General features: G+C 37.6%; 55 protein-coding genes (2 of these 55 cut by a window edge). 22 read left to right on the forward strand and 33 right to left on the reverse strand.

Annotated features, from left to right (window positions below; all coding sequences use genetic code 11):
* Nucleotides 1-87, forward strand: the 3' end of a protein-coding gene (locus tag ACN0TV_RS09260; protein WP_417362329.1) for an acyl-CoA dehydrogenase. The gene continues 2178 nt to the left of window position 1, outside the view; the window shows 87 of its 2265 coding nt (coding positions 2179-2265); the start codon falls outside the window, past its left edge; the stop codon is at nucleotides 85-87.
* Between the two features lie 93 nt (nucleotides 88-180).
* On the opposite strand, the gene ACN0TV_RS09265 is transcribed toward ACN0TV_RS09260, so the two are convergent.
* From ACN0TV_RS09265 to ACN0TV_RS09295, 7 genes are all read right to left on the reverse strand, one after another.
* Nucleotides 181-765, reverse strand: coding sequence for a DUF3332 domain-containing protein (locus ACN0TV_RS09265; protein WP_417362331.1), 585 nt, complete (start codon nucleotides 763-765; stop codon nucleotides 181-183).
* Nucleotides 766-843: 78 nt separating this feature from the next.
* Complete coding sequence (locus ACN0TV_RS09270; protein WP_417362333.1) at nucleotides 844-1854, reverse strand: phytase; 1011 nt, start codon at nucleotides 1852-1854, stop codon at nucleotides 844-846.
* Nucleotides 1855-1877: 23 nt separating this feature from the next.
* Nucleotides 1878-4748 carry a TonB-dependent receptor gene (locus ACN0TV_RS09275; protein WP_417362335.1) on the reverse strand — a complete coding sequence of 957 codons (2871 nt, stop codon included), beginning with the start codon at nucleotides 4746-4748 and terminating at the stop codon, nucleotides 1878-1880.
* Between the two features lie 162 nt (nucleotides 4749-4910).
* On the reverse strand, nucleotides 4911-6506 hold the full coding sequence (locus tag ACN0TV_RS09280) for a tetratricopeptide repeat protein (protein WP_417362337.1): 1596 nt from the start codon (nucleotides 6504-6506) through the stop codon (nucleotides 4911-4913).
* A 135-nt stretch (nucleotides 6507-6641) separates the two neighbouring features.
* Nucleotides 6642-6902, reverse strand: a complete 261-nt coding sequence (rpmA, locus tag ACN0TV_RS09285; protein WP_417362339.1) for a 50S ribosomal protein L27 — start codon at nucleotides 6900-6902, stop codon at nucleotides 6642-6644.
* 68 nt (nucleotides 6903-6970) lie between these two features.
* Nucleotides 6971-7636, reverse strand: coding sequence for a 50S ribosomal protein L21 (gene rplU / locus ACN0TV_RS09290; RefSeq protein WP_417362341.1), 666 nt, complete (start codon nucleotides 7634-7636; stop codon nucleotides 6971-6973).
* Between the two features lie 94 nt (nucleotides 7637-7730).
* On the reverse strand, nucleotides 7731-8192 hold the full coding sequence (locus tag ACN0TV_RS09295) for a DUF4199 domain-containing protein (protein WP_417362343.1): 462 nt from the start codon (nucleotides 8190-8192) through the stop codon (nucleotides 7731-7733).
* Between the two features lie 411 nt (nucleotides 8193-8603).
* Between ACN0TV_RS09295 and ACN0TV_RS09300 the strand changes: the two genes are divergently transcribed.
* Together ACN0TV_RS09300 and ACN0TV_RS09305 are read left to right on the forward strand one after the other, a co-directional pair.
* On the forward strand, nucleotides 8604-9929 hold the full coding sequence (locus ACN0TV_RS09300; protein ID WP_417362345.1) for a M16 family metallopeptidase: 1326 nt from the start codon (nucleotides 8604-8606) through the stop codon (nucleotides 9927-9929).
* Nucleotides 9930-9934: 5 nt separating this feature from the next.
* A complete protein-coding gene (locus ACN0TV_RS09305) occupies nucleotides 9935-11998 on the forward strand; it encodes a M16 family metallopeptidase (protein ID WP_417362347.1) in 2064 nt (687 codons plus the stop codon).
* 41 nt (nucleotides 11999-12039) lie between these two features.
* Here ACN0TV_RS09305 and ACN0TV_RS09310 read toward each other — a convergent pair whose 3' ends face one another.
* Nucleotides 12040-12954 (reverse strand): DMT family transporter, encoded by a 915-nt coding sequence (locus tag ACN0TV_RS09310; protein WP_417362349.1) that lies wholly within the window; start codon nucleotides 12952-12954, stop codon nucleotides 12040-12042.
* Between the two features lie 136 nt (nucleotides 12955-13090).
* Between ACN0TV_RS09310 and ACN0TV_RS09315 the strand changes: the two genes are divergently transcribed.
* From ACN0TV_RS09315 to ACN0TV_RS09330, 4 genes are all read left to right on the forward strand, one after another.
* Nucleotides 13091-13414: a hypothetical protein gene (locus tag ACN0TV_RS09315; RefSeq protein ID WP_417362351.1), complete on the forward strand. Its 324-nt coding sequence runs from the start codon at nucleotides 13091-13093 to the stop codon at nucleotides 13412-13414.
* 188 nt (nucleotides 13415-13602) lie between these two features.
* Complete coding sequence (locus tag ACN0TV_RS09320; protein WP_417362353.1) at nucleotides 13603-15939, forward strand: TonB-dependent receptor; 2337 nt, start codon at nucleotides 13603-13605, stop codon at nucleotides 15937-15939.
* A 9-nt stretch (nucleotides 15940-15948) separates the two neighbouring features.
* The gene (locus ACN0TV_RS09325) at nucleotides 15949-17199 is read left to right on the forward strand and encodes a PepSY-associated TM helix domain-containing protein (RefSeq protein ID WP_417362355.1); all 1251 of its coding nucleotides are present in this window, start codon (nucleotides 15949-15951) and stop codon (nucleotides 17197-17199) included.
* Between the two features lie 5 nt (nucleotides 17200-17204).
* Complete coding sequence (locus ACN0TV_RS09330) at nucleotides 17205-17624, forward strand: hypothetical protein (RefSeq protein WP_417362357.1); 420 nt, start codon at nucleotides 17205-17207, stop codon at nucleotides 17622-17624.
* Nucleotides 17625-17775: 151 nt separating this feature from the next.
* Here ACN0TV_RS09330 and gldD read toward each other — a convergent pair whose 3' ends face one another.
* From gldD to mutY, 4 genes are read right to left on the reverse strand one after another with little or no spacing between them, the layout of a single operon-like run.
* Entirely contained in the window at nucleotides 17776-18345 is a 570-nt protein-coding gene (gene gldD / locus ACN0TV_RS09335) for a gliding motility lipoprotein GldD (protein ID WP_417362358.1), read from the reverse strand.
* On the reverse strand, nucleotides 18342-19661 hold the full coding sequence (gene gldE / locus ACN0TV_RS09340) for a gliding motility-associated protein GldE (RefSeq protein ID WP_417362360.1): 1320 nt from the start codon (nucleotides 19659-19661) through the stop codon (nucleotides 18342-18344). Before gldE ends, gldD begins: the two co-directional genes overlap by 4 nt.
* Before the next feature lie 25 nt (nucleotides 19662-19686).
* Nucleotides 19687-20193: a single-stranded DNA-binding protein gene (locus tag ACN0TV_RS09345; protein ID WP_417362362.1), complete on the reverse strand. Its 507-nt coding sequence runs from the start codon at nucleotides 20191-20193 to the stop codon at nucleotides 19687-19689.
* A 54-nt stretch (nucleotides 20194-20247) separates the two neighbouring features.
* On the reverse strand, nucleotides 20248-21306 hold the full coding sequence (gene mutY, locus ACN0TV_RS09350) for an A/G-specific adenine glycosylase (RefSeq protein WP_417362364.1): 1059 nt from the start codon (nucleotides 21304-21306) through the stop codon (nucleotides 20248-20250).
* A 112-nt stretch (nucleotides 21307-21418) separates the two neighbouring features.
* Between mutY and ACN0TV_RS09355 the strand changes: the two genes are divergently transcribed.
* Entirely contained in the window at nucleotides 21419-21709 is a 291-nt protein-coding gene (locus ACN0TV_RS09355; protein ID WP_143953156.1) for an HU family DNA-binding protein, read from the forward strand.
* Between the two features lie 337 nt (nucleotides 21710-22046).
* The gene (locus ACN0TV_RS09360; RefSeq protein WP_417362367.1) at nucleotides 22047-23594 is read left to right on the forward strand and encodes an Rne/Rng family ribonuclease; all 1548 of its coding nucleotides are present in this window, start codon (nucleotides 22047-22049) and stop codon (nucleotides 23592-23594) included.
* Between the two features lie 42 nt (nucleotides 23595-23636).
* Here ACN0TV_RS09360 and ACN0TV_RS09365 read toward each other — a convergent pair whose 3' ends face one another.
* The 5 genes from ACN0TV_RS09365 to ACN0TV_RS09385 form a co-directional block, all read right to left on the reverse strand.
* Complete coding sequence (locus ACN0TV_RS09365; RefSeq protein WP_417362369.1) at nucleotides 23637-24710, reverse strand: dipeptidase; 1074 nt, start codon at nucleotides 24708-24710, stop codon at nucleotides 23637-23639.
* A 40-nt stretch (nucleotides 24711-24750) separates the two neighbouring features.
* Nucleotides 24751-25863: a D-TA family PLP-dependent enzyme gene (locus ACN0TV_RS09370; RefSeq protein ID WP_417362371.1), complete on the reverse strand. Its 1113-nt coding sequence runs from the start codon at nucleotides 25861-25863 to the stop codon at nucleotides 24751-24753.
* 10 nt (nucleotides 25864-25873) lie between these two features.
* Complete coding sequence (locus tag ACN0TV_RS09375; protein ID WP_417362373.1) at nucleotides 25874-26338, reverse strand: RidA family protein; 465 nt, start codon at nucleotides 26336-26338, stop codon at nucleotides 25874-25876.
* Nucleotides 26339-26368: 30 nt separating this feature from the next.
* Nucleotides 26369-27691, reverse strand: coding sequence for a gluconate:H+ symporter (locus tag ACN0TV_RS09380; protein ID WP_417362375.1), 1323 nt, complete (start codon nucleotides 27689-27691; stop codon nucleotides 26369-26371).
* A gap of 279 nt (nucleotides 27692-27970) precedes the next feature.
* Nucleotides 27971-29071, reverse strand: coding sequence for an acyltransferase family protein (locus tag ACN0TV_RS09385; RefSeq protein ID WP_417362377.1), 1101 nt, complete (start codon nucleotides 29069-29071; stop codon nucleotides 27971-27973).
* A 152-nt stretch (nucleotides 29072-29223) separates the two neighbouring features.
* Here ACN0TV_RS09385 and ACN0TV_RS09390 point away from each other — a divergent pair, with 152 nt between their 5' ends.
* Together ACN0TV_RS09390 and ACN0TV_RS09395 are read left to right on the forward strand one after the other, a co-directional pair.
* Nucleotides 29224-29700: a regulatory protein RecX gene (locus ACN0TV_RS09390; protein WP_417362379.1), complete on the forward strand. Its 477-nt coding sequence runs from the start codon at nucleotides 29224-29226 to the stop codon at nucleotides 29698-29700.
* Between the two features lie 231 nt (nucleotides 29701-29931).
* Complete coding sequence (locus tag ACN0TV_RS09395; RefSeq protein ID WP_417362381.1) at nucleotides 29932-31116, forward strand: RNA-guided endonuclease TnpB family protein; 1185 nt, start codon at nucleotides 29932-29934, stop codon at nucleotides 31114-31116.
* 9 nt (nucleotides 31117-31125) lie between these two features.
* On the opposite strand, the gene ACN0TV_RS09400 is transcribed toward ACN0TV_RS09395, so the two are convergent.
* The 7 genes from ACN0TV_RS09400 to ACN0TV_RS09430 all read right to left on the reverse strand — a co-directional run bounded on the left by ACN0TV_RS09400 (nucleotide 31126) and on the right by ACN0TV_RS09430 (nucleotide 36942).
* Complete coding sequence (locus ACN0TV_RS09400; protein WP_417362383.1) at nucleotides 31126-31995, reverse strand: cupin-like domain-containing protein; 870 nt, start codon at nucleotides 31993-31995, stop codon at nucleotides 31126-31128.
* Between the two features lie 111 nt (nucleotides 31996-32106).
* On the reverse strand, nucleotides 32107-33207 hold the full coding sequence (gene bioB, locus ACN0TV_RS09405) for a biotin synthase BioB (RefSeq protein WP_417362385.1): 1101 nt from the start codon (nucleotides 33205-33207) through the stop codon (nucleotides 32107-32109).
* A 147-nt stretch (nucleotides 33208-33354) separates the two neighbouring features.
* Nucleotides 33355-35124: a MutS-related protein gene (locus ACN0TV_RS09410; RefSeq protein ID WP_417362387.1), complete on the reverse strand. Its 1770-nt coding sequence runs from the start codon at nucleotides 35122-35124 to the stop codon at nucleotides 33355-33357.
* Between the two features lie 55 nt (nucleotides 35125-35179).
* Nucleotides 35180-35374, reverse strand: coding sequence for a 30S ribosomal protein S21 (rpsU, locus tag ACN0TV_RS09415; RefSeq protein WP_417362389.1), 195 nt, complete (start codon nucleotides 35372-35374; stop codon nucleotides 35180-35182).
* 124 nt (nucleotides 35375-35498) lie between these two features.
* Nucleotides 35499-35852: a hypothetical protein gene (locus ACN0TV_RS09420; RefSeq protein WP_417362391.1), complete on the reverse strand. Its 354-nt coding sequence runs from the start codon at nucleotides 35850-35852 to the stop codon at nucleotides 35499-35501.
* The gene (gene ruvC / locus ACN0TV_RS09425; protein ID WP_417362393.1) at nucleotides 35849-36406 is read right to left on the reverse strand and encodes a crossover junction endodeoxyribonuclease RuvC; all 558 of its coding nucleotides are present in this window, start codon (nucleotides 36404-36406) and stop codon (nucleotides 35849-35851) included. Before ruvC ends, ACN0TV_RS09420 begins: the two co-directional genes overlap by 4 nt.
* Before the next feature lie 53 nt (nucleotides 36407-36459).
* Nucleotides 36460-36942 (reverse strand): hypothetical protein, encoded by a 483-nt coding sequence (locus ACN0TV_RS09430; RefSeq protein WP_417362395.1) that lies wholly within the window; start codon nucleotides 36940-36942, stop codon nucleotides 36460-36462.
* A 219-nt stretch (nucleotides 36943-37161) separates the two neighbouring features.
* Between ACN0TV_RS09430 and ACN0TV_RS09435 the strand changes: the two genes are divergently transcribed.
* A complete protein-coding gene (locus tag ACN0TV_RS09435; RefSeq protein WP_417362397.1) occupies nucleotides 37162-38586 on the forward strand; it encodes a Gfo/Idh/MocA family protein in 1425 nt (474 codons plus the stop codon).
* A 633-nt stretch (nucleotides 38587-39219) separates the two neighbouring features.
* Here the strand turns inward: ACN0TV_RS09435 and ACN0TV_RS09440 are convergent.
* The 5 genes from ACN0TV_RS09440 to purN form a co-directional block, all read right to left on the reverse strand.
* Complete coding sequence (locus ACN0TV_RS09440) at nucleotides 39220-41118, reverse strand: amidophosphoribosyltransferase (RefSeq protein ID WP_417362398.1); 1899 nt, start codon at nucleotides 41116-41118, stop codon at nucleotides 39220-39222.
* A gap of 46 nt (nucleotides 41119-41164) precedes the next feature.
* Nucleotides 41165-42094, reverse strand: a complete 930-nt coding sequence (locus tag ACN0TV_RS09445; RefSeq protein WP_417362400.1) for a PfkB family carbohydrate kinase — start codon at nucleotides 42092-42094, stop codon at nucleotides 41165-41167.
* A gap of 24 nt (nucleotides 42095-42118) precedes the next feature.
* Complete coding sequence (locus tag ACN0TV_RS09450; protein ID WP_417362402.1) at nucleotides 42119-42670, reverse strand: START domain-containing protein; 552 nt, start codon at nucleotides 42668-42670, stop codon at nucleotides 42119-42121.
* A gap of 281 nt (nucleotides 42671-42951) precedes the next feature.
* Nucleotides 42952-43425, reverse strand: a complete 474-nt coding sequence (rnhA, locus tag ACN0TV_RS09455) for a ribonuclease HI (RefSeq protein ID WP_417362404.1) — start codon at nucleotides 43423-43425, stop codon at nucleotides 42952-42954.
* Entirely contained in the window at nucleotides 43412-43981 is a 570-nt protein-coding gene (gene purN, locus ACN0TV_RS09460) for a phosphoribosylglycinamide formyltransferase (protein WP_417362406.1), read from the reverse strand. Before purN ends, rnhA begins: the two co-directional genes overlap by 14 nt.
* 179 nt (nucleotides 43982-44160) lie before the next feature.
* On the opposite strand from purN, the gene ACN0TV_RS09465 reads away from it, so the two are divergent.
* From ACN0TV_RS09465 to ACN0TV_RS09490, 6 genes are all read left to right on the forward strand, one after another.
* On the forward strand, nucleotides 44161-44394 hold the full coding sequence (locus tag ACN0TV_RS09465) for an acyl carrier protein (RefSeq protein WP_008989958.1): 234 nt from the start codon (nucleotides 44161-44163) through the stop codon (nucleotides 44392-44394).
* A gap of 100 nt (nucleotides 44395-44494) precedes the next feature.
* Nucleotides 44495-45745, forward strand: coding sequence for a beta-ketoacyl-ACP synthase II (fabF, locus tag ACN0TV_RS09470; RefSeq protein WP_417362690.1), 1251 nt, complete (start codon nucleotides 44495-44497; stop codon nucleotides 45743-45745).
* Nucleotides 45746-45760: 15 nt separating this feature from the next.
* Entirely contained in the window at nucleotides 45761-46501 is a 741-nt protein-coding gene (gene rnc, locus ACN0TV_RS09475) for a ribonuclease III (protein ID WP_417362408.1), read from the forward strand.
* A gap of 103 nt (nucleotides 46502-46604) precedes the next feature.
* The gene (locus ACN0TV_RS09480; RefSeq protein ID WP_417362410.1) at nucleotides 46605-47084 is read left to right on the forward strand and encodes an IPExxxVDY family protein; all 480 of its coding nucleotides are present in this window, start codon (nucleotides 46605-46607) and stop codon (nucleotides 47082-47084) included.
* Entirely contained in the window at nucleotides 47077-48504 is a 1428-nt protein-coding gene (pyk, locus tag ACN0TV_RS09485; protein ID WP_417362412.1) for a pyruvate kinase, read from the forward strand. The genes ACN0TV_RS09480 and pyk overlap by 8 nt, the downstream gene beginning before the upstream one ends.
* Nucleotides 48505-48637: 133 nt before the next feature.
* Nucleotides 48638-49798 carry a beta-ketoacyl synthase N-terminal-like domain-containing protein gene (locus tag ACN0TV_RS09490; RefSeq protein ID WP_417362414.1) on the forward strand — a complete coding sequence of 387 codons (1161 nt, stop codon included), beginning with the start codon at nucleotides 48638-48640 and terminating at the stop codon, nucleotides 49796-49798.
* 89 nt (nucleotides 49799-49887) lie between these two features.
* On the opposite strand, the gene tyrS is transcribed toward ACN0TV_RS09490, so the two are convergent.
* A complete protein-coding gene (gene tyrS / locus ACN0TV_RS09495; RefSeq protein ID WP_417362416.1) occupies nucleotides 49888-51201 on the reverse strand; it encodes a tyrosine--tRNA ligase in 1314 nt (437 codons plus the stop codon).
* A 134-nt stretch (nucleotides 51202-51335) separates the two neighbouring features.
* Between tyrS and ACN0TV_RS09500 the strand changes: the two genes are divergently transcribed.
* Nucleotides 51336-52331 carry an NAD-dependent epimerase/dehydratase family protein gene (locus ACN0TV_RS09500; RefSeq protein WP_417362418.1) on the forward strand — a complete coding sequence of 332 codons (996 nt, stop codon included), beginning with the start codon at nucleotides 51336-51338 and terminating at the stop codon, nucleotides 52329-52331.
* Between the two features lie 8 nt (nucleotides 52332-52339).
* On the opposite strand, the gene ACN0TV_RS09505 is transcribed toward ACN0TV_RS09500, so the two are convergent.
* From ACN0TV_RS09505 to ACN0TV_RS09515, 3 genes are read right to left on the reverse strand one after another with little or no spacing between them, the layout of a single operon-like run.
* Entirely contained in the window at nucleotides 52340-52768 is a 429-nt protein-coding gene (locus ACN0TV_RS09505; RefSeq protein WP_417362420.1) for a DUF4296 domain-containing protein, read from the reverse strand.
* A complete protein-coding gene (locus ACN0TV_RS09510) occupies nucleotides 52768-54102 on the reverse strand; it encodes a dihydroorotase (RefSeq protein ID WP_417362692.1) in 1335 nt (444 codons plus the stop codon). The genes ACN0TV_RS09505 and ACN0TV_RS09510 overlap by 1 nt, the downstream gene beginning before the upstream one ends.
* 2 nt (nucleotides 54103-54104) lie before the next feature.
* Nucleotides 54105-54839, reverse strand: coding sequence for a polyprenol monophosphomannose synthase (locus ACN0TV_RS09515; RefSeq protein ID WP_417362422.1), 735 nt, complete (start codon nucleotides 54837-54839; stop codon nucleotides 54105-54107).
* A gap of 226 nt (nucleotides 54840-55065) precedes the next feature.
* Here ACN0TV_RS09515 and ACN0TV_RS09520 point away from each other — a divergent pair, with 226 nt between their 5' ends.
* The 3 genes in view from ACN0TV_RS09520 to ACN0TV_RS09530 are tightly spaced (at most 15 nt apart) and all read left to right on the forward strand, a layout consistent with a single transcriptional unit that may run on beyond the window.
* Nucleotides 55066-56688, forward strand: a complete 1623-nt coding sequence (locus ACN0TV_RS09520; protein WP_417362424.1) for a glycosyltransferase family 39 protein — start codon at nucleotides 55066-55068, stop codon at nucleotides 56686-56688.
* Nucleotides 56689-57345, forward strand: a complete 657-nt coding sequence (locus ACN0TV_RS09525; RefSeq protein WP_417362426.1) for a DUF4271 domain-containing protein — start codon at nucleotides 56689-56691, stop codon at nucleotides 57343-57345.
* 15 nt (nucleotides 57346-57360) lie between these two features.
* Nucleotides 57361-57671 carry the beginning of a uroporphyrinogen-III synthase gene (locus ACN0TV_RS09530; RefSeq protein ID WP_417362428.1) on the forward strand. The gene runs 439 nt beyond the window's last position, so 311 of the gene's 750 nt are visible here — the first part of the coding sequence; its start codon is at nucleotides 57361-57363; the stop codon falls past the right edge of the window.

Below are 57671 nucleotides of genomic sequence, written 5' to 3' on the forward strand. Positions count from 1 at the left end.
TCCGAGCTACGTCCTCACGTCAATTCGTTAGTTGATGGATTTGGCATTCCAGAATCATGTATTGACACCCCGATTACGCCATTTTAAAAAACAAAAACGGGAGATCAAATACGATTAACCTCCCGCTTTTAATAATTGCAGATGAAGATACTGTTTCTTCTATCTCTTATGTTTTACTCCTTATTTAGCCAAAGCAAACATTGCTTCTTCGTACTGGCAATCAGACTTGGCTTGAATTTGAGCCATAGCTTCTTCTTTAGTCATTTTAGGATCTATTTGTACTGATTCTCCATTGGGTAAGTTCACTACATATAAACCGTCTTTTGCAGCGGCCAATTCAATAACTTCACCGTTAGCTTTAATAGCACTCCAAGATTTTTGGCTTGGCTTATAAACCAAATCTACTTTTTCTCCTTTTCTAGGTCCGTCAACGATTTCAATCTCCATACGGTTCTGTGTAGCTACCATTTTGAAGGTGTTTCCGTTGTCAACCACAATTTGCGTTTCTTTCTCACCCGGTTTCATAGCTATAGGGTTTGAACCTGTCCAGAATTCGATAGTGTTGAAGATAATCAAATCCCCAAGCATGAAGATTCCATAAACGGGGACAATCCAAAGTACCCAGAAAACCAAATTGTTTACAAACTTGTTACTAGAGACTTGATGATTCCAATCTTTCAGACCATTAAAAGCACTAAATGATCCCAAGCAACTTGAGCATAATACCGCTATTGCTAATAACGAAGAAATTACAGATTTTTTCATAATTGACTATATTTTGATGAATTAGTAATCCTAAGATATTAATAAAATTATGATTTAATAGTCTTTTCATTCGAATTTTTACAATATATTTCCTAAATCATAAAAATAAAAGTTGCGCTCATCATTCATCGCAACAAATAAACCATTAGGAAAGATACTACCTAAAGCTGTGGTAGTTACCTCACAACCATCGGTCTCAGTAGTACTGAGATTCACTTCCTTTACAAAACTCAAATCGCTACCATCAAAGATGACAAAAGAGTGATTTTGTTGATTTGAAACAATGATGTAGTTTCTACCGTTTACTCCATTGGCCAGAGCGATACCCTCAATATCATCCCGGAAGTACGACTCTCCAAAACAAGATAGCTCCTGATTACCCTTGGAAGGTTCCGCATAGTATTTACGAATACATTTTCCTTCATCCGAATAGTACACTATACCATTCGCATCATCAACCGCAATGGCTTCAATTTCCTTTTTTCCACTAAAGTTTCCGAATTCACGAACCAATTCTGCTTTGACCCTACCATCACTTGGCTTCAAAAGATATTGATGTAAGTATCCCTCTAAGGGGCCTGCCTTTCTACCTACAATGGCATACATTGCGCTATCTTTTGGTGAGTGATATAAGGAAATTCCCATAGGTAGGTTGTGTTCGGGCTCAGTCGCGCTGACGAATACTGGGAAACCACCTCCGTCGATGGGTTTCATATCGGGAATGGAAAACATACGGAATTGTTGACGTTCTCGCTCTGTAAATACCATGACATCTACGATTGTAGAATCGTTCAATTTAAAATCATAGCGAATGTCCACATTATTGGGTCGCTTCAACCCACGTATGGTTTTTTTTTCGATAATCTTTCCTTGTAGGTTAAAGGCGTAGACCGCGCCATCAGTATCCTTATCAGTTCCGAAAACGATACTGGCAGAAGGATCTTTTCGGTTTACCCAAATGGCAGGGTCATCCGTATCATGTAAGGTGTTTTCTGTAATGACATTAGGGGCAATGGCAGGGAGTTGGTTTTTATGTTTGCATCCGACCATTATAATTACTGTCAATAAACTATAGATAATATTTTTCATTTGTATACATTTTGAGCGTTTGGTTAGTTTTTAAATAAGTCGTACTTCAATCCAAAAGTAAGACGTTTTTCATAGTATTCCATTTGCATGGTTCTCTGTCGATTTCCTTGATAATACCTTAGCGGTTGATTCGTAATATTATTTAAATCCACATACAGACTTAGGTTTGGAGTCACGGCATAGCTCACGTTCAGATCTAGGAATAATTGCTTATCATAGTAGCGGTCTTCAAAACTATTTCCACCAATTTCGTCAATATAAGCATCTGCAAAATTTGATGACAAGCGAATCTTGAATTTTGAATGATTGTAGGCAAGTGAAGCGTTAAACATATGGGGAGATGCACTTGGAAGATCCATATCTTCTCGAAGTTCTCCGTCTTCATTTGTAATCCCATTGGTATCTGAAGCCAAGTAGGTATAATTCAGATATAGATTGAAGTTTTTCGCAAAACCAGGAAGAAAGTCCAACTGTCGTTGAAAACTAAATTCCGCACCATATACATTAGCTTCTTCTCCATTGTGAGGTTGATAGATCTCAAAACCTTCTGTCCCCTCCCCATAGCTAGCATCAGAAGCTTCTAATACAGAGGTGTATATGAAATCATCGATCTTTTTTAAGAAGGCCCCAGCAGAAACGATTCCTACGTTTCTAAAGTAATGTTCAGCCATAAGATCAAAGTTCATCGCAGTGGTAGGGTTGAGTTCGGCATTACCCAAATAAACTTCTTTATCCTCAGTAACTACGTCTAGATAAGGCACAAGATCGATATAATTCGGACGAGAAAGTGTATTAGTCCACGCCAGTCTTAAAATGGTTTGAGGTGTGAAATTATATTTCAGATGTATACTCGGCATAAAATTGGTATAGGAACTTTTTTTAGTGATCTCCCCTATTTGATCCTCTTCATCAATTATGCTATTACCTGTAGCGGAAATCTCTGTTTTTTCAACACGTAGTCCTGCTAGAACACTTAAGCGATCCGTAATGTTTTGAGTGGTCATTGCATAAGCGGCATATACATTTTCATCCACGTCAAAATTGGCACGCAGGTACTCATCCGGTACGGATTCCATTTCAAATTGACTTTCGTCATTCAAGTCCAAGGAACCTAAAAACTCAGGTGTAACAAAACTACCTGCCTGATATTTTCCTCCTGCAAGAAAGTCTGGGGCATTATAAGAATGTGTCCCTACTTGATCCAAAAACTCATAACCATCAGAGATTGGCGTATACTCTTTAAAGGAGTTCGCTCTTACTTTGGATTTTAATCTTGTACGCAAACCAAATTGTAAGATACCCTGATCGCCGAAAAGCTGAAGCGGAAGTTCAAAGTTTAAGAACGCATTAATATCTTCTTCTTCGGTATCCTGCTGCTCCTCGGTAAGCTCATCCAACTCGAAATTACTCAAGGCTGTGTCATCCAAGCTTTCTGGAGTAAACAATGGTTTTTTGGCATCCAGACTTCTTTGAACACTAAACTCACTAACATAGCCTATATATCGCTCATTGGGCTTTACCTCTGAGGCTCTGGCATATGAAGTCAACCAATCAAATTTAAGTTTCCCAAAAAGGTGTTCTCCACCAACACTATAGTTCTGCATCCGTTGATCTTCCAGGCGGGCGTTTTCGTTTCTACCTCCACTGGAACCACCTTTTGTTTCGCGCACGGCTTCTACCGGGAATCGAAGTAAATTGCCCTGATCGTCTATCGTAAAATCACCTAACCCAATATCTTCACCATCAAGGATCTCGTTTGAATATGCCAAGCGATTTTCTCTATCGTCCCTCCAATTGTACATGCTCTTGAAGTAAACCGTATTGTTTTGATCAAGCCTGTAATCCATATTAACAGAAAAACTCCTTCGAGTTCGTTGCACCATATAGTTTCGTATTTCATATACGCTATTATAAGGAGTCACCTCCTGCTCTTCAATAATTTCTTCTCCATTAGCATCCAACACACCCGTATTATACTCAAACTCATCGCTCCATTCGGCCTCCACATTATGAGATCCAAAATCATTGTCGTTGATGGATGCCGAAACCATCCATCCAAATTTCTTGTCAGCAGTACGGTCACCCACTAGAAATGATCCGTTTAAGATTCTTTTGTTGTTGATAAAATTAAGACCTGAACCTGCAGTTGCAGAAAGCCTAAACCCTTGGGGTGCGGTTCTGGTAACCAAATTCACAGATCCACCAATGGCATCCCCATCCATTTTAGGAGTAACTGCTTTAGTTACTTCAATGGTTTGTATCATATCAGATGGAATAAGATCCATTTGAACTTCCCTATTGTCCCCTTCAGCGGATGGTATTCGGCTACCATTAAGAGTTACAGAGTTAAGATGGGGAGATAAACCCCGAACTATAATTGTCCTAGCCTCTCCCTGGTCCATTTGCATGGTGATTCCAGGAATACGTTTAATAGCGTCTCCAATATTGGCGTCTGGAAATTTTCCGATCTGATCGGTGGATACCACATTAGTAATATTGGTCCTGTTCTTTTGTGTATTTAGTGCTTTAGACTGCTCACCAAATCCGAAGGCAGAGACTTCCACTCCCTCCAATTCAATACGGCTTGATTTTAATACCAAATCTGCTGAAATGGTTTGATCTGAAATCACCGAAACTTGATGGTGAATGTCCTGAAAACCTAAATATTTAATTGTTAATTCTCGTTTACCTGCAGGTACTGAGAGTAGTGTAAATCGTCCATTTATGTCAGAGACAGTTCCTAGATCGGTGTCTTGAACTAAAATGGTTGCCCCAGGTACGTATATTCCATTTTCATCGGAAATCGTACCCTGAATATGTCCGTCTTGCGCACTCAAAGTAGTGAAAAACAAGGCGACAAATACGGCTGTTAATAGTTGTTTTAAAGCACTCATAAATATGGTTTGTTTTACGGACAAAGCTATAGCACATCGACATCAAAGGCATAAATTTGATGACAACAAAATGTAATCAAACTGCGTTTTGATCTACAACATAAAGGCAACATTTAAGCCGTGGTAACATTGAACTAACACAAAGCTAATCTTGAATAGATCCTATGCAATTTGAAGTAAAAACACCACTAGTTTTTCTCCTTTATCAATAGGTAGTTTCTTTCTCAGGCGATATCGTGCCACCCGAATACTATCCGGAGTTACTTTTAAAACTTCAGCCATTTCAGAAGAAGTCATATTTAACTTTATCAACATACAGAGTCGCAGTTCAGAGGCCGTTAAATTTGAATTTGAACATTGTTGTAATTTTTTGATGAACAAAGGGTGAATCTGACTGAAGTATTCCATAAACCGTTCCCACTCTCTTTTTTCAGAGACCTCCTTTGTAATCTCCCTTACCAATTCAGTTAATTTCTGATCTATATCCATCTGTTTCCTTCCTTTGATATTGGTAAGTGTACGAGCAATAGTTGTTAGGGTTTTGTTTCTCTGTGCTAGATTTAGGCTGTAATTGGAAAGGGATGATGTCTTTAACTCAATTTCACGAACCATACTCTGCTGCTCCATCAGCTTATTCTCAAGTTCGACCTCCAATATTTTTTGCTTGTAACGCGAAATTCTCAGTTGTTGTTTTTTGTGATTACGTTGATAGAAGTAGCTCCCTCCTGCAAGTGTAAACAGCAGTATCACTCCCAGCCACAATACACGATTTTGCACCTTGCCTATTTCATTTTCCTTGAGTAACACTTCGATCCTTGCATTTTTTGTTTTCGCATCATACAAGGATTGCAGGGCATTCAGCTGTTGCCTATTCTGGTCCTGAAGGATAACTTCGTTTATAGAATCCGATAATTTAAGATTTAAAAAGGCTTCTTGATAGGCTTTAAGTTCATATAGTACTTTGGAAATGTCTTTATAAGCACTTTCAATTTGATGTTGGTTATGATTCTTAAGCGCCAACACCAACACTTCCTGGCTTTCAACTAGGGCGCGATTAAAGTCTCCAGTCTTGCGATGAATATCAGCGATATTGTTAAGGATATTAATGTATCGATCAGCATCGGTCTTCACATTCGTGAAGAATAATGCCTTTTCAAAATACGCTAAGGATCTATCGAAATCCTGCAGGTCCTCATAAATACTCCCTAGATTTTCATGAGCCAGGGCTAACCCAGAAGCATGTTCAAGTTCAATGAAGAGATCAAGGCTCACCTTCTGATACACAATCGCTTTGTCATAAATACTTAGTTTCTCATAACAACTTCCTATGAAACCGGCACACATGGCTTCTCCGTTCTTATATCCAATACTCTGAGATAATCCAAGTCCTTTATTAAAGTAATCCAGAGCACTAGGATACTGCCTTAGTCGGAACTGTATTATACCAGACTGCAATTGTATATAAACTAGAGAAGTATCTTCTTTAGAAAGATAGTCAGCCGCTTTTTGATAGTTCAAAAGAGCCTGATTTACCGCTCCATTGCGTTTGTAAAAATCACCAAAGGCAATCAAGCTCTGAGCAATGAGTTCAGATTCATCTAGCTCCTTTGCCAATTGCAGGGAATCTTTAAGTTTGACATACACACTATCCGCCCAAGTCGTATTGGTTGTATCGTCTTGACTATAACTACCAGTAGGAAGGATTAAACACAGTGTTGTACTAATGAGAGTTCGAAGGAATCTTACGCAAGAATGCATTCTGAAAAATTAATTCTAGAAAGATAAGAGGTAAGGGCAACTAGAAGATTAACTAAATTTTAAATAAAGATTAAAAATAAGGGTATAAAAAAACCTTCCGAGTCGGAAGGTTTTTTATATAAGATTAGAATCTTATTATGCTTCAGCAGGAACTATTGAAACATAAGATTTGTTATCTCTTTTCTTTACAAATTTTACAACACCATCAACCCTAGCATGTAATGTATGGTCTTTCCCCATATATACGTTTTCACCAGGATTGTGTGAAGTACCTCTTTGTCTTACGATGATATTTCCAGCAATAGCGGCTTGTCCTCCGTAAATCTTAACACCTAAGCGTTTCGATTCTGATTCTCTACCGTTCTTGGAACTACCAACACCTTTTTTGTGTGCCATTTCTATTGTGTTTTAATATCTTGTGCAATCCAAGATTAGTTAAACTTTATTTAAAAATCAATAAGAGATTATTTACCTCCGTTTAATTGATCTTGCAATTCTTTCAATTCATCCCATTTATCATTGGCAGCTAAATCAGCTTGTTGTGCCCATGTACCAGGATCTAAATGTGCTAGGGTTGAACTTGCTTCAGTTAAGATTTCTTTTACCTCATCAGCAGATTTTTTTGCCAATTTAGCGAAAGTGTCAACTCCTGCGTTTACTAAAGCCTCAGCAGCTTTAGGTCCAATTCCTTCGACTTTTTTCAAATCGTCTCCTTTTTTAGAAGCAGCTTTTTTCTTTGGAGCAGCTGGCTTAGCCTCTACTGCAGCTTCTTCTTTTTTAGGAGCAGCTTTTTTCTTAGGTGCTGCTTTCTTAGCACCGCTACCCACGATGTTCTCGATAACTATCTCAGTAAGAGATTGTCTGTGTCCGTTTTTCTTACGAAAACCTTTACGTCTTTTCTTCTTGAAAACAATTACTTTATCACCTTTTAGGTGCTTGATGACTTTTGCCTCTACTGCGGCTCCGTCTATAGCTGGGGCGCCAATGGTTACCTCACCGTCATTATCCAACAAAAGAACGTTGTCAAATGAAACTTTGTCTCCTTCTTCAGAAGCCAAACGGTGTACAAAAACCTTTTGATCTTTCGCAACTTTAAATTGCTGCCCTGCTATCTCTACAATTGCATACATAGCTTATGAATTAATAATTTATCAATATATAACCTTGCCTAATGAAATTAAGCGGCTGCAAATATACTGCTAAATGATTAAAGTACAAATGTTTTTATGCCTTTTGAATGGTTTTTTTTAAGTTCCAACTCGGCTTGAACTTTTGCATAAAGGCTAAGGCAAGAACCACTGTGGATGCAAAGCCTTCTATAAGCAGGATAAACACCAGTACTCCAGGGCCTTGATCATAGTCTCGAATCCAAGTATTAATGATAGATTCTGCAAAATTCTTATCTATGTGGTACATATAAATAGCCATAAACGTCACAAAAACAACAGTCGATAAAAAACCGGTCATTACCCCCGTTTTAAACCCATTGTGGTAGTGGAAATCTTCCCTCTCCAAAATCCTTCGCATACGAATAACAGCATAGATTCCATAAGCCACTATGACACCGTTTACAAGCCGTAGCCATATTACTTCGTGTAATCCTACAAGTTTAAGAATTAAAAAATAGGCAATCAAAGCAATTGCGATGAAAAGCCCATACCTGATGTATAATCTTTCTGGGTTCATGAGCTAAAATTTTGATATTACGACACTTAAATTACAAAAAATTCCCATAGATCACACTTAAAAGAGGACCATTTTTTAATTCATTACTCCATAACACCTATTCCAAAGTCAGGAATACATCATAATTTGCATCATAGAACCGCCTATGATTCTTTACGTCAATAGGCAGAGTACTAGTAACTTTTAACACTACAACCTAGTAACTACCTGGAAAAGTAAAACCGCAAACCGATCACTCCTTAAATGAAAATCACAAAACCTTATATAGATTCCATGCTGCATATATAAAAAATAATAAAAAGTCTCGCAGGAATGTGATATTATCACTACATTTCTCAATAATTTCAATCTTCCTAGTGACTTTATACACCATGTAGATTGAAAAAACGCAAATAACAAACCAATTTACTTATGAGAAACAATTTAATCGCAATCGCGATTTTTTCAATGCTGTATTGGTCTTCACAAGCACAGCAAATCGAGTTTGAGGAGTATGATCTAGCCAATGGAATGCATGTGATCCTTCATCAGGACAACACTGCACCAGTGGTCACTACCTCTGTTATGTACCATGTGGGTGCTAAGGACGAAAACCCAGAGCGTACGGGTTTTGCACATTTCTTTGAACACCTTCTATTTGAAGGAACAAAAAACATTGAAAGAGGAGAATGGTTTAATATCGTCAGTGCGAACGGTGGAAGCAACAATGCCAACACCACTGCTGATAGAACGTACTATTATGAAGTATTCCCTTCGAACAGTGTCGAATTAGGATTATGGATGGAGTCAGAAAGGCTTTTACAACCCGTAATTAATCAAATCGGAGTGGACACCCAAAATGAGGTGGTAAAGGAAGAAAAAAGACAACGTATTGACAATTCTCCTTATGGAGCTTTGAGTTATGGTATAGCCATACAACCTCAACTTTTTAAAAAACACCCTTACCAGTGGAGTGTAATCGGTTCTATGGAACACTTGGATGCTGCAACTCTTGAAGAATTCCAAGCATTTAACAATAAATACTACGTGCCAAACAACGCTGTTTTAGTGGTAGCAGGAGATATTGATGTGCCAGCAGTTAAAAAAATGATCAATGCATATTTTGGGCCAATTCCTAAAGGAGAAGCTGTAGTAAGAGAATTCCAAAAAGAAGATCCAATCACTACAGAAATCAGAGCAACAGCTTATGATGGTAATATTCAGATTCCGGCACTTGCACTTTGCTACAGGACCCCTGCAATGACAGAGAGAGATTCATACGTTCTAAATATGATTTCTACATACCTCAGTGACGGTAAAAGTTCAAAACTATACAAGAGCATGGTTGATGAAAATAAATCAGCGCTACAGGTTTTTGCGTTTAACAGAACTATGGAAGATTATAGCATGTACAACATCTTCGCTCTGCCTTTAGGTGATGTACCGCTTGCGCAGCTTGAAAAAGAAATCGATGCTGAGATTGCAAAAGTTCAAACGAATCTAATTTCCGAATCTGACTTTCAGAAATTACAAAACAAGATGGAAAATGATTTTGTGAATTCCAATTCAAGCATGGCAGGTATAGCCAACTCCTTAGCTAGTTACTATATGTTATACGACGACACTAATCTTATCAATTCCGAAATTGAAATTTATCGCGGAATTACTAGAGAGGACATCAAAGAAGTCGCTAACAAATATCTAAATAAAAGCCAACGCCTACGATTGGAGTATCTTCCAAAACCAACAAACAAATAATTCAAATGAAGACAACAATATTCACATTTTTTCTAAGTTTTTGTGCAAGTTTCGGTTTTGCACAAATCGACAGATCTATTCAACCCACTCCAGGGCCTGCTCCTACGATAAACATAGAAAAGCCCTATACGTTTAAGCTTGACAATGGCCTAAAAGTATTGGTGGTTGAAAATCATAAATTACCGAAAGTTTCTATGACCTTAACCATTGACAACAGTCCAATTGTAGAAGGTGAAAAAGCTGGTGTATCTTCACTTACCGGGAGCATGTTAGGTACCGGAACTGCTGATATAAGTAAAGATGATTTTAATGAAAAGGTAGATTACCTAGGTGCCAATATTTGGTATGGTTCACAAAGTGCGGGAGCAAATTCACTGTCTAAATACTTCCCTGAGATATTAGAACTATTGGCAGATGGGGCCATTAACCCCATATTTGTACAGGAGGAATTTGACAAGGTAAAGAAGCAACTTATTGAAGGTATCAAATCGGGTGAAAACGATGTGGCTACCATTGAAGGAAGAGTTGCTGATGCTTTAGCTTATGGCTTAGTACATCCTTATGGCGAATTTATCTCAGAAGAATCCATCAATAAAATTCAACTTAATGATGTGATCAAGTTTTATGAAACATACTTCAAACCAGAGAATACCTATTTGGTAATCGTTGGTGATGTAGATCGTAAGGCTACAAAGAAACTCGTAAAAGAGTATTTCTCTGAATGGGAAGCTGGTAAGGCACCACAATATGCCTATTCCGCACCTAAGGATGTTCAATATTCTCAGATAAATTTCGTCGACGTGCCTAATGCTGTACAATCTGAAATCGAAGTCATTAATATGATTGATCTTAAAATGAGTGATCCAGACTATCACGCAGCACTCATAGCAAATCATATTTTAGGTGGTAGCTTTTCAAGTTACTTGAATATGAATCTAAGAGAAGAGCACGGATTCACCTATGGAGCTAGGTCAAGTTTGAGAACCAACACCTATAATGCTTCTAAATTCACAGCATCTACAAGTGTAAGAAATGCTGTTACGGATAGTGCTGTAATTGAGTTCTTCAAAGAAATCAAACGTATTAGAACTGAAAAAGTAGATCCAAAAGTGCTAAAAAATGCCAAGGCTAAATATCTTGGTAATTTTGTACTCGCGTTAGAAAACCCAAGAACTGTGGCTCAATACGCATTGAATATTGAGACTAAAGGTCTTTCTAAAGATTTCTACAAAACCTATCTCGAAAAAATAAACGCTGTTACTGAAGAGGACGTAATTCGAGTTGCCAACAAATATTTCAAAGCAGATAATGCACGTGTAGTCATTGCAGGAAAAGGAAGTGAAGTAGCTTCTAAATTGGAAGCTACTGGTATTCCAATGTTTTATTTTGACAAATATGCTAACCCTGTGGAGAAGCCAAATTACGAGCAAAAGATTCCAGAGGGCGTAACGGTTCAAAGCGTTTTAGATAGCTATTTAAACGCCATAGGTGGGAAAGACAAAATCGCAGGATTAAAGTCGATCCAAACTACTTATGAAACGAGCATTAACGGTGCCTCATTACAGATTATTGAGAAAAGGACTGCCAATAACTATGCTCAAATTGTTAACATGAATGGTAATCCAATGATGTCTGTGCTAATAAATGACAAGGAAACTACCATTAAACAGGGAACTAGAACGGTACCAGTTTCACCAGAAATGGCCAACGATTTTAAAAATTCTACGGGAGTATTTCCCGAACTTTCACTTCTGAATAATGCTAATGTCAACCTTGCGGGCATCACTAAGGTAGATGGAAAGAATGCGTATCAAATTGATGTTCCTGGAGAAGTTATTCAGTCGTCCTATTTTTATGATGTTGAAAGCGGACTTAAATTAAAGGAACAATCCGTTACTTCAATGGGCGGTCAGAACCAAACAAATGCAGCTCTTTTATTTGACTATAAGGACTACGATGGCGTAAAATTACCCTCATTAAAGAAAGCTACAATTGGTGGAATGCCAGTTGAAAATAAACTTTCGGAAGCAGTAATTAATATTGAATTCACAGCGGAGGATTTCAAATAATCCGATCAACTGCATATAGTATTTAAAGGGAATCCCCCTGCTTAATCCAATGGATGCGGTCGAGGGATTTCTTTTTTCTTATACCTTTTGAAATTTACCACATATACACCAAAGAGGATTACTCCAGTAGCTATAAAATGATACACTCCAAAATATTCTCCATCAAATACTCCCCAAAGAATCCCTACTAAAGGCGTCAAATAAGTCACTGAAGTGGAAAATACAGGCGTAGATATCTGAATTAAACGATTAAATACCATAATGGTAATTCCAGTTCCAACAACCCCTAAAATAGCCACAAAAACTAAGGAATCCGCAACCTTAGGTTGCTGTAAATTATAGGTGTCAAAAAAACCCGAATAAATCAATATTCCAAATGCCGGAAGCGCCATGAGGACAAAATTTCCGACCGACATTGCCATTACAGAAACATCCTGAAGTTTAGATTTGACCACATTGGCATTTGTAGCATACAAGAATGAAGCTAAGATGATAAGTAAGGAATAATAGTAATTCTGATCAGGGTTTAATCGTGCGCCTTGAAAAATAAGTAACACAGCGCCTATAAGTCCTATAATGACTCCAGCCAATTGATTCCCCTTAAATCTAATTTTGAAAACGATAAAGCCGATCAGGATGGTGAATAGCGGAACCATTGAATTTAATATCCCAGCGATATTACTATCGATTTCTGTTTCAGCATAGGCAAACAGAAACGCGGGTGCAAAAACACCACAAAAGGCTGAGACCGCAGTCCATTTCCATTGCTCCTTATTTAATTTGAAGACGTATTTAAAACCGATACAAAACAAAAAAACTGCTGAAAACAGAATACGAAGGGATCCTACTTGAATTGGCGTTAAACCCACCAGACCTTTTTTAATCAAAATAAAGGAACTCCCCCAAATAATAGATAAAAGAAAAAGGTAAACCCATTTTAATTTATTTTTATCCATAGAATAGATCTTTTGGCGGCAAAGATCTAACTTTTAGATTAAATTCATTTCCTTTGTATGTTTAATTAAAGAACTATTTATAATAGTGAAAACAAGATGGGTGCCCATAGCGTTTACTTTCTTATACATGCTTGCCATGCTAAGACCAGTAATGCCGGTATTCGACTATGTTATTAATCAGGATTATATCGCTGAATATTTATGTATAAATAAGGATAAACCTGAGATTCATTGTGATGGTAAATGCTACCTCATGGAAATGCTAGCTGAGCAAAATCAACAGAAAAAACAAAACCTTCCAGCCATCGACCTCAGAGAATACCCAATTGGTTTTGTTCAAGTAGTCCATCTTTCACCACGCATAGATTCCTCACTTAACACTACAACCAACAACACTTATATAGAACAGTACAGTTTCTTATTTAACAACTCCCTCTTCCACCCTCCAAACAACTGTTAGTACATCCACAGTTTTGTAAGAAGTCACCCATAAATTAATTGGATGTTATCTCTTATGAAGTACACTTGATTTTTAATTAAATCAGGTGAATAGAGACATGGGCTACCTCTTACCCCAAGCAATCTGTATAATTTTAAATATATGATCGATAAATTACGATTATAATATTTACATATTCAATTCAAATAATGAAACACATAATAGTGCTTATTCTTTATTTTGGAATAAGCCTTCACACCAATGCCCAAACCACCTTTGTGGGAAGGGTAAATGATGAATATACGGCGCCCATAAGTGGTGTAAGTATACTATCCCGTATGGATCCATCTATTGGAACCGCCACGGACAATAATGGCGAATTCGCAATAAATCTTGAGCATGCTGAAGTTATCATAACAGCTGTAGGGTATCGGAGTGTAGTCATTAGTCTTCACCAAGGCTCAAATAGTATCACACTTGAGCAATCCTCACAACAGTTACAAGAAATAATTGTCTCTGCAAGTAGAGAAGCTCAAAAGCGTGCAGAAATTCCAGGAGCCATTTCCGTGATTACCGCAGCCCGTTTAGAGGAACTAAAGCCCTTTGGTATAGAACAAATAGTAAATCAAGCCTCCGGGGTGTTTATGTCAACCTCTGTAGCCTCAGGAAATGAACAACATATGATGTCTGTTCGATCACCCATATCGACAAAATCGTTGTTTTTATATCTTGAAGACGGAATCCCGATTAGACCCACCGCTGTATTCAATCACAACGCCTTACTTGAAATGAACGACCTTTCTTTTCAAAGGGTCGAAGTTTTAAAAGGACCTGCATCGAGTATTTATGGAAGTGAAGCTATTGGAGGTAGCTTTAATTTTATTACCAAACATCCCACAAGAGAGACCAGCGGGAGTCTAGGCTACCAAATAAATGATCTTGGTTTTTCGAAATACACTTTTGAAGTTACAGATTATGCAAATAAAAAATTGGGATACTATCTTGGGAGTCAATATGCCCAAAGAAATAACGGGCCCATAGGACATAGCGATTATGAGAAATTCGCAACTACCTTTAAGACGATATATCACATCGATGCCTCCACGACTTGGATCAATACCATTGACCTGATCGATTACCGTACTGACACCTCTGGTGAATTAACAGAATCCGATTATCAATCTGGAAATTACTTAAGTGATCAGAGCTTTTCAGAACGTGTGGCGAAGGCCTTTCGCTTAAAAAGCACACTAAACAAGTATTGGAATGATCAAAGTAAAACCACCTTCAATCTCGTACTAAGGGATAATCGAACAGATCAAATTCCATCCTATCGCATTCGACAATTCAGGGATAATGGTGTCCTTACAGGAAAAGGAGAAGGAGAGATTAACTCCAATCATTTTCAAAGTATTGTAGGGCTGGTTCAACACAAGATAGATTTTAATATCGCAAAGGCTTCACTTATAGTAGGCTCAAGTATTGATTATTCTCCACAATCCTACCAAGCCCAGACCATCGCGGTAACGGTGGATACCGAGACAGCCAATAACAATGCTTTCAAGCTTAATCATGGTGATTATCTATTGAACTACAAGGCTGGAATTCTAAATTATGCTGGATACGCTCAGCTTGAGTTTAATCCCATAACCCACCTTAAACTTACAGCAGCACTACGCTACGATGGTTTTAAATACAACTATGATAATCAAATTGACAGGCAAGCAGGAGCTGCAGATTCTACTAATAAGTACCATAATTTTTCACCGAAAATTGGTTTCAATTACAACTTTAACAGAAACTCCGGACTGTATGTAAATTATGCCAATGGGTTTTCTCCTCCTCAAACTTCCACGTTGTACAGAAATAAATACGTGGAAATTGATGGTCAAATCCTAGGGCTTAAACCTTCAAAATACAATAATTATGAAGTAGGTGGGTACTTCGCATCCAGCCGATGGAAATTGGATATTGCCTTATATGTTTTGGATGGTATAAACACCTTAGTCACGCTTAGAAATGAGCGCGATCAATACTACAATTCAAATGCAGGCAAAACACGATCATATGGTGTAGAATATGGGATAACCTATAATCCAATTCCTGAATTAAGAATAAGCCACAGCGGTAGTTTTGCCAAGCATCGTTATATCGAATTTTACGATTCAGGAATAAATTATTCAGACACCAATATGGAGACCGCACCCAAATTATTGGGGATGACACAGATCACTTACACCCCTAGCTACATACAGAATCTTGCATTGGGTATGGAATATGAAATGGTGGGCTCCTATAATAGCAGCTTAGAAAATCAGTACAAAATTCAAGACGGGAGTCTAAGTACCGCGACCTATGACGGTCATCATGTTTTTAACCTCACCGCTAGTTATAGCATTGGTAGTATCGAGCTTTGGATACATGGCTTAAATATTTTTGATCGTCTGTACGCCACCCGAGCTTCATTTAATGCCTATTCCAATGAGAACAACTATACCCCAGGTAGTCCTAGAGCCTTTCATCTAGGTGTACGTTATAAATTTTAAGATGCAAAAATGAAACATAAAAAATTACATAAATGGATTTGGAAATGGCATTTCCTTTCAGGAATAATAGCCTTGCCGTTTATCCTATTACTATCACTTACAGGGATTATATATTTATTCAAAGACACCTATGAACAAAAAGAAATTCAACACTATAGAGAAGTAGTAGTCACATCCTCGCCTTTGCCTTTTCAACGACAATGGGAAATTGCCAAAAACCAAACAAACGAACATCTCACATCCATGATTATTCCATCCGCCGCAAATCATGCAACGGTATTCGAATCAGGAAAGTTTGGTACCCATCAAAGTCTGTTCGTCGACCCTTATAAGGGAATGGTAACTGGATTGGTTATAGATCGAAATACAGACATGTACAACGTTCGAAAACTGCATGGAGAACTTTTAATGGGTAGTTTTGGAACCAAAATCATTGAATTGATTGGGAGTTGGATGGTGGTTCTAATTATTACTGGGCTCTATGTCTGGTGGCCAGAGAACTCTTGGAAACTTAAGTCCTATTTTCTACCAAGAATTAGAAGTGGTAGAAGGACATTCTTTAGAGATACTCATGCCATTACAGGGTTTTGGTTATCCACACTATTTCTGATGATCCTTGCTGGAGGGCTCCCTTGGACCGATGTATTTGGATCAGGATTTAAGTGGGTACAAGAAAAGACCCATACGGGATATCCAACCACATGGCATAATTACAGCCAAAGTGATTTTACCAAAAACACCGAGATGGTTCCCTTAGATTTCATTGTTGAGAAGGCTCAAGAGTTACAACTTCCTGGAGCGGTAAGTATCACTTTTCCAAAGGATAAAAAAGGGGTGTTTAGCGTTCAAAACATCTATTACAAAGACCTCAATCAACAGAAAAAATACCATTTAAACCCCTATAGCGGTGAACTAATAAAACAGCACGAATGGGCCGATGTGGGCGTACTCATGCGGGGGCGAATGTGGTTGATGGCCTTTCATCAAGGACAATTTGGCCAATGGAACTGGATCCTTGTTCTCCTTACAGCCTTTCTGTTATTTATGATGAGCCTTTCTGCAATCATCTCCTATGTATTGAGAAAAAGAAAGAACAACTGGGGCGTACCAAAGGTGCCCAAGAATTATTCTCTTGGTATCGGCATGTTATTTATTATTGGATTTCTATGTGTCTTATTGCCTCTATTCGGCCTGAGTGTTATAATAATCGTTATTTTTGAACAATTGAAAAACAACTATAAATCGGTTACATTAATTTAAACAACATGAGAAAATTTAGTTTACTATTATTGATTTTAACCATCGGAATATCCTCTTGTAAAAATGGTGAAAAGAAGGCAGAAGGCCCTACTCAAATGCAAGAAGTTATGGCTGTTCACGATGAATTAATGCCAAAAATGAGTAAGATATCGAGTCTTATGAGCGAACTCGAAACCAAAGTTGACAGTACGGAAGCGAGTGCGAAGTATCAAAATGCCATTAAAGATCTTGGAGATTCCCATAAAGCTATGATGGACTGGATGCAAGATTTTGGAGCTAAATTTGATGTAGATGAAATCCTAAGAGGAAAACCGCTTAACGATGAAAAGAAAAAACTTTTGATTCAAGAAGAACAAGAGGTTAAAGACCTTCAGAATCTAATAGAAACTAGCATTTCAAATGCGGAACAACTATTAGAAAAATAGATTTGGCTTTCACTGTACCAATGCTAGTATTGGTAGAATTGAAATAATTAAAACTCAGTAAGGCCTTTTGGGTATCACCTAAGAGGCTTTTATACGTCTTAAGACAAACACTCCGATAGAAGCATTCTAATAATCAACGGTGATTAGGTCTTTAATTCGCTTCCTTCCAACTGAAGCTTTCCATAATTTTACGTATATCGTTTTCTAAATAAACTGCTGCTGGAAGTATGGAGTCATAATTTGGTTTCGCCTTGAAATACAATGAACCAGTCACGAAATGGCTTGTACTATCGGTCAGGTAAAATTGAGAATTCGAAGCGGCATTTCCACTTATAGTATAAAACATTCCATACACACCTTCCCTAGGATTGACAAAAGGCTGTTCCGTAATGTTATCCGCTTTGGCTACATGCTCGTATGTTAGCTTTTGAGCATCATTTAACAATACATCTAAATCCTTATGCACCTTCTTATAAGTGATAAATATACTGGCATTCATCTGAGGGTACTCAATGACCATTGAACAGTCGTCCTTTAATTTAACCTCAGCTTCAGTATTGGTGTCAAAAACATATGGACATTGCTCTGAAAGACTCTTGTAATTCGCTTGAGGATAATCAAGCCTGAGTTCTCCTTGAGGTTTTGGAATAGGATCATCTCCACATGAAAACAGCAACGTTCCAAGGGTAACTAATACCAAAATATTTCTTAAGACTCTCAATCTATTGTTACTTTTATTTGTTTAATACGCTTGTTATCCAAAGCCTCTACTACAAAGCTGATATTATTAAATCTTATTTCTTCCCCTTTTTTGGGAAAGCTACCGGCAATCTCTAAAACAAATCCAGCTATGGTTTCTGACTCCCCTTTATTTTCTTCAAATTCTGTCTCATCTTCAAGGGCAATTACCTTATAAAAATCCTTTAAAACGGTTTTGCCTTCAAAGACAAAATTCTTTTCGTCTAGTTTAGAGAAGACCAAATCTTCATCGTCGAATTCATCACTTATATCTCCGACAATTTCCTCAATGATATCCTCAAGTGTTACCACTCCAGAGGTCCCTCCATATTCATCAACCACAATGGCCAGGTGAATTTTCAAATCCTGGAATTCCTTCAACAAATCGTCAAGCTTCTTGTTTTCTGGAACAAAATATGCGTCTCGTTTTAAGGTAACCCAGTTAAAGTCGTACTTGTCGATATGAGGCAACAAATCTTTCACATACAGCACCCCTGTTACGGTGTCCATATTTTCTTTGTAAACTGGAATTCTGGAATAACCATTTTTAACGATTTGTTTGACCACTTCTGTAAATTCCATATGCTCCCCCAAGGCAAACACATCAATTCTAGGCTGCATAACCTGTCTTGTGTCGGTATTTCCAAAGGATACAATACCGTGTAAGATTTTTTGTTCCTCCTCTGTAGTATCTCCCTCAGTGGTGATTTCTAGAGCGTGTGATAGTTGATCCACCGTAATGTCAGATTTTGGCTTTCCTAAACGTTTGTGAAAATACAAGGTAATAGCCTGCATTGGCCTATTAATTGGCGAGAGTAATTTATCTAAAACATTAACAGGATTAGCCATTATATGAACAAATCGAAGATTGTTTTTACTGGCATATAATTTCGGTAAAATTTCACCTAAGACCAATATTATAAAAGTCACGATGATAAGCTCCAAAATAAGGCGGACTTGAATGACACCTAGGAACTCACTCTCAAAATCCGGGAATAGTTTATCCCCCATAGTAATAAACAGCAGCACAAAGCTCAAATTAAAAAACGTTTTGGCTACCATAAGGGTGGCCAACAATTTTTTAGGTTTTTGGATTAATTTCACAATGGTACTTCCCCGTCTAGTCTTGGATTCTAATTCATTTTGAATACTCGAAGAGGAGAGCGAAAAGAAAGCCGCCTCCGCACCTGAAATTAGTGCGGTAGAAATTAGTAAAACGATGAGTACTGCTAAATTTATGATTGTAACAGTATCCACTTCAAAAAACAATGGAATAAAACTCGAGGGCTCTGGGTCCAATATATGTTATTTTAGTTGAATTTGATTAAAATGGTATACCATCATCTTTATCCTGTTCTAAATCAGAAGATGACTGGGATTCCACCTGTTTTTTTTCTTGGACATTTTGCTGAGATCCAACAGGAGCGTTTTGAGCAGCGTCCTTATTAGATTGAACGTTTTGCTGGGTTGCAGTAGTGTCCATTTGATTTTCGCCTTTATTTGTTAAGAAAGTAAAATCGGTTACCTGAACTTCCGTAGAATATCTGGTGATTCCGTCCTCACCCTGCCATTGTCTGGTTTTTAGTCTTCCTTCCACATAGACCTTATCTCCTTTTGAGAGATACTTTTCACAAATCTCAGCGGCTTTGTTTCGAACTATAATATTATGCCATTCAGTATTAGTCACACGCTCCCCGGATTGCCGGTTCGTATAGGTTTCATTAGTTGCTAGTGGGAATCGCCCAATGCATCCACCCCCTTCAAAATACGTCGTCTTCACATCGTCACCTAAGTGACCGATTAGCATTACTTTATTTAACGTTCCACTCATTTGTTATTGTGTGTTTGATTTTAAACTTCTTTAAATTTAAGAAAAATTCCAACTTTAAAAACCAAAATCTTTCACAAAGTTGGCAATTAATATTGGCACCGGATATTCCAGTATGTCTTTTCTCTCAATTCCATCACGAATTGGCTCTTCCAATTCGACAATCCAAAATTGTGCATAAATATGTTGGTGCGACAATTTATGGACTCCCACTTTAGGATTGAACAAGCGAATATCGTAAGATTTACCTGAAATCAAGTTTAAAAAGTCTTCTTTTTTAGTAAGTTCCTCCTCGTTTAGGTTCTCTTTAGACTCAATTAGTGGAAACTGATAAAGATGTTGCCATATATCTTTTTTGGTTCGGGCTTCAAGTATGGTCTTGACCTCATCCAACAATACAATATAATTAAAGTACCGCTTTTTGATCTTAATATTCTTAAGCTTCACTGGCAATTCCTCAACTTTCTGTAACTGATAGGCTACACAATCTGATTGGAGACCGCAGGAAGCGCAAAGCGGGGCTTTGGGCTTGCATTGCATCGCTCCAAACTCCATTACAGCCTGATTGTAATCTCCTGGATTGTTCAAATCCAAAACCCCTGCTGCTAATTCTTTAAAATATCGAATCCCTGCTGTCGAGTTGATAGGGATATCAACACCAAAAAATCGACTCAGTACTCGGTAAACATTGCCGTCAACCACGGCCACCGCTTCGCCATAGCAAATCGATGCAATTGCACTAGCAGTGTATTCCCCGACGCCCTTCAGTTTTTTTAATTCACTACTGGTTTTTGGAAAAACCCCATTGTTTTGATAGGCAATTTCTTTGGCCGTATGGTGCAAATTTCTTGCCCGAGAATAATACCCTAGACCTTGCCAAAGTTTAAGCACCTGTTGCTCAGAAGCATTAGCAAGTTCAAAAACTGTTGGAAACGCCTCTATAAATCGAACGTAATACGGTAGTCCTTGACCAATTCTAGTTTGCTGTAAAATGATCTCGGACAACCAAATACAATAAGGATTTTTGGTCGATCTCCATGGTAAATCTCTTTTATTGTGTTTGTACCAAAAGTTTACAACTTCCCTAAAATCAATTTCCTTAGCCCTAATTTTCAATACGATTTCTTTATTTGGTTAAATTTTAATTATTTACGCTTTATTTATTGGTTAATTAATTTATATATTTGCAACCCCTAAATTGACAACACTGTAAAACAAATATATAAAAATGACTAAAGCAGACATTGTAGCTAAGATTTCGGAAAAACTTGGCATGGAAAAAGGAGATGTTCAGGCAACTGTAGAATCTTTTATGGAAGAGGTTAAAAATTCATTGGAAGGCGGTGATAATGTTTACCTCAGAGGTTTTGGAAGTTTCATTATTAAAACTAGAGCTGAAAAGACTGGAAGAAATATTTCAAAAAACACAACGATTAAAATTCCAGCTCATAATATCCCAGCTTTCAAACCCGCAAAAGTATTTGTTGAGGGTGTTAAAACTAGCGTAGAAGTAAAATAAAGTACTAACATAAAACATTAAGTAGATGCCAAGTGGTAAAAAAAGAAAAAGACATAAGGTAGCAACACACAAGCGTAAAAAACGCAACAGAGCTAACCGACACAAGAAAAAGTAGTTAGATTAACTACTTTTTCTATTTTTGAAAATGTATTCATAAGAATACAATCGTTCATTGAAATGAAATCCCCTTTTAAAAAGGAGGAATTTCACAGGGTTATCAAAAGAAAACCTGTAGTAAAAATCTATCGTATCTAAAAATGCGATATATTTATTGTTTAATCCATCGGTCAATTCCATGCATATATGACAAGGGTTGACGGATAAAATTTCATTCAGAGTGAATAAAGAAATTATTGTTAGATCTAGTTCCTCTGACGTTGATTTTGCCATATTAAAGGATGGAAAACTTATTGAATTACACAAGGAAGCAGAGAGCAGTGACTTTTCCGTGGGTGATATTCTACTAGCAAAGGTGCGCAAACCGGTAACAGGTTTGAATGCAGCATTTGTCAATGTAGGTTATGAAAAAGATGCATTTTTGCATTACCACGATTTAGGACCTCAACTCAGTTCTTTACTGAAATTCATAAAACGTGTAAGCACAGGTAAATTAAAAGATTTTTCTTTAAAAGACTTCCCATTTGAAAGTGATATAGACAAAAATGGTACTATTAATAATGTATTAAAGGCCAACCAGTCTATATTGGTACAAATTGTCAAGGAGCCTATTTCAACTAAAGGTCCAAGAATTAGTTCCGAATTGTCCATTGCTGGACGTTATTTGGTATTGGTTCCATTTTCTGATAGAGTTTCTGTTTCACAAAAAATAGAGAGCAAAACAGAAAAAGATCGATTGAAAAGGTTGGTACAAAGCATCAGACCTAAAGGGTTTGGAGTTATTGTACGTACCGTGGCAGAAGGCAAAAAAGTCGCCGAACTAGATAAAGATTTAAACAACTTATTTAAGAAATGGAATGGGTTGTGTAAAAAAATTTATAAAGCGCCTCATCCTTCTAAAGTCCTCAATGAAATGAATCGTGCAGCCTCTATTTTAAGAGATGTATTTAACGATGATTTCACTGGGATATATGTTGACGATGAAACGCTTTATGATCAAATTAAAGAGTACGTGCAGGAAATTGCACCGAATAAAGAATCTATTGTAAAATTGTATGAGTCTAAAGTTCCAATATTTGAAAAATATGGAGTAGAAAGACAAATCAAAACCTCTTTTGGAAGAACTGTATCCACTAGTAAGGGAGCTTATTTAATTATCGAACACACTGAGGCACTACATGTTGTCGATGTCAATAGCGGTAATCGCTCCAACAAGGCCAAGTCCCAAGAAGAAACAGCCTTGGAAGTGAATCTCATTGCAGCAACAGAGCTGGCAAGACAGTTGAGATTAAGAGATATGGGTGGAATTATAGTGGTCGATTTTATCGATATGACCAATACCGAAAATCGAAGAAAGTTATTCGACCATTTAAGAGAGGAAATGAAAGATGATAGAGCCAAACACAAAATCCTACCTCCTAGTAAGTTTGGCCTCATACAAATAACAAGACAACGCGTTAGACCAGAGGTAAATATTAAGACTCGAGAAGAGAATCCAAATGGTCAAGGGGGCGAAATTGATGCACCCATTGGATTGATAAACAAGATCAATATCGATCTAGAACGCATAATACATTCAGAAGATGGCAAAAATGGAATAACACTTAATACACATCCATTTATAGCCGCATATTTAACAAAAGGATTTCCATCCATACGTTCTAAATGGTTTTTAGAACATAAAAAATGGGTCAAGATTTTACCTAGAGATGCTTACACATATTTAGAATACCGTTTTAAAGATAAAGACGGTAAAGTCTTAAAATAAAATAAAAAGTCACATTGTAACAAGTGTGGCTTTTTTTTATGCCTAAAATTTAGCAAGCACCTTTTTTAAGATCCTTAAAAAATTACCTTGATAGATCCCTTTAATGTCGTTTGAAGTATACCCCCTCATTTCCAACATTCCTTGGATTTTCTGGAGATCAGCAATGGTATCGATATCATATGGCGATTGTTCCTTTCCAAATCCACCATCCAAATCAGATCCAATACCAACATGTTTGGTATCCCCTGCCAGTTGGCATATATGATCAATATTGTCAATGATTCGCTTTAATCCTGCGTCAGCGCTTTGAGGCGTAAAAACCCCTCTTTTCCAATTTGGAACCATCATCCAAGTATCCAAAACTACACCTATGACAGCTTCCCTGCGTATAAGTTCCTTCAATTGTTGATCTGAAAATTGACGATTATGATCCACCAGTGCTCGACAATTGTTATGACTCGCCCACACCACTCCATCAAACACCTCTAAGGCTTCCCAGAAACTTTGATCGCACAAATGTGTAACATCGAGGATTAGATTTAACTTTTCCATTTCTTGAAGCAAGGTTTTACCTTTCGCTCCAATTCCACCAGTAGAATCCGTTCCGAAGGCATAAGTTCCTGGCCCATAATGTGCTGGTCCTATAGCTCTTAAACCGTATTCAACAGCCAAGTGTAGATGCTCCATACTCACAATAGAATCTGCCCCTTCTAAACTCAAAACAAAACCAATGCTTTTACGTGAATCTTTGGATGTCTCCCAGTAGCTTAAATGACCTTCTAAGTCTTTTAAATCGGTGATTTGTCTAAGCTCCTTGGCCTTTACCATTTCCTTATACCAGGCGAGTTGCGCCTGAGTATGCGCCCATGCTTGCTCTGGAGAATTCCAACCTGGAAGTGGGTTTTCTGGTTTGACATAACGCGCAATTTGAGTGGCTACGCAAAGGCCAATATTGCCCTTTCGCATTGCATCAAAAGTCACTGTGTTTTGCCCTCGTCCTGGAAGGTCTTTGAGATCCTTCTCGAAATTGCGAAGTTCAACGATATCTTTACGAAGGTCACGATTCCAATCAATGGCGTTCATAGAAAGGTCTAAATGTGCATCGAGTATCATCATTTATCAAATTTTATTGAAGTGAGTTTATTCTAAAACTAAGTTATATGGATATTTTTTGACCTCTTGCACTTACCTTCCATCGTCCTATTACGTGAGCGGATTTAACCACTTGCAAATGCTGATATTTTGCAACTGTAGGACAAATATGTATAGGAAGGGAATAGATTAAATCTCCTACCTTATAAGAACCCCAATCATCTGTATGAAATACAAAATGCTCCTCACTTTGGCTGATTTGTTTTAAATTATCCGCATTTAAAAGTTCTATTCTTGGGAAATTCATTTCGGGTGCAATAGATTTATGGCCCAAATCTGAAGTTAGGGTTCCTTGTGCGGGTTTACTGATAATTCTTGAGAAGAGTACTGCTGCCGGTAACATTTCCATCTCCGGAAAGCGTTTACCATAGCCAGCATCCCACAACAGCACAGTTCCGGGGCTCAGCTCTACCTCATCTCTTAATGCATGAATTGGAAAGCTTGGAGAACCACCTGCAATAATCGTATCTACCGTGATACCTTCTGCTTTAAGTTCATCTCTTAATTGAATTACGCTTTCAAAACAAGCATTACACTGCTTTTTACGCTCTTCAAAATCCGAACCGGTTAGATGACCATCATAGACATGAAATCCCTTTGCTTGTATGGACATATCTTCTACGAGAAATTGATATAATTCCTTGGCCTGCTCTTGAGGAATTATTCCTGTACGGTCCATCCCTACATTTATATCCATCCATAAAGCAACTTTCAAGCCATTTTGATGTGTTATGTCAGCGAGATGTCGAGCGTGTTCTAAATCGTCTACAAGCATAGAATATTTAGTATCTGTATAGGTTTTAACTAGCTCAAAGTACCGTTGCACATTTTGACCGACTAGTTGCATTGCAACAAGGACATCCTCAGCCTTACATTGTCCCAGAAGTTCTGCTTCAGCAATAGTAGCACACTTAAACTTCTGTATGCCATAAGCCTGCTGCATACTAACAATCTCCGCATTTTTATATGTTTTAATATGGGGTCTAAGCCTAGATATATCACCCGCAATGGCAATCATGCGTTTAATATTATGAGTGATCCGATCTGGATAGACCAATAAAGCAGGCGTTGCAATGGCGTCTGCATTCTGAATTTCGTACCAATTTTTTTCCTTCATCACCATTCAATTATTTATGTAATTCAAAAATAGCTTCTACTTCGACTGGAATGTTGTCGGGCAACATCATACCCACAGCACTTCGAACCCCTATTCCATTTTCTGTTCCAAAAACCTCTGCCATTAATTCACTAAATCCATTGATCACAAGGGGATGTTTTCTAAAATCAGGCGTACAATTCACCATACCAAAAACCTTCACCACCCTTTTAATTCGATCAATATCCCCAAAATGAGTTTGAATGGTGGACAGCATGGTAAGTCCCACCTGTCTGGCTCCCTTGTAACCCCCGTCTACGTCTAAATCTTCACCGACCCTTCCAGATATTAGATTACCATCCTCAAGCACAGGCCCCTGCCCTGATACATACAAGAAATTATCAACGACAAGGATTGGACGATATACTCCTGCTGGTTTTGGAGCTGGCGGTAATATAATTCCTAGTTCTGCAATTCTTTCCGATGGTTTTTTCATAGGTGATTTAGTTTTAAATATGAACTCTAATTATACGAAAAAATTCAAAATTAACACCCCTATAAGTCCTATGATTCCCACAGAAGTTTCCATCACTGTCCAAGTGGATAAAGTCTCCTTAACGGAGAGATTAAAGTATTCCTTAAACATCCAAAATCCACTATCGTTTACATGGGATAACATAAGACTTCCAGACCCAATAGCTAGCACCATCAATTCTGCGCTCACACCTTGACTTTGTGCAAGGGTGGAGACTATCCCAGCCGTGGTTAATCCTGCCACAGTAGCTGAGCCAACACACACTCTAATTACTGTTGCGATCAGCCATGCCAAAAACAAGGGAGATAGATCTGAATCTTTAATTAAATCTGCGATATATTCACTGACGCCACTATCGACTAAAATTTGTTTTAAGGCTCCGGCTCCCGCGATGATAAGAAGTATCATGGTGATACTCGATATGGACTCCGTGAGGGAGTTCATCAGTTCGGTCATTTTCTTCCCTCTTGATAATCCTAGGGTATAAATTCCTACCAGTACAGCAATAAGCATTGCAATCACAGGATCACCCACAAAACTCAAGAGTGTAGATCCTATAGAGTTTGGATCTAAAAAGTGATTGCCTATAGTCGAAACACCTATGAGAATAACTGGCAATAGCGCCGTGAGAATACTCACCGTCATTCCTGGTAATTTACTTTTTTCTATAGGTTGTGCATTGTAGAATTCCTTTAATGGGGTGGCATTTACCTTTTGAATCCAAGAAGTTCTAGCCAGCATAGGCCCTGATATTATGATAGTTGGTATAGCTATTATTATTCCATACAATAGAGTCTTACCTATGTCTGCATTAAATTGTTCTACAATTGCTGTAGGAGCTGGATGTGGAGGCAAAAACCCGTGAGTTACCGACAATGAAGTAAGCATTGGTAATCCCACATATAAGAGCGGCACTCTACTGGAAATTGCTACGGTAAATATTAGAGGAATGAGAAGTACAAAACCCACAGAGTAGAACATTGGTATCCCCACAATAAAACCAGTGAGAACCACTGCCCATTGGATATACTTTCTTCCAAACTTCGCAATTAGTTTATCTGTAATTTGTTGGGCAGCTCCACTGTCTGCAACAAGCTTACCCAACATGGCACCCAAACCTAATATAAGCACTAAAAAGCCTAGTGTTCCTCCGATCCCGTTTTGTATCGAGGCCACCACTGAGTCCAGTTCCATTCCGCCGGCAATACCTACAAATAAGGACACAATGATAAAGGTGAGAAAGGCATTGAGTTTAAATTTTACAATAAGCAGAAATAGCAGTAGGATTCCTAGAAGAACAATAAATAAAGGCATTGGTTGGTATTTGGTTTAAGATTAAAAAAACTCACTCCACGAAGGTTTCAATTGAAGAATACATCCGAAAATGAGTCGACTGAACGAGTTGTATAGGTCATCATTTTTCAAAAGCATTACCTTCTCAAAATCATGATAAATCCATACAACTCACACAATAAATATACAATAATAGTTTTAAATATGTACGGAGGAACCCACCCATCTCATTTAGTTAACAATTCTTCTACAAGTATGCGAATTTTAAAACTTTTAAAGTTATTCTTGAAAATGCACTCATTACACTTTTATATAAATTTTCCGTTTATCCATAACATAACCTATGTACCAGAGTATCATCGTAAAGGCAAGTGCAAAGATAAATGACCCGAAATAATCACCCAACCATGACATAAACACATTTTCGGCTATCCAGCCGTAAGCGGTGTTACCGTCAATTCGAATCAAAAACAACAACTTCACAAACAAACCAGAAAGGATATATATGAAGAGTGGGTTCTTCCCCAAAACCTCAAAGAAATAGGTCCAATTCTTTTTGTCCAATATTTCAATACCATAGACCAAAAAGGAAAGTACCATCACGTCTATTCCAACGGTTAATAGCACATAAGAGCTAGTCCATATTTTTTTGTTGATCGGAAATAACAAGTCCCAACTCAAAGCCATAAATACAAGGGTTGCTCCAGCGAGCATTAACAACGCAATGGTTTTAAAATTCTTCCCACTTTGCTGTAGAAACACCCCAGCGAAATACCCAAAGATCACATTCACTATGGCAGGTAAGGTGCTTAACAAGCCTTCTGGATCAAAAGGAATTCCCTCACCGTGGTATAAGTGGTTAGGTCCCAACAACCATAAATCCAATTTTAGAGCAGCGTTGCCTTCCAAGCTATAATCACCCATGGTGTAAATAATTAAATTATAGCCTACTAAAGCGACCACACTAAATATCAAGGCTCCTTTAATTTTCCAGTAGTGAATGACTAAAGAAGCAAAAAAGTAACAAAGTGCAATGCGTTGTAAAACACCAAAAATACGCGTGTCCGCTAAGGCTTTAAGCTGACCATCCCTAAAGAATGGAAACCAGGATAGTAAAAATCCAATGGCAAAGATGATAAAGGTCCTTTTAAATACCTTTTTCAAAAATGCAGATTGTGGCATCTGTTCAAACTTCCGCATACTAAAGCTCATCGCATTACCAACCACAAAAAGGAAAGTCGGAAACACTAAATCAGTAAGTGTAAATCCATGCCATGCTGCATGGTGTAAAGGCCTATATACACTTCCCCAAGATCCAGGGGTGTTTACAATAATCATCAGAAATAAAGTCAGTCCCCGGAGAACATCCAAGGAGAGATATCGTTGTTTTAAAGTGCTCAAAATTAGTTAGGTTTAAGTTTCCCTTAAAAGTAACACAAATTTTCAAAACTACAGCTCCTAATTTTTTACACGACTATACCGCTTACAACTCCCTTCAGCTTTAAATTCAGAAAACTTTTGCAATGCCTCGGCACTTTTTGTTCCTTTACACTATGATTAAAAAAACTGGCTATACCGTTGAAGAGGCGACTAAAAGACTAGAGCACTATTGTGCTTACCAGGATCGTTGTCACAAAGAAGTGGTGGCCAAACTAAGGAATATGGGGATGATTCCAATAGCGATTGACAACATCATAGCTCATTTGATCGCCAATAGGTTTTTAAACGAAGAGCGTTTTTCCAAAAGTTTTGCGCGTGGTAAATTTCAAATCAAAAAATGGGGCAAGATCAGAATAGTTCGAGAATTAAAAGCTAGAGAGATTTCCCGTTTTAATATTCAAACAGCCCTTAAAGAAATCTCGGATTCAGATTACTATGAGACCTTTGATCGCTTAGCCCAAAAAAGAGCAGAACAAATCACAGAAACTAATCCGCTGAAAGCCAAAAAGAAACTAGTGGACTACCTGCTATACAGAGGCTGGGAATCACATATGGTCTACGAAAAAGCAGCAGAATTATACCCTTATTAAAGTTATAAATCAGTGCTTAAATTCCATTGATCATTTCATATCTATAGCGTGTTAACTCCCTTATTAACCTTACTCGGGTTATATTCACCTTTACGGTCAAAAACTTCAACCATATAATACTTCATGTATTTGCCATAAAACAAGATTTATAAAGTGTAAGAATTGTGTTAATGTTCATAACTTTATCATATCTAACAAGATATGCTTTGTGAAAGCTATAATTTTGTAGTAATGAACATGAAACATAAGACATATCGCTTCAGATTGATCCCGAATAAAAAGCAACAAACTCTACTTGCTAAACACTTCGGAAGTGTGCGTTTTGTGTACAATCATTTCTTAAGTGAACGTATAGAACAATATAATACAGAAAAAAAGTTCGACAATTACTTCGCCCAAGCGCGTGTTTTGACACAACTCAAAAAACAATCAGATAAAATTTGGCTTAACGAGGTCAACAGTCAAGCACTAACATTTGCTTTAAAATCTTTGGATACAACTTTTATAAACTTCTTTAAGAAGTGTTCGAAGTTTCCACGTTTTAAATCACTAAACCACAAAAACAGCTTCACAGTTCCACAGTATGGAAAGATTGAAGGAGATCGCATTAGAATACCAAAATTCAAAAAAGGGATTAAAGTAAGGTTACATAGAAAAGTAGAAGGAAAGATTGGTAAAATGACCATCACCCGTACTCAAGCGGGCAAATACTTTGTTTGCATTTTCACCCAGCAAGAAATCAAACAATTACCAAAAATAAAAAAAGCCATTGGTGTTGATTTAGGCATAAAAGATTTTGCAATTACCTCCGATGGTAAGAAATTCAAAAACAACCGTTATACTAATAAATATGCACTTCAATTAAAAAAAGCACAAAAACACCTTTCTCGTAAGAAAAAAGGCAGCAATGGGTTTGAAAACCAAAGACGCAAAGTTGCCAAAGTTTATGAGAAAATTTCAAACAGTAGATTAGATAACTTACATAAGGTGAGCAGCGAGCTGGTTAGGGATAATCAAATAATAGTTGTTGAGAATTTAAATGTAAGGGGTATGATTGAAGACAAAAAGTTATCCAAACCCATTACTGATGCCAGCTGGGGAACTTTTTTAGAGTTATTACATTATAAATGTGACCATTATGGTCGTAAACTCATAAAAGTAGACCGGTTTTTACCCTCCTCTAAAATCTGTAATGCGTGTGGATGGATAAATGAAGATTTAAGCCTTGCCGATAGAGAATGGACTTGTGGCAATGGTCATCACTTAGACCGTGATATAAATGCAGCAAAGAACATCCTAAAAGAAGGGTGGGAAATATATCGGCAGGGACTGTCGATTACAAAGGTGGAGGAGAATTCAGTCTACTACAGTAGCACATCCTATGAAACCCCAAGCCTATCTATCGCCTCGGCGTAGACGGGTAGTTCACTTACCCCAAATACCCAAATCTTGGTGCGTCCGTCTGATCGCTTGCTCATTTTTATGATCGATCCAATCTTGGCCTTTCCAACGTCGCATGAGGTTATCAAAATGACGCATCACTAACACATTGTATGCAGCTTTAGCAAAATGTATTGGCTTTTTGGGCAAGGAACGAAGGCTCATAGAAAATCCAGGAGTCACATATTTCATATAATGCCAATAACCTTCTGGCATGTAAAGCATGTCTCCATGTTCCAAGTGCGCTATATATCCATTAGCCTGTTTTAAAGCTGGCCAGAGATCAAAATCAGGATTATCAAAATTTATATCCTCTCTTGATATCAATGAATGCGGGACCTTGTACATATACTTGCTTTGGTCAGGTGCAAAAAGTACACATTGTTTTTTACCGTGAAAATGAAAGTGAAGTATATTGGAATAATCTATATCAAAATGCATAAATACCTTGGAGTTCTCCCCTCCAAAAAACAACATCGGAAGTTGCTTGACGAGCTTAATGCCCAATTCAGGCCATTTAAAATCCTCTTGTAGCGAAGGAACTTCCTTCATGAGATTAAAAAGAAAAATCCGATAGTTCGTTGGCTCCTTTTCTAATAAATCAATGTAATCCCCCATTTTCATTTTTGCATGAGGTTCATTGAAGCCATCCTTATGGGTTACTGGACGATCATCATATAAAGGAACTATTTTGTCTTCAGCTACTTCTCTGATGTAGTCAAGGTGCCATTTCTGATAGGCAGGCCAGTCTTTAGTTATATTCGCAACCACTACCGGCTTTTGCGGCTTTACATAATTAGCGACAAATTCTTCTTCAGTAATCGTTTCTAAACGGGGTATTTCTCTTAGCTCCATGTAAACACAAACTTTAAAAAACAACCACAAAGTTACAATTTGTTTTCTATAACAAGAATCATATTACAATAGGCAATTATATATTTTGCAATAACTTAAGAATTTTAAACCTTAAACTACCTTACTTTCTTTACCCTTTTGCTTGGCAACTTCGTTTCTGTCGATAGTATGTCCTGGACGAGTCCATCTAGGGTTCTCTCCTATCTCTTTGAATTGTGATTGTTCAGCTTCAACACTTTCAGGTTGCGCTTTCTTCACAAATGGTCTTTGTGGTATTAATCCTAATTTTTCGAACATCGCCATATCCTCATTAACGTCCGGATTGGGTGTAGTCAAAAGCTTATCTCCAGCAAAAATTGAGTTGGCTCCAGCGAAAAAGCACATGGCTTGTCCTTCTCTACTCATTTGGGTACGTCCTGCAGATAATCGAACCTGGGTTTGTGGCATAACGATACGTGCAGTAGCAACCATACGAATCATATCCCAAATTTCAACAGGCTCTTGTTCTTCCATGGGGGTTCCTTCAACGGCAACTAAAGCGTTAATTGGAACGGATTCGGGTTGCGGATTAAGCGTAGACAATGCCACTAACATCCCAGCTCTATCTTCTACCTTTTCTCCCATACCAATGATTCCTCCACTACAAACCGTTACATTGGTTTTACGAACATTGCCAATAGTCTCTAAACGGTCCTCATAGCCTCTAGTTGAGATAACTTCTTTATAATAGTCCTCAGAGGTGTCTAAGTTATGATTGTAAGCATATAGGCCTGCCTCAGCTAAACGCTGCGCTTGGTTTTCAGTCAACATCCCAAGGGTACAACACACTTCCATCTCTAATTTGTTGATCGTACGTACCATTTCTAAAACCTGATCAAACTCGGGGCCATCTTTTACATTTCTCCATGCAGCTCCCATACATACACGTGAACTACCAGCTGCCTTTGCTCTGAGCGCTTGTGCCTTAACATGTGGCACAGTCATCAAATCATTTCCTTCAACATCTGTGTGGTATCTAGCGGCTTGTGGACAATACCCACAATCCTCTGGACACCCCCCAGTTTTTATCGACAGCAATGTTGACACTTGGACGGTATTAGGGTCGTGATATTCCCTGTGTACACTAGCCGCTTGATATAGCAGCTCCATTAGAGGTTTATTATAGATCTCTAGAATCTCTTCCTTGGTCCAATTATGTCTAGTTTCGTTCATAGGTCAAATTTTTAAGGTTTACTTTTCTATCGTAAAAAGAAAATCACGCTATGGGGTCAAAAATAGTAATTTGAATTTTTAAAACTCCCATGTCGATGTTTTTTTATATATAATCGCCCCAAGTTGTTACAACTAATTCAGGGCTCCTCATATAATTCCCATAGATTGAAGCAAAAAGTAAGCATTCATATTTTCACATTTACCTTGCTTTAAGGTGTAATCGAAGCTCAGGTTCCCCTCTTCGATAAAGGCCTCAAAGAAATAATTTTTAACCTGAGAATAATCTATCGCTAGTTCACACAGACTCAAATCGTGGGTCGCAATAATACCAGTGGATTTTGAAGAGGTTAACTTTTGAATAAATTTCTTTGAACCTATTTCTTTATCCTTGCTGTTGGTTCCTTTGAGGATCTCATCAAGTACTATAAAATAGCGGTCCTCATGAACCCTATCAACAATGTACTTTAATCGCTTAAGCTCCGCGTAAAAATAGGAGGCATCCTCCGCTAGAGAATCAATAGTACGCATGCTGGTTATGAGCTTGATAGGATTGTAGGAGCTCTTTGTAGCGCATACAGGAAGTCCTGTATTTGCCATCATAATATACAGGGATACTGTTCTTAAAAATGTACTTTTTCCAGCCATGTTCGCTCCCGTGATAACAAAGAACTGTCCTTTGTCAATGTCAAAGGTGTTTGAAACAAGCTTCTGCTCCCTAATAAGAGGGTGTCCCAAATCTTCTGCCTGTATGACTCCAGTGAACTCACTCAGGGTCGGAAAACTGTATTTAGGATGATTAAAAGCAAAATTCCCTAAAGAATTATAGGCATCATAAAAGGAGACCACATCAAACCATTTTTCAACAGAGTTTTTGTGTTCGAATATCCATTTTTCAACCTTATAGGCATTGTATATGTCCAGCAATAGAAATCCGTTACCAGCTATAGACACAAAAAGATTGTTTCGCTGTTCCAAAGCATCCAAGGCTTTGGCAAATTTTTTAATAATAACGGAAGTTGAACTGGAGTTGTTGACTAATACACCTTGCTGTTGTTTGAGCAACTCACTCTTAAAGCTCGTTTTTTCGATTAAGCCAATAAGTAGTTCAAATTGACGGAAACTATCCTGTACGGCATCAAGTTGGTTAGACAAATAACTGATTCGTTTAAAAAAGAATCCCGTGATAATCAGACCTATAATAAACCAGTACATCAACATATTACTTGAGACAACATCAAATGAACTCAGTATTAAAAGCACAATAGATCCAATTGAAAATAGCAGTGGAAGTTTGCGAATCACGCCTTTCACAATTGGCTTGTGCTGTTGAAGACAATCTTGTATTACCGAGTTGGGCAGCTCTGTCTTTACCAAGGCAGCAATCGCAGTGAATTCCTGTCTCCACTCAGGCATATCAGCAAGTTCCTTTATCGCCTGTTGTTTCAGCCTAATATCCTGATGGCTATTGGCTGTAAAAATACCTGCAAGCTTTGTTCTCCCCTCTGCAGTTGCAGTACGATTAGCGTATTGAAAAAAACTTCGGTCACCAAACAGATCGATATCATGACTAAACTCGTGCAATGGATCACTAAACTGAACTCCGGTTTCTAAAAAGTCAAATTTTTTATCTAAAACCTTTAATTCCGTCTCGTTGATCTCTAGTAGCTTCTCTAGTTTTTGCTTTAAGCCTCTCTGGTTCTTATACTTTATCACCAAGAACAAAAACAGCACTAACCCAACAGGAAGCCCAATACTGAGCTGTGGTAACCGCCCCCAAAATTGATAGACTACAGCGATACATGCTAAAAAAGAAAGCAGTCGCAAAAAACCTAATAATCGTAGTTTTTTTTGTACTGCTTTAATTTGTTCCCCATACTGCTTTACGCATTGGATATAAAAAGATTTTGGTTCAGACATTATCAAAATAATTAAGCGGTAAATCTACTCAAATATTTTGTAAATCCCTTTCACCCTACTCTTCTAAAGAACGTAAATACTGTTCTTTGTACTGAGCTTTTTCTAGTTTTTTTCTTTTTAATTCAGAAGGTTTAGAATAGTATTGTCTATCCCTCAGTGTATAGAGCACTCTTGTCTTTCTATATTTATTTTTAAACCTTTTTAATGCCCTTTCGATATTCTCACCTTCTTTAACAATAATTTTTAACATAGATAAATTTTAGATTAAACTTCCTTATTTTATAATATAAGAAATTAAACTCCAAAAGATGTTAAAGTTACTTTAAAACTATGTATTTAAAGTATTTAAGAATCAGTCTAAAATACGTGACAGTTTAGGTATTTCGCTTTTTGTACCATATCTTTTCATATTCCCTTTTTAATATCAGAAAAACCACATTTTCTGTCAGAGCAACCAAGTCACTTCCATCCAGAGCTTTTATCTGGTCCTCTGAAACATCCACGATATATAAAAGATTAAGATAGTCCGCGAATTTTTGATTGATGCAATGGAAAACAAGTTCGCACAGATCATTCTTTAATGCAGCTGGAGAAATAGAATCCTCAAATTCACAATCCAAATTAGACAATTTCAAATCTTTGTTAATTTGGGCGATAAGATCTATATAATTTTCCCCATTTGTTGCGGCCTGCAGTACTTCATGAGTGTTTTGATATGACAGCATCATTTTTTAATTCTAGATTCATTCTGCTTGATAAAGGAGTCCCAGCCAGAGTAACTCTTGGCTACCGTAGTAGTTCCGCTGTTGTAAAAGTGACAAACAGCCGCTGCCAAACCATCAGTTCCATCCAAATTATCTGGTAGCTTCTTCAAGGTTAATTGATTCTGTAACATGCGAGCTACCTGCTCCTTACTTGCATTCCCATTTCCTGTTATGGCCATTTTGATTTTTTTTGGCGAATACTCCGTTATTGGAATTTGTCTAGAAAGTCCAGCTGCCATTGCCACTCCCTGTGCCCTACCTAATTTCAACATAGACTGCACGTTTTTCCCAAAAAAGGGTGCCTCTATGGAAATCTCATCAGGGTGATGGGCATCGATGAGATAGATGGTGTGTTCAAAAATTTTTTGCAGTTTTAAATAATGATCAGTGTATTTCTTCAGTATCAACTCATCGATCTGAAGAAGTTCCATATGTTGTCCTGTACATTTAATGAGTCCGAACCCCATTATTGTAGTTCCTGGATCAATTCCTAATATGATACGCTCTTTATTGGACAATATTAAAAGATTTAATGTTTAGTTTTATGACAACGAAGTTAGCCATTCTTAGACTAAAATGTTCCAGCTTTTAAAATGATTGGCATCTGAATTTTCATATTCACCGGAATATCACGTTTTAAAGCAGGATATACTTTGGGTAAAGTTTCTACGCTATGTGCAATTAAGGTATCTATTTCAGGAATTTGCTCCGCTATTCTTTTGGACTTTTTGATTTGAAGTATGGTTACCTCTCCTTGCTTTCCAATTAAAAGCTGCACCCTTAGGGTATCATTTAAATTTTGATGAACGACCAAACTTTGCTGTTGTAGTGATTTATGAAAATGTTGATTGAATCCATTTTGAAAACAGCGTTTTTGTTCCTCCCTTGACAAGGTTTCATCGCAATTCTCAAAAAGGGGATATCTGTCTACATCATTCCAATTTATAGTATCCAATTCTTTTTGAATTAATTCTTCTTTGACTTCCGTTTTAGAAGCCAGCCAATTACAGGAAATTAAGAGTAAACAACAAAAAAGTACCCCAAACCTTTTCATATTAAATTCTTTGAAACTGAAAAATACAATTTTTTAAAGGATAAAGTCCCAACGGCAGCCGAAAATCAAATCTAATTTTTTTTCATTACGACATGAACAGTGAATCCACCACACACTTTCATCCCAAAATTGATTTATACCATTTCAGAATTAATATTTTTTTACGTACCTTTTTGCTTTCTTTTCACTAATAAAACGATTTAAACTTAAATAAATACGATGAAACGTAGAAACTTTATCAAAAATGCAACTGCAGTCGGCAGCGCCTTGTATATCGTCCCTTCCCATGTTCTCGGCGGGAATCATATTGCTCCCAGCGACACATTATATGTGGCAGCCTTTGGAGTAGGAGGCAGAGGCGCTGCTGTAATCAACAATTTACACGATACCAGACAAGTTAAATTTGTTTCCCTATGCGATGTCGATCAAAGAAGCGCCGCAGCAACTTTTAAAAAATTCCCCAAAGCAAAGCAATACAAGGATTTTAGAAAAGTCTACGATAAAGAATTAAAGAACATAGATGCTGTCATGGTGGCCACACCAGATCATACGCACGCTACTATAGCATTGCCGTTTATGAGAGAAAAGAAGCATGCCTATGTCGAGAAACCACTTACGCATAATATTGCGGAAGCACGTTTAATGGCTCAGGTCGCTAAGCAGCAAGGAATTGTTACCCAGATGGGTAACCAAGGAGGTTCTTCAGATGGTGCAAGGACCACCCAAGAATGGTTGGAGGCAGGAGTGCTTGGAAAAGTTAATCGAGTCGATTGCTGGACAAACCGTCCTGTATGGCCTCAAGGCACAAGACCTTCCCCTGAAGGAGAACCTATACCAGAAACCTTAGATTGGGATTTATGGTTGGGACCCGCCGCTCAAAGACCGTATAATTCGGCATATCTACCATTCAAATGGCGCGGATGGTGGGACTTTGGGACAGGAGCATTAGGGGATATGGGATGTCACATTATGGAAACACCCTTTAGAACTTTAGGTCTTGGATACCCTAAAGAAGCCGAGGCAAGCTGTACAACAGTATGGTCAGGGGATTTTGTGGAAGCTGACTACAGCGATTCATGCCCTCCCTCATCCATTGTTAGACTTAAGTTCGATCACAAGACATATGGGGAAATAGCCTTAAACTGGTATGATGGCGGTATCATGCCTGATATCCCAGACCACCTCCAAGAAGGTGAGAGTATTGGCGATTCGGGAGGTGGCTCCATATTCTATGGTGAAAAAGGAGTAATGGTCACAGATGCTTATTCAGAAAACCCAAGAATTTTAAATTACTATAAAGACAAGGTCGGTGCCCTTCCTGTAGAAAGATTAAAAAGAATTAAAGGTGCCGTCGGTGGACATTATAATAATTGGGTTGAAGGCTGCTTAAAAGGGACAGAAACTTCATCTCCTTTTGAATATGCTGGCCCATTAACCGAAGCTGTTCTTATGGGAAATCTAGCGATTAAAGCGTTTCAATATAAAGTTTTAAAAACTGGAAAAAAACCGGGTGATTGGGATCCATATACTTATCCAGGAAGAAAGAAAATCCTTTGGGATGGTCAAAACATGAGCGTAACAAACTACCAGGATGCCAATAATTGGGTGAAGGGAACTTATAGAGAAGGCTGGGAACTAAAATAGCCAAAAACTAAACTATGATTAAAATGCATTCTACGGAATGCATTTTTTTGTAAATAAAAAGGGTGGAATAAATCCACCCTTTTTGCCCCAAATCTTACCATGAACTTAACCTACTTATGCTATGGTATCGTAAAAGTACTATATTTAAATGTATTTTCAAAAATTTTTTAGATATAATATCCTTTTTATCAGTTAAAAAGCCACTTAAGGTCTTTAGCATTATAATGGGAGTGTTGAGAAAATAAGAAGTATCGTAAAATAAAAAAGGTGGATTAGATCCACCTTTTTTGCCCCAAATCTTACCATGAACTTAACCTACTTATGCTATGGTAGTACAAATATAAACCCTTCCTAGATTGTGTCTCTATATATCAGACATAATGCACGAATTTTAGATCAATGACAAAAAATGTTGATAACTTAAAAGTATATAATCGCTGTGATGCGAATTCGAAGAGGAAATACTGGAAAATAAAAAAGGTGGATTAGATCCACCTTTTTTGCCCCAAATCTTACCATGAACTTAACCTACTTATGCTATGGTATCCCAAAGATAAGGTTAAGTAGTTATTTTTGCGTTAACAATCAGTTAAATTACATAAATTAACGTTGAACTGTATTTTGCCTATTCTACTAGTACGCTCTGCCTTGTACACCTTCATAAAAATTCATAAACGCTCTATTTACGACCCTGTTGCCTCCTGTTGTTGGATAATCTCCAGTGAAATACCAGTCCCCTAGATTTTTAGGACATGCAACGTGTAAGTTGTCGACAGTTTGATAAATGATTTTAACCGTTGCCTTCATTCCTTCTGGACATAAAAGCTCTGAAATTTTATCTGAAATCTCTTCATTAGTAAACGGCTCATAGAATTGTTGTACTGAATTCTTAACCTCTTCTGGTGCCATGTCTACTTGGGCTTTACATTCCTGGTAGATTTCTTCTACAATTGATTCGGTACCACGATCCTTGTGAAGGCTAAGTGTTGCTCTAAAGGCAATAAGGTCCTCCAATCGAGCCATATCGATACCATAACAGTCTGGATAGCGTATCTGAGGAGCAGATGAGACTACCACAATAGCTTTAGGATTAAGTCGATCTAGCATACGTAAAATACTTTTCTTAAGTGTAGTCCCTCTAACGATACTATCATCGATGATCACCAAATTATCTGTAGGTTTTACAGATCCATAAGTGACATCATAAACGTGGGTAACCAAATCATCACGACTACTGTCTTCAGTGATAAAAGTACGGAGTTTAACGTCTTTAATAGCTACCTTTTCTACACGTGGTCTACTAGAGAGTATTTCATGAAGTCGTTCACTGGTCAATGAACTTCCTTCTTTTAATATAACTTCTTCTTTTCTTTTGTTCAAATAATCCTGTGCTTGTTTAAACATCCCAAAAAACGAAGTCTCAGCTGTATTTGGAATATAAGAGAAAACTGTATTCTCCATATCACCATCAATGGCCTTTAGTATTTTTGGAAATAACAAACGGCCAAGTTTTTTACGTTCCTGGTAGATTTCTGAATCACTCCCTCTTGAAAAATATATTCTTTCAAAAGAACAAGCCTTGCGCTCAAGTGGGTCAAGAATTCGTTTTGTCCTAACAGTTCCATTCTTTTTAATTATTATGGCTTTCCCAGGATCGAGTTCTTGGATATCCTCAAATTCAACATTAAATACGGTCTGAATCACTGGGCGTTCTGAAGCCACTACCACTACTTCATCATCTTGATAGTAATAGGTCGGACGTATACCAGCTGGATCGCGAAGTACAAATGCATCACCATGTCCCAATAACCCAGCCATGGCATAACCACCGTCAAAGTTTTTGGCGGCTTTGCGAAGTATCTTTGCCACATTCAATCGATCTGCTATTATAGGTGAGGCTTCCATCTTATTATAGCCCTCCTTTTTAACTTCTTTATAGAGTTTGGCTACAGCATCATCCAAAAAGTGTCCAATCTTTTCCATAACAGTAACGGTGTCCGTCATCTCTTTAGGGTGCTGTCCTATACGAACCAAATTCGAAAACAATTCATTGACATTGGTCATATTAAAATTTCCAGCAACAATTAAATTTCGATGCATCCAGTTGTTTTGTCTTAAAAATGGATGGACACTCTCAATACTGTTTTTTCCAAAAGTACCGTAACGTACGTGACCCAACATAAGCTCACCTACGTAAGGCATGTGTCGTTTTTGCAACTCAGTATCATTTTGATACTCGGGATGCTCAGAAAGCTCCTGGTTGATTCGACTATTAATTTGAGTAAAAATGTCCTGTATGGGTTGCGCCTGATTGGATCGTATGCGGCTCATATAGCGTTCGCCAGGTTGCATATTCAATTTAATGCTAGCAAATCCAGCACCATCTTGCCCCCTATTGTGCTGCTTTTCCATCATCAAGTACATTTTGTTTATTCCGTAAAATGTACTCCCATATTTATCCTTGTAGTAATCCAAGGGTTTTAACAGTCTAACTAAGGCAATCCCGCATTCGTGTTTTATAGCGTCACTCATGAATTATGTAAATAAAAAGCCCCGATACTATCAGGGCACATTTGTTTTATTTTGAAAGTTCTATGTCGAACTGTGTTAGTTTCTTAAATTGTTCCAATCTTCTATAGATGCTCATAGTCTCCAAATTCTGAAGCCTTTCAGTTCCAAATTTTTCAACACAAAACGATGCCAGGTTCGATCCTTGAATTACGGCATTTTTCATGTTCTTAAAACTGTAGTCTTGAGTTTGTGTTAAATATCCTGTGAATCCACCTGCAAAGGTGTCTCCTGCTCCTGTCGGATCAAAGACCTCTTTTAGAGGCAAGGCTGGAGCAAAGAATACTTCTTCATTTTGAAATAACAAAGCACCGTGCTCACCTTTCTTTATCACGATATATTGTGGACCCATCGCATGTATTTTAGCTGCTGCTTTCACCAATGAATACTCACCAGAAAGTTGTCTTGCCTCTTCGTCGTTAATCGTAATCACATCCACCTTAGCAATTACCTCTAACAACTCATCTAAAGTATTATCCATCCAAAAGTTCATCGTATCCAAAACGATTAATTTTGGCCTTTGCTTCATCTGTGAAATAACACTTAATTGGACGGAAGGATTTAAATTTCCTAACATTAATACTTCCGCATTCTTATAATCTTCAGGAACAACAGGATTAAAATCAGCTAATACGTTTAATTGGGTTTCAAGGGTGTCTCTAGAATTTAGATCGTTGTGATATTTCCCTTTCCAAAAGAAGGTTTTACCGCCTTGAACGATAGTAATAGCACTAATATCTACTCCATTGTCACTTAGTAGGTCCAAGTACTCCTGCGGGAAATCCTCCCCTACAACAGAGACTATGGCGCTTTCAACGTTGAACTTCGAGGCTGCAAGGGCTATAAAAGGAGCAGCGCCGCCTAGGATCTTATCTGTTTTACCAAAAGGAGTTTCAATAGCATCAAAGGCTACACTTCCTACAATTAACAATCTTCCCATTCAAAATTTTTTGCAAATATACATTTAGTTTTCCAGTATTTCTTTGAGATTTTCAAAAGAATGGTATGGAAAAGTCACCAAAATACTGTTCACAATCCATGCTGGTAAAACACCATTTGGGTCGCCATACATTTGTTGAATGATTAAGACTGAATCCTCATCTAATTCCTGAACCCGCCAATATCCTTTGAATAAATCCATCCGAATCACATTTTTTTCAACCTTATGAACCAAACTATCCTCCACACTAATATCGATCTGATAAGACTTATTGCTTAGCTTTTTAAGTTTAATCCTTGAGACATTGTCGCGATCGTTCAATGGCCAAGGAAAATCGTTTCGCATCCAAACAATAAACTCGTTGTCGGAGATTTTTTCTAATTGTTTACTCTCGGGGGTTTTATACGTCCAGTTATTTAGGCTATCTCCATTTGTGAGTACCGATATAGCCTCATCAACGGTAGTCTCAGCTATTAACACAGCTTTGTATTCATTGATTCTGGTAGAATCCAATTTACGGGTATACACTTGAATATCTCCATCATCCTTTTTTAGCTCCCATTGTTGTGAATACATAGCAAAAAGGGGGATATTCAAAATCAACAGCAACCATATTCTCATAATGTAGTATCCTACAAGCCTCTAGGAGCTGCTCTATCATTCACTCCTGAAAAACAGGCATTCCAAACGATGTCCATACAGTCCAATACGCTAATTACTAGGGTGCAGATTTACGAAAGTCTTATCAATTATACAAATTAATATCCTAGATTTGAGTTTGGTATGGCAGATCCTATGCTTAATCGTTTCGATTTATAAGGAACATCTTAATATGACGAGAACAACTTGGTTCTTTATTAATTCTTGGAAAATTCAAATCCGCGATCTATAGGTAAATTTTTTAGTTTAGATGATTCCACAGCTAAAAAATCACAGCGCTCATTTTGAGGATGATTATTATGACCCTTCACCCATTGTAGCACAACCTGGTGTTTTCTGTACTGCTCCAAAAACAACTTCCACAAATCGGGGTTTTTCTTATCCTTAAAACCAGTCTTCTCCCAATTAAACACCCATCGCTTTTCAACGGCATCCACTACATATTTTGAATCTGAAAAAATCTTAACCTTCAGACCCTCTTTTTTAAGCTTGCGTAAACCTTCAATTGCAGCCATCAGCTCCATACGGTTATTGGTTGTTTTTTGAAATCCTTGAGAAAACTCCTTTTTATACGGTTTTCCAACCCATTCCATTACAATGCCATAACCTCCTGGACCTGGATTACCTCTGGAGGATCCATCGGTATATATATAAACGTCAAATTTTTCCATTCAATAATTTTTCAATGACTTTAGGGAAGTGCTCGTATTCCAGAGCGTGCACTTTTTCAGCTATTTGTTCTGCACTATCGCTATCCAAAACAGCTGTTTTTGCTTGAAATATCATGTTACCTTTATCATAGTTTTCATTGACAAAATGAATACTAATTCCTGATTCCGCCTCGTTATTTTCTTTAACCGCCCTATGGACATTCATCCCAAACATACCTTTTCCTCCATACTTTGGCAACAAGGCAGGGTGAATATTTATAATTTTATTTTCAAAAGCATCTACCAAATCGGTAGGAACCTTCCATAAAAAACCAGCTAAAACTATTAAATCTGGATCCAAAGCCTTGAAAAGCTCGACGATTTGTCCTCCTAAAAGTGCCTTTTTGTTAAAATAATAAGCAGAAATTCCCAATTTTGAAGCTCTATCTAGCACCATTGCATCCTTTTTATTAGAAAAAATTGCCTTGACCTGAATATTTTTATTACTTTCAAAATGTCGAACGATATTTTCGGCGTTCGAACCCGAACCAGAAGCCATTATAATAATGCTTTTCATAGGTTGTAAAGATTTAATTTATAGGCAAAAAAAAGAATAATATTTAAGAAAGTGAAGCCAAAAATTAAATAGTTGAACGAAAAATTATTAACTTTAAAAGCACATTTTAGCTGCAAAACGTTTTTTTAAAGCAAAGTTTTATATTTTTGCCATCAATTAAATTTTAAAATAAAAAAATTATGTCAGACATTGCATCAAGAGTAAAAGCGATTATCGTAGACAAATTAGGTGTAGATGAAAACGAGGTAGTTCCAGAAGCAAGCTTCACTAACGATCTAGGCGCGGACTCATTAGACACTGTGGAATTGATAATGGAATTCGAAAAAGAATTTGATATCCAAATTCCAGATGATCAAGCTGAAAACATTGCTACTGTTGGTCAAGCAGTTAAGTACATTGAAGAAGCAAAATAAACGTTTTTAAGAAAGATAGACCAAGAATTTATTCATGCTCGAAAGGCGTGAATAAATTTTTTTGGTAGTTTATTAGTTGTCAGAATAAAAGATATTCATGATGAAATTAAAGCGAGTTGTAGTTACAGGACTGGGAGCACTTACGCCCATAGGAAATACCGTAGAAGAATACTGGAATGGCCTAGTAAATGGTGCGAGTGGAGCTGCTATGATCACCCATTTTGATCCCTCTAAATTTAAAACTCAATTCGCCTGTGAAGTGAAGAATTTCGATCCAACAGACTTTATTGATCGAAAAGAGGCACGTCGAATGGATCCATTTGCACAATATGCAATGGTAACAGCAGACGAGGCTCTTAAAGATTCAGGTCTAGATGTCGAAAAGGTTAATAAATTAAGAGTAGGAGTAATTTGGGGAGCTGGAATCGGGGGATTGAAAACCTTCCAAGAGGAAGTAACAAACTTCGCCCTTGGTGATGGAAGTCCTAGATTCAATCCTTTTTTTATTCCAAAGATGATCGCGGACATAGCACCAGGTCTTATTTCCATAAAACATGGTTTTATGGGACCAAACTATACCACAGTTTCTGCTTGTGCTTCTTCAGCCAATGCAATAATCGATGCTTTAAACAACATTCGATTAGGTAATGCTGATATAATTATCACAGGTGGATCGGAGGCAGCAGTCACCGAAGCGGGAATGGGAGGTTTCAATGCCATGCATGCTATGAGCACCCGAAATGATGATCCAAAAACAGCCTCTAGGCCATTTGATGCCAATAGAGATGGTTTTGTTTTAGGTGAAGGCTCAGGAGCTTTGGTATTAGAGGAGTATGAACATGCAGTTGCCCGAGGCGCTAAGATATATGCAGAAGTAATTGGAGGCGGATTGTCTTCAGATGCTTATCATATGACGGCTCCACACCCAGAAGGAATTGGAGTTGTAGCAGTGATGCAAAATTGTTTGCGCAATGCTGGACTGAAACCAGAGGATGTGGACGCGATTAACACACATGGTACTTCAACACCCCTAGGAGATGTTGCAGAACTAAAAGCTATTGGTAAAGTATTTGGCGATTGCGCCAAAGACATAAACATCAACTCTACCAAATCCATGACCGGTCACCTTTTAGGTGCGGCAGGTGCAGTAGAAGCCATCGCTTCTATACTTGCTATGGAAAATGGAATTGTCCCACCAACCATCAACCATTCAACAGTTGATGAGAACATTGATCCAGCACTTAACTTGACCTTAAACAAGGCTCAAAAGAGAACAGTTAACGTGGCTATGAGTAATACATTCGGGTTTGGAGGTCACAATGCCTGTGTGGTGTTTAAAAAGCTAGATTAGATTTAAACTAAGTGAATGAAGTTCATTCGAAAAATATTAAATTCCCGCTCTAAAGAAGACGGGGATTTTTTTTTAGAAATCTGGCAGATACTGGGATTTAAACCTAAAAATTTAGAGCTTTATCGTAAGGCTTTCACACATCGCTCAGTAAATTTAAAGGATCCAAAAGGATTGCCTTTAAATTATGAACGACTAGAATTTTTAGGTGACACAGTTCTAGGCTCTATTATTTCTCATTACTTATATGAACAGGTTCCAACAGGTGACGAAGGTTATCTCACTAAAATGAGATCTAAAATTGTCAGTAGGGAGCACTTAAATGAACTCGGAAGGGACTTGGAGTTGATCAAATTTGTCAACAGTAGAATCCCAAATGAACATTTTGGAGACAATATTCACGGTAATGTTTTCGAAGCCTTAATCGGCGCCATATTTTTAGACAAAGGATATTATTCGTGCGAACAATTCATACGCCAAAGACTCATAAAACCTTATGTAGATATCGAGAACCTAGAGGGTAAGATTATCAGTTATAAAAGTTTAATAATTGAGTGGTGTCAAAAAGAAAAAAAGGAATTTTTATTTGACACCTATGAGGATGATGGAAATGATGATTTAAAACATTTTGCAGTAAAATTGTACATCAATAAAAAATTGGTAGCTAAAGCTCGAGCAACTTCAAAGAAAAAAGCAGAGGAATCCGCCTCGAAAAGAGCCTATTATGCATTGCAAGATAAAATTGATGAACTACTATAATGTATACTACATCGTTTTCGTATTAAAATCAATAGAATCAGTCATCTAAAAGTTGCTAAGTCATAGTTATAATCATATATTTACATTCCTGTGTACATATGATATGGCAGTCTATAAACTATTAGATGAAGATTTTGAACACGCTTACACCTTGATCGCTATACACGCGTCTTTAGAGGATTACAGGGTAGCTTATTTAATGAATTCAGTTTTCAATTTAAGACTAAAGAGAATGGATAGCCAGGACGTGGTATCCTATAATTCAAGCGTAACTGCTTTTGAATGGTTTGATGAAATTAATCAAGTTTTCTGGGGATTGTTAAAAAACAAAACCATGGTGGAAACAGAAATATCAAGTTCTGGACTGTTCGAAAATAATGAGGCCATGCGTACTGAGTATGTAGTACCAGAATATAGTCGAGCTGATTATTTGTTAAAAATAGATGACCAGCAAGGTGGGTATAATGCCACAGAGGAAGTAGTGCGTGAGTTGAAAAAAATAACAGGTATTATAACTACCTATACGATTGATGTACAAGAATTAAAATCAAAAAATAATTTAATTTTTCTTACGAATGCCTAACAGGAAAAAGACAAAGATTGTTGCAACGCTCGGACCAGCAACAAGTACCAAAGAGGTCATAAAACAGATGATTGAAGCGGGCGTGAATGTATTTAGAATAAATTTTTCACACGCTGACTATGATGATGTAAAGGAGCGGATTCAAATGATCCGATCACTCAACAAAGAATTCAATTACAACACTGCAATTCTGGCTGACTTACAAGGACCTAAACTTCGTGTAGGGGTTATGAAGGAAGATGTTATTGTTAGCAATGGAGACGAGATTACCTTTGTCACCGGAGAACCTTTTGAGGGAGATCTTGAAAAAGTCTACATGAACTACAAAGAGTTTCCAAGAGATGTAAATCCAGGTGAGCGTATTTTACTAGATGATGGAAAGCTGATCTTTGAGGTCGTTTCTACAAATAAAAAAACAGAAGTTAAGGCGAAAGTACTTCAAGGAGGACCTTTGAAATCTAAAAAAGGTGTTAACCTTCCTAACACAAATATCTCTTTGCCTGCACTAACTAAAAAAGATATTGCTGATGCAATTTTTGCGATTGAGCAAGAAGTGGATTGGATGGCACTATCATTTGTTCGCCACAGCGAAGATTTGATGGATCTTCAAAATCTAATTGCCGAACATTCAAAATACAAAATTCCAATCGTTGCCAAAATTGAGAAACCAGAGGCGGTAGAAAATATCGACAAGATCGTTGCACACTGTGACGGGCTTATGGTAGCTCGTGGTGATTTGGGAGTTGAAATTCCAGCACAAGAGGTTCCACTTGTACAAAAGCAATTAGTACTTAGAGCTAAAAAAGCAAGAATTCCTGTTATTATTGCTACCCAGATGATGGAGACAATGATCTCGAGTTTGACTCCGACTAGAGCTGAAGTCAATGACGTGGCAAACTCTGTTATGGATGGTGCTGATGCAGTAATGCTTTCTGGTGAAACTTCTGTAGGCGCTTATCCGGTACAAGTTATTGAGAAGATGACGAGCATTATCAACAGTGTAGAGCACTCGCATCTCATTAAAGTTCCACAAGAACCGCCTCATATCAAAACCAAAAGATATATTACAAAATCTGTTTGTTTTCACGCAGCGACCATGGCCAATGAAATCAATGCGAAGGTAATTACAACACTAACCAATAGTGGGTATACAGCATTTCAAATTTCTGCATGGCGTCCAAAGGCACATATCTTAGTTTTCACCTCCAATGATAGAATAATGACACAGTTAAGTCTTCTCTGGGGTGTTAAAACATTTCATTACGATCGCTTTGTAAGTACCGATCAAACCATTGATGATGTTACTGAAATGGCTTGTGAAAAAGGATTCTTAGACAAAGGAGATATGATGATAAGCCTTGCAGCAATGCCAATACAACAAAAAGGAATGGTTAATACATTAAGGGTAACCGAAATCTAATCACAATCCTTGACAAATCAATAAAGACAAAAAACCTCTACAGCAATGATGAGGTTTTTTGTTTTAAACATCTTTTTGAATCACAGTTGCGTTTCAAAATTCTACTTTTGTCATTTGTAAACGAACTTTATCGATGAATACTAAAATAGCCATTAGCGCACTATCTTCACTCTCAGCCCTAGGGAATGACCCCGAGACCATCTGGAAGAATTACAATTCTGATGCACATTTTTTATCCATGGCCGACTATGGCAACTATCAAGCAATAACGGGCGCGCTGAGTGATCGAGAACTCAATAAAATACAAACGCTTAGGGAAGAAGACCTAAAATACAAGCCTCTTGACAATTCAGTATTGTACGCTATGCTAGTGGCACGTGATGCCTTAAAAGCGAGCGGATGGAATAAAGGGGATTTCTTTGGAGTGAACATCGGTTCATCCCGAGGTGCCACTGCCCTATTTGAAAAATATTACGATGAGTTCCTCAATCAAGGAAGCTCCTCAACCCTAGCCTCACCAACAACAACCTTAGGTAATATCTCTTCCTGGATCGCTCACGATCTACAGACGAAGGGCCCAGAGATATCCCATTCAATTACCTGCTCAACAGCCTTACATGCATTAGTAAACGGTGTTGCATGGATAAAAAGCGGGATGAGTGATAAATTTATGGTTGGTGGTAGTGAAGCAGCATTGACGCCATTTACAATTGCACAGATTAAGGCGTTAAAAATCTATGCAGAAACCAATGACACCTATCCTTGTAAAGCACTGGATCTGACTAAAAAAAGAAATACCATGGTGTTGGGAGAAGGTGCGGCGGTAGTTTGTTTGGAAGAAAACCCAAAAGTGACGCCTTTAGCTTTTATCAAGGGGGTCGGTTATGCTACTGAAATACTTAAACACAATATTTCTATCTCGGAGGAGGCAGACTGCTTCCAAGATTCGATGAAAATGGCGTTAAATGACCTAGACAAGTCAAGTGTGGATGTTATTGTAATGCATGCTCCGGGAACTATAAAAGGCGATCTGACTGAACTTAAAGCCATTAATAAAGTCTTTGGAGACCATGTTCCAGCCCTGACAACTAACAAATGGAAAATTGGTCACACCTTCGGCGCTTCAGGCGTACTAAGTTTAGAACTTGCACTGCTCATGTTAAAACACCAACAGTTCATTAAAGTACCTTATATTAAACACGATAAATTACCCAAGCGCATACAAAACGTAATGATCAATGCGGTTGGTTTCGGTGGTAATGCCGTAAGTATCCTAGTCGGTATCGAGGCTTAAAACCAGTAAATTCATTCCATGAGGAGAACTTCACTAAAAAAACAAAGGCTATCAAAATGATAGCCTTATAGGAGTTTTATGCTTAACTCTTAGATCGCTTTAATCAAGAAGTAATTCTTTTTCCCTCTTTGTAATAAAACAAAGGTATCGTTGATAAGATCTTTTTCAGTGATGCTATAGCTCTCTGTGACTTTATCCTTGTTAATAGAGATAGAATTTTCTTTTAATGCTCTTTTTGCTTCCCCGTTTGATTTTAGGAAGTTAGTGGCTGATGACAATGCTGCGACTATATCTAGTCCTTCAACAATCTCTGATCGCTTCAGCTCAGCCTGACTCACACCTTCAAAAACATCTAAAAAAGTCTTCTCATCCAGTTGTTTTAAATCTTCAGCACTACCACTAAATAAAATAGTTGATGCCTTGACCGCATTCTCATAATCTTCTAGGCTATGAACAAACACAGTAACTTCCTCCGCTAATTTCTTTTGGAGCAGTCTCATATGTGGAGCTTCTTTGTGCTCACCAATCAAACTATCAATTTCAGCCTTATCTAAGAATGTAAATATCTTGATGTACTTCTCCGCATCCTCATCTGAAGTGTTCAACCAAAATTGATAAAACTTATAAGGTGAGGTCTTGTCAGCATCTAACCAAACGTTTCCACCTTCAGACTTTCCAAATTTACTACCATCAGCTTTGGTAATTAACGGACAAGTCATCGCATAAGCCTTTGCTGGTTCTCCATCACCTTGAGTCACATTCATTCTACGAACTAGTTCTGTCCCTGTGGTGATATTACCCCATTGATCGCTGCCACCCATCTGAAGCAGACAACCGTATTCTTTATTCAAGTGGTAGAAATCATACCCTTGAATTAACTGATAGGTGAACTCTGTGAATGACATTCCAACCCCGGAATCTGAGCTGAATCGTTTTTTAACAGAATCCTTCGCCATCATATAGTTTACCGTAATTCTTTTACCGACATCTCTGGCAAAATCGATAAAGCTAAAATCCTTCATCCAATCATAGTTGTTCACTAGAATAGGAGCATTATCTTCTTTTGAATCAAAATCTAAGTATCTAGACAAAACGCCACGGATTCCAGCTACGTTCTTAGCTAATGTTTCTTCATCCAATAAATTACGTTCATCCGATTTCCCAGAAGGGTCACCAATCATCCCTGTAGCACCTCCAACAAGGGCAATAGGGCGATGTCCTGCCTTTTGTAAATGGACTAATAATATTATAGGCACCAAGCTCCCTATGTGTAATGAATCTGAGGTTGGATCAAATCCTATATAAGCCGTGGTCATTTCTTTATTTAGTTGCTCTTCAGTGCCAGGCATGATATCATGAACCATCCCTCTCCAAGTTAATTCTTCTACAAGATTTACTTTCATTTTAATCTACTTTTGCAGCCGCAAAGATACTATATGTTCCAAAGCGACAAAAGCTTTGTCATAGTGTTTTGTATAAGGATATTAATTTTCGCATCTTCGATAGCGATTTAAATAGATAATTGTAATTTAGTTCTATGATATTAATTAGCGGAGGTACTGGTTTAATTGGTGGGCACTTACTTCTCTTACTGGCGAAAGAAAAGGAGCCTGTACGAGCAATATATAGATCAAAAGACAAGTTGGTAAACGTCGAAGCTTTATTTGCAGCACACGGAAACTCTAACTTCGATAAAATCGAGTGGGTTAAAGCTGACCTTTTAGATGTCCCTTCTTTAGAAAAGGCATTCCAAGGAGTCACCAAAGTGTACCACTGCGCTGGTCTAATCTCATTTGATCCCAAAGCGTATAAGAAACTTCGAAAGGTCAATATTGACGGCACCGCTAATTTGGTCAATATATGTATTGCCTATAAGATACAGAAGCTTGCCTATATAAGTTCGATAGCTGTTTTTGGCGATAATGCCACTCATAAAGAAATCGATGAGAATTCCTACTGGAATCCTGAAGCAGAAAATGATGTATATGCCATTGCAAAATACGGTGCAGAAATGGAAGTCTGGAGAGCTACGCAAGAAGGTGTTCCAGTGGTTATTGTCAATCCAGGTATCGTTCTAGGAGAAGGTTTCGAGGACTCTCCAAGTAGCGCGATATTCAAGCACGTTGGTCAAGGAATCTCTTACTATCCTCCTGGAAGCAGTGGATTCGTCGATGTCAAAGATGTCGGCAGAGCTATTCACATTCTAATGGAATCGTCAATCTACAATGAGCGTTACATCCTAGTAGGGGAGCTCTTAAAATACAAGACATTACTTACTCTCATCGCTGAAGAATTGGGAAGTAACACCCCAACGCGAAAACTGCGCAAATGGCAACTTCAAATGCTGTGGCGCTTAGATGCTATTCGTTCTATTGTGTTTCGTCAAAACCGATTACTCAGCAGAAATTCGGCAGAATCTTTATGGAGTAGTTCTCAATATTCCAGTAAAAAAATAATCAAACAATTAGACTTTGAGTTCACGGATATTTCATCAACCATCAAACGAGTTTGCAAAACGATAAACCTAAAGTAGATAAAGGATTAAGATGTTTTGTTTGCCGGTTTTGTTGCGGGAGCCTTTTTTGCAGGTGCATTTTTGTTCCTTTTAAGCTCTTCCATTTTGGTTCTTCTGGCATCAATGGTGTCCTTTAGTCGCTGTAGTCGCTCCTCTACCTCAGTAAACATCTGGAGCTGAAGATTTGCATTGGACGTATAATAGATACTGCTCTTAGCCAATTGCGCACTATCAATACCATACTTTTCAAACAAAAATACATTAGGTTCTAAATCAATACTCTCCATTTTATCAGCTCCAGTGGATTTCAAGCTATTTAATATGGATATATCGTAATAGATGTCAACCATAACATCTTTGGGGATCAAATTATCTGGTTTTTCCACAACACTTCTAGCGCAAGCGATAACGCTCAGCAAGCCCAATGTTACTATGTAAATCTTAATATTGTTCATTACCTTTCAAAACTAAGTCTTTTTGCATTCCTAACCGTAGAAAAGTTTCCATTTTCATAGGCGAGGTGTCCATTCACAAAACAATGTGTAACTTTTGAACTGAATTGTATTCCTTCAAAAGGCGACCAGCCACATTTGTATGCTATATTATCCTTACTCACTATCCAACTTGAATCCGGATCTATTAAAACTAAATCTGCAAAATAGCCTTCACGTATAAAACCCCGCTTTTCAATATTAAATAGAACTGCTGGATTATGACACATCTTTTCAATAAGACGTGTAATGGAAATCTTTCCCTCTTTCTGTTTTTCCATGAGTGCAAGTAAACTATGTTGAACCAATGGTCCACCCGAAGGTGCATAAGTATAAACATTATTTTTTTCTTCAAGGGTATGTGGCGCGTGATCGGTTGCTAACACGTCAATTCGATCATCGTTAAGCGCATCCCATAATGCAGTTCTGTCTTGAGTAGTTTTCACCGCAGGATTCCACTTAATAAGACTACCTTTATCGCTGTAATCTTCATTGGAGAACCACAAATGATGGGTACACACCTCAGCAGTTATGCGTTTATCTTTTAATGGGATATCATTCCTAAAAAGCTCTGTTTCTCTAGCTGTAGACACATGAAACACATGCAATCTGGCATTGGTTTTTTTAGCCAAGGCGACAGCTTTGGACGAAGACACAAAACATGCTTCAGCACTCCGAATCAGTGGGTGTGAACTCATGGGAATATCATCACCATAACGCTCCTTGTACAATGCCATATTATCTTTGATAATTTGCTCATCTTCACAATGTGCGGAAATCACCATCTCCGTACTTCTAAAAATATTCTCCAGCACTTGTTGATCATCCACTAACATGTTCCCGGTCGATGACCCAAGGAACAACTTCACTCCTGCACAGGCTTTTTTATCAAGTCGCTTTAACTCTTCCAAATTATCATTGGTTCCGCCAAAATTAAAGGAGTAATTGGAAAAAGACGATGCATTAGCAATGGTCATTTTTTCTTCCAATGCCGCAATACTTACGGTTTGTGGATTTGTATTTGGTTGTTCGATATAGCTTGTAACTCCCCCAGCCAGTCCTGCCCTACTCTCGGTCGCTATCGTACCTTTATGCGTTAGTCCTGGTTCTCTAAAGTGCACCTGATCATCAATAACCCCTGGAATTAAATACTTCCCTTTGGCATCAACAACCTCAGCAGTAGCATCAGAAAGGTCTTTCCCAATGCTTCTAATTTGTTCACCTTCCAACAACACATCGCCCTTAATAAGTTCTCCCTCATTAACAATAGTGGCATTTTTTATAAGCGTCCTTTTCATCATTAAAAATATTTCTTATTCCACAAACTACGCCACTTAAGCTTCAACACCCCAAATATGGCTTCATTAATAATTTTACCGTTCATCTTAGACTTGCCTCGTGTACGATCCTGAAAAATAATTGGAACCTCCACAATGTTGAAGTTTTTCAGATGCGCTTTAAATTTCATTTCAATTTGAAAGGCATAGCCCACAAATTCAACAGCATCGAGATTTAATGAGGCGATTACTTTTCTGCTATAACACACAAAGCCCGCTGTAGGATCCTGAACACGCATTCCAGTAATTAACTTTACGTAGACCGATGCTCCATAAGAGAGTAACACACGACGTAAAGGCCAGTTTACAACATTCACCCCATTGATGTAACGAGAGCCCACAATAAGATCAGCATTTTGATTTAAAGCAGCATTGTACAAACGAATCAAATCTCTAGGATTATGTGAAAAATCAGCATCCATTTCAAAAATAAATTCATATGGTCTATCTAATGCCCATCTAAAGCCGTGAATATAGGCCGTACCTAGTCCTGATTTTTCTCTTCTAACCTCCAAATGTAAACGATTTGGGTATTGAGCCTGTAATTCACGCACCTTTTCAGCAGTTCCATCTGGTGAATTATCATCAACGACGAGAATATCAAAAGATTTTTTAAGTTCAAAAACTGCCGAAATAATTAGCCCTACATTCTCTATTTCATTGTAGGTTGGGATTATAACTATACTATCTGATTGCATGCTATCTTTCTTAATTGCACAAAAATAGCATTAAATAAAAAGTATTTACTGTAAGTTTTAGTTTTTTAGATTGATTTTAAGGATTTTTGCAATTAATTATTTTGCGTACTTTTATTTTTAATATTGCGCAATTGGCCGAGTGACTCGAAAATAATGACATTAATTTATGGTAACTAAAATACGTTCACACAAGATCCTGTTTAGCTTTCTTATACTTGTACTGATTTTGAATTTAGTTCAAAGCGCGTTCACGGATATCATATTTGATGAGGCATACTATTGGTATTTTGCCCAAAATTTAAGTTGGGGATATTTCGATCACCCCCCAATGGTAGCTTTCTTAGTTAAAATTGGGATCTCCCTTTTTGATGGTGTGTTAGGCGTTCGCTTTATGGCTCCCTTATTATATTGTGCCAATGTGTTGCTGTTGTGGCTTTTGATCGACAGCGAGAAAAAACATCGCTACATCTGGCTCTTCCTCGCTTTTGTGAGCAGTGTCGGTTTATTGACTGCTTATGGATTTATGATGGTCCCAGATACTTCTTTGGTCACCTTTGGACTAGTGTTCCTGTGGGGCTACAAACGATTTTTATTAAAGGAAGATGCGCTAAGCATTGTGGTCACGGGAATAGGCATGGCACTTGTCATGTATGCCAAATACAATGGGGTTTTAATTGTGGGATTCGCAGTGCTATCCAACTTAGCCCTACTGAAAAATGGCAAGTTTTGGCTAGCAATACTTATAGGCTTACTCTTGTTTCTACCTCATTTAAATTGGTTGTATGAAATGGATTTTAAACCCATTAGATACCATTTATTTGACAGAGCGAATAGCCCATGGCGTCTCAAAAACACTCTAAACTACCCGCTTAATGTCGTCGCGGTGGCCGGACTTTGTTTCCCCTTGATGTACTGGGCACTTTATGCGTTATCGTCTAAAGACAAGTTCGACAAAGCATTAAAATTTATCTGTTACGGCACACTATTGTTTTTCTTAATCTCAAGTTTTGATAGAAAAACTCAAGCACAATGGGTCGTGTTGACAGCCATCCCTTTAATAGTTTTCTCACTGCGCTATGCCTATGTACATGCTAAGTTTAGAAAATGGTTAATGGGCATCAGCTTGGCTTCCATTGTCATTATAACCTTCTTGCGATTTGCCCTGATATTTCCTTCCATTTCTCCCATAAAATACGAGGCCTTTGGAAATAAAGAATGGGTTGCAGAATTAAAAAGCCATGTGGGAGATTTACCAGTGGTCTTTCACAATTCCTATAGAGACGCTTCCATGTATGCCTTTTATTCTGGTAGCACAGTATTTTCTTCAAACGACATTATCGCCCGCCAAAATCAATATGATATTGATAGCTCTGAATTTGAGGTTCGCAATAAAAAAGTAGCGTATATCAGTGGAAGTAAACCTTATAAATTAGATTCTGTGATTAGACTGGTGAGACCTTTTAGAAATCATTATATGCGTGGACATATCATAGACACCTTTACGAGTTACCGCAAGATGCAGTTAGACATCGACAAAGATCTGTTTAATGCGCAAATTCCAAATGAATTTAAGGCTGTGTTACTAAACCCCTATGAAGACAGTGTTGATGTCAGTAAACTTGTATTTGAAGGTGTTAGTATGGATAGCTACAAGGCCGTTATTAAGACATTCCCTTTGCTAACAACTGTTCCTAAAAACTCCAATCTAAGCCCATTACAAACCATGGAACTACACTTCAAAATACCAGATACCGTACAATTACCTGAGAGTTCGTATTTTAGAGCTGGTATCCTAGAGTATGGTCTCCATCCTGGATTCCAAGGAGAAATGATAAAAATAGCCGAATAATTGGAACAGCATCTCAGATATATTGACAATCATTCTATAGAAACAGTCTTTCTGATTACAGCGCTTGTATGCTTAACTATTGCAAAGTTTAGGAACGAACAAAAATTCTATTCCTTTACAATGTTATTTGTAAACTACAAATACCTCAAAATATATAGTAAAGAACCTGGTCAAACTACTTCCACCTTTAATTTATTATTGTTCATCCCCCAATTGATCACATTTACCTTGATCCTTTGGATTGCTCTTCCATATTTCCACCCACAGCACGATGTCAATTTCTTGCTCATACCACCATTCTTGATTCTATTTATACTTTTTAAATACTATTTAGAAAAATTGATTGCGACTATTTTTGACATCCATAAATTCACAGAAAGTTTTCATTTTCATAAAGTAACTTATAGAAATCTGTCCTCATTATTACTTCTTCCACTGATTAGTTTATTCATTTACAGTAATTTAAGCAGTAAGATTGCGTTATACGCAATCCTTTTGTGCTTTTGTTTATTAAATGTTATCGGTTTCGTTTTAACTTTAAGAAATCATCAAAAATTGATTCAAAAATATTTATTTTATTTTATTTTGTATCTTTGCACGCTAGAAATAGCACCTTATTTATTACTGATGAAGTTTTACTTTGTCGATAAGGTATAAACTAATCATAATTATATGAAAGTTAAGACAATTCTGGTTTCTCAACCTGAGCCCAAGGTAGAAAATTCACCTTATTTGAGATTGGTGGAAAAGCAAAAGATCAAAGTTGACTTTCGACCATTCATTCATGTAGAAGGAGTTAATGCACGAGATGTAAGACAACAAAAAATTGACTTAACACAGTTTACAGCGATTATTTTAACCAGCAGAAATGCTGTAGACCATTTTTTTAGAATTGCAGAGGAGATGCGATTCAAAGTGCCAGATTCCATGAAGTACTTCTGTCAATCGGAAGCAGTTGCCTATTATTTGCAAAAATACGTGGT

The sequence above is a fragment of the Galbibacter sp. genome (assembly GCF_048266365.1).
In the GTDB taxonomy this organism is placed as follows: domain Bacteria; phylum Bacteroidota; class Bacteroidia; order Flavobacteriales; family Flavobacteriaceae; genus Galbibacter.

Bases quoted from the DNA above. Each gene is read 5' to 3' on its own strand.
- ACN0TV_RS09395 (WP_417362381.1), top strand. From the start codon at position 29,932: ATGAACATGAAACATAAGACATATCGCTTCAGATTGATCCCGAATAAA.
- ACN0TV_RS09445 (WP_417362400.1), bottom strand. From the start codon at position 42,094: ATGGGAAGATTGTTAATTGTAGGAAGTGTAGCCTTTGATGCTATTGAA.
- rplU (WP_417362341.1), bottom strand. From the start codon at position 7,636: ATGTATGCAATTGTAGAGATAGCAGGGCAGCAATTTAAAGTTGCGAAA.
- ACN0TV_RS09510 (WP_417362692.1), bottom strand. From the start codon at position 54,102: ATGAAAAGGACGCTTATAAAAAATGCCACTATTGTTAATGAGGGAGAA.
- bioB (WP_417362385.1), bottom strand. From the start codon at position 33,207: ATGAACGAAACTAGACATAATTGGACCAAGGAAGAGATTCTAGAGATC.
- ACN0TV_RS09390 (WP_417362379.1), top strand. From the start codon at position 29,224: ATGATTAAAAAAACTGGCTATACCGTTGAAGAGGCGACTAAAAGACTA.
- ACN0TV_RS09320 (WP_417362353.1), top strand. From the start codon at position 13,603: ATGAAACACATAATAGTGCTTATTCTTTATTTTGGAATAAGCCTTCAC.
- ACN0TV_RS09500 (WP_417362418.1), top strand. From the start codon at position 51,336: ATGATATTAATTAGCGGAGGTACTGGTTTAATTGGTGGGCACTTACTT.
- ACN0TV_RS09370 (WP_417362371.1), bottom strand. From the start codon at position 25,863: ATGAAGGAAAAAAATTGGTACGAAATTCAGAATGCAGACGCCATTGCA.
- ACN0TV_RS09280 (WP_417362337.1), bottom strand. From the start codon at position 6,506: ATGCATTCTTGCGTAAGATTCCTTCGAACTCTCATTAGTACAACACTG.
- ACN0TV_RS09295 (WP_417362343.1), bottom strand. From the start codon at position 8,192: ATGAACCCAGAAAGATTATACATCAGGTATGGGCTTTTCATCGCAATT.
- fabF (WP_417362690.1), top strand. From the start codon at position 44,495: ATGAAATTAAAGCGAGTTGTAGTTACAGGACTGGGAGCACTTACGCCC.
- ACN0TV_RS09300 (WP_417362345.1), top strand. From the start codon at position 8,604: ATGAGAAACAATTTAATCGCAATCGCGATTTTTTCAATGCTGTATTGG.
- ACN0TV_RS09375 (WP_417362373.1), bottom strand. From the start codon at position 26,338: ATGAAAAAACCATCGGAAAGAATTGCAGAACTAGGAATTATATTACCG.
- ACN0TV_RS09265 (WP_417362331.1), bottom strand. From the start codon at position 765: ATGAAAAAATCTGTAATTTCTTCGTTATTAGCAATAGCGGTATTATGC.
- ACN0TV_RS09305 (WP_417362347.1), top strand. From the start codon at position 9,935: ATGAAGACAACAATATTCACATTTTTTCTAAGTTTTTGTGCAAGTTTC.
- rnc (WP_417362408.1), top strand. From the start codon at position 45,761: ATGAAGTTCATTCGAAAAATATTAAATTCCCGCTCTAAAGAAGACGGG.
- ACN0TV_RS09465 (WP_008989958.1), top strand. From the start codon at position 44,161: ATGTCAGACATTGCATCAAGAGTAAAAGCGATTATCGTAGACAAATTA.
- ACN0TV_RS09435 (WP_417362397.1), top strand. From the start codon at position 37,162: ATGAAACGTAGAAACTTTATCAAAAATGCAACTGCAGTCGGCAGCGCC.
- ACN0TV_RS09420 (WP_417362391.1), bottom strand. From the start codon at position 35,852: ATGATGCTGTCATATCAAAACACTCATGAAGTACTGCAGGCCGCAACA.
- ACN0TV_RS09310 (WP_417362349.1), bottom strand. From the start codon at position 12,954: ATGGATAAAAATAAATTAAAATGGGTTTACCTTTTTCTTTTATCTATT.
- ACN0TV_RS09430 (WP_417362395.1), bottom strand. From the start codon at position 36,942: ATGAAAAGGTTTGGGGTACTTTTTTGTTGTTTACTCTTAATTTCCTGT.
- ACN0TV_RS09275 (WP_417362335.1), bottom strand. From the start codon at position 4,748: ATGAGTGCTTTAAAACAACTATTAACAGCCGTATTTGTCGCCTTGTTT.
- ACN0TV_RS09400 (WP_417362383.1), bottom strand. From the start codon at position 31,995: ATGGAGCTAAGAGAAATACCCCGTTTAGAAACGATTACTGAAGAAGAA.
- rpmA (WP_417362339.1), bottom strand. From the start codon at position 6,902: ATGGCACACAAAAAAGGTGTTGGTAGTTCCAAGAACGGTAGAGAATCA.
- ACN0TV_RS09315 (WP_417362351.1), top strand. From the start codon at position 13,091: ATGCTAAGACCAGTAATGCCGGTATTCGACTATGTTATTAATCAGGAT.
- ACN0TV_RS09480 (WP_417362410.1), top strand. From the start codon at position 46,605: ATGGCAGTCTATAAACTATTAGATGAAGATTTTGAACACGCTTACACC.
- ACN0TV_RS09380 (WP_417362375.1), bottom strand. From the start codon at position 27,691: ATGCCTTTATTTATTGTTCTTCTAGGAATCCTACTGCTATTTCTGCTT.
- pyk (WP_417362412.1), top strand. From the start codon at position 47,077: ATGCCTAACAGGAAAAAGACAAAGATTGTTGCAACGCTCGGACCAGCA.
- ACN0TV_RS09365 (WP_417362369.1), bottom strand. From the start codon at position 24,710: ATGATGATACTCGATGCACATTTAGACCTTTCTATGAACGCCATTGAT.
- ACN0TV_RS09440 (WP_417362398.1), bottom strand. From the start codon at position 41,118: ATGAGTGACGCTATAAAACACGAATGCGGGATTGCCTTAGTTAGACTG.
- rnhA (WP_417362404.1), bottom strand. From the start codon at position 43,425: ATGGAAAAATTTGACGTTTATATATATACCGATGGATCCTCCAGAGGT.
- ACN0TV_RS09505 (WP_417362420.1), bottom strand. From the start codon at position 52,768: ATGAACAATATTAAGATTTACATAGTAACATTGGGCTTGCTGAGCGTT.
- tyrS (WP_417362416.1), bottom strand. From the start codon at position 51,201: ATGAAAGTAAATCTTGTAGAAGAATTAACTTGGAGAGGGATGGTTCAT.
- ACN0TV_RS09355 (WP_143953156.1), top strand. From the start codon at position 21,419: ATGACTAAAGCAGACATTGTAGCTAAGATTTCGGAAAAACTTGGCATG.
- ACN0TV_RS09270 (WP_417362333.1), bottom strand. From the start codon at position 1,854: ATGAAAAATATTATCTATAGTTTATTGACAGTAATTATAATGGTCGGA.
- purN (WP_417362406.1), bottom strand. From the start codon at position 43,981: ATGAAAAGCATTATTATAATGGCTTCTGGTTCGGGTTCGAACGCCGAA.
- ACN0TV_RS09490 (WP_417362414.1), top strand. From the start codon at position 48,638: ATGAATACTAAAATAGCCATTAGCGCACTATCTTCACTCTCAGCCCTA.
- ACN0TV_RS09330 (WP_417362357.1), top strand. From the start codon at position 17,205: ATGAGAAAATTTAGTTTACTATTATTGATTTTAACCATCGGAATATCC.
- ACN0TV_RS09325 (WP_417362355.1), top strand. From the start codon at position 15,949: ATGAAACATAAAAAATTACATAAATGGATTTGGAAATGGCATTTCCTT.
- ACN0TV_RS09450 (WP_417362402.1), bottom strand. From the start codon at position 42,670: ATGTATTCACAACAATGGGAGCTAAAAAAGGATGATGGAGATATTCAA.
- ACN0TV_RS09515 (WP_417362422.1), bottom strand. From the start codon at position 54,839: ATGCAATCAGATAGTATAGTTATAATCCCAACCTACAATGAAATAGAG.
- ACN0TV_RS09345 (WP_417362362.1), bottom strand. From the start codon at position 20,193: ATGAGTGGAACGTTAAATAAAGTAATGCTAATCGGTCACTTAGGTGAC.
- ACN0TV_RS09410 (WP_417362387.1), bottom strand. From the start codon at position 35,124: ATGTCTGAACCAAAATCTTTTTATATCCAATGCGTAAAGCAGTATGGG.
- rpsU (WP_417362389.1), bottom strand. From the start codon at position 35,374: ATGTTAAAAATTATTGTTAAAGAAGGTGAGAATATCGAAAGGGCATTA.